At 43.9% G+C, this 54,355-nt stretch carries 52 protein-coding genes; 30 read left to right on the forward strand and 22 right to left on the reverse strand.

The features are described 5' to 3' along the window. Positions 1 to 113 precede the first annotated feature (113 nt). A complete protein-coding gene (locus tag OSCI_RS13610) occupies positions 114 to 1,286 on the forward strand; it encodes an LptF/LptG family permease (protein ID WP_019486924.1) in 1,173 nt (390 codons plus the stop codon). A 302-nt stretch (positions 1,287 to 1,588) separates the two neighbouring features. Here the strand turns inward: OSCI_RS13610 and OSCI_RS13615 are convergent, their stop codons facing one another. Together OSCI_RS13615 and OSCI_RS13620 are read right to left on the reverse strand one after the other, a co-directional pair. Next, positions 1,589 to 3,241 carry an alpha-amylase family glycosyl hydrolase gene (locus OSCI_RS13615; RefSeq protein WP_007355561.1) on the reverse strand — a complete coding sequence of 551 codons (1,653 nt, stop codon included), beginning with the start codon at positions 3,239 to 3,241 and terminating at the stop codon, positions 1,589 to 1,591. Positions 3,242 to 3,970: 729 nt separating this feature from the next. Further along, a complete protein-coding gene (locus tag OSCI_RS13620; RefSeq protein ID WP_007355562.1) occupies positions 3,971 to 4,696 on the reverse strand; it encodes a response regulator in 726 nt (241 codons plus the stop codon). A gap of 833 nt (positions 4,697 to 5,529) precedes the next feature. Here OSCI_RS13620 and OSCI_RS13625 point away from each other — a divergent pair. From OSCI_RS13625 to tnpA, 12 genes are all read left to right on the forward strand, one after another. Beyond that, the gene (locus OSCI_RS13625; RefSeq protein ID WP_007355563.1) at positions 5,530 to 7,917 is read left to right on the forward strand and encodes an ATP-binding protein; all 2,388 of its coding nucleotides are present in this window, start codon (positions 5,530 to 5,532) and stop codon (positions 7,915 to 7,917) included. 299 nt (positions 7,918 to 8,216) lie between these two features. Beyond that, positions 8,217 to 9,806: a glycoside hydrolase family 57 protein gene (locus OSCI_RS13630; RefSeq protein WP_007355564.1), complete on the forward strand. Its 1,590-nt coding sequence runs from the start codon at positions 8,217 to 8,219 to the stop codon at positions 9,804 to 9,806. Positions 9,807 to 10,235: 429 nt separating this feature from the next. Continuing rightward, positions 10,236 to 12,818, forward strand: coding sequence for a TonB-dependent receptor domain-containing protein (locus OSCI_RS13635; RefSeq protein WP_019487309.1), 2,583 nt, complete (start codon positions 10,236 to 10,238; stop codon positions 12,816 to 12,818). Between the two features lie 17 nt (positions 12,819 to 12,835). Further along, positions 12,836 to 14,029 carry an MFS transporter gene (locus OSCI_RS13640; protein ID WP_007355567.1) on the forward strand — a complete coding sequence of 398 codons (1,194 nt, stop codon included), beginning with the start codon at positions 12,836 to 12,838 and terminating at the stop codon, positions 14,027 to 14,029. Between the two features lie 298 nt (positions 14,030 to 14,327). Further along, complete coding sequence (locus OSCI_RS13645) at positions 14,328 to 14,522, forward strand: hypothetical protein (RefSeq protein WP_007355568.1); 195 nt, start codon at positions 14,328 to 14,330, stop codon at positions 14,520 to 14,522. 58 nt (positions 14,523 to 14,580) lie between these two features. Continuing rightward, on the forward strand, positions 14,581 to 14,718 hold the full coding sequence (locus OSCI_RS30715) for a hypothetical protein (protein ID WP_007355569.1): 138 nt from the start codon (positions 14,581 to 14,583) through the stop codon (positions 14,716 to 14,718). 63 nt (positions 14,719 to 14,781) lie between these two features. Next, complete coding sequence (locus tag OSCI_RS30720; RefSeq protein ID WP_007355569.1) at positions 14,782 to 14,919, forward strand: hypothetical protein; 138 nt, start codon at positions 14,782 to 14,784, stop codon at positions 14,917 to 14,919. A gap of 64 nt (positions 14,920 to 14,983) precedes the next feature. After that, a complete protein-coding gene (locus OSCI_RS30725; protein WP_007355570.1) occupies positions 14,984 to 15,160 on the forward strand; it encodes a hypothetical protein in 177 nt (58 codons plus the stop codon). A gap of 78 nt (positions 15,161 to 15,238) precedes the next feature. Continuing rightward, complete coding sequence (locus OSCI_RS30730) at positions 15,239 to 15,376, forward strand: hypothetical protein (protein ID WP_007355571.1); 138 nt, start codon at positions 15,239 to 15,241, stop codon at positions 15,374 to 15,376. Between the two features lie 143 nt (positions 15,377 to 15,519). Further along, positions 15,520 to 16,761, forward strand: a complete 1,242-nt coding sequence (gene argJ / locus OSCI_RS13665) for a bifunctional ornithine acetyltransferase/N-acetylglutamate synthase (protein ID WP_007355572.1) — start codon at positions 15,520 to 15,522, stop codon at positions 16,759 to 16,761. Positions 16,762 to 16,799: 38 nt separating this feature from the next. Continuing rightward, positions 16,800 to 16,976, forward strand: a complete 177-nt coding sequence (locus tag OSCI_RS29960) for a hypothetical protein (protein WP_155523394.1) — start codon at positions 16,800 to 16,802, stop codon at positions 16,974 to 16,976. Positions 16,977 to 16,998: 22 nt separating this feature from the next. After that, complete coding sequence (tnpA, locus tag OSCI_RS13670) at positions 16,999 to 17,424, forward strand: IS200/IS605 family transposase (RefSeq protein WP_007355574.1); 426 nt, start codon at positions 16,999 to 17,001, stop codon at positions 17,422 to 17,424. Positions 17,425 to 17,487: 63 nt separating this feature from the next. Here the strand turns inward: tnpA and OSCI_RS13675 are convergent, their stop codons facing one another. The 6 genes from OSCI_RS13675 to fabG form a co-directional block, all read right to left on the reverse strand. Next, positions 17,488 to 18,009: a DUF29 family protein gene (locus OSCI_RS13675; protein WP_007355575.1), complete on the reverse strand. Its 522-nt coding sequence runs from the start codon at positions 18,007 to 18,009 to the stop codon at positions 17,488 to 17,490. Positions 18,010 to 18,086: 77 nt separating this feature from the next. Then, on the reverse strand, positions 18,087 to 19,430 hold the full coding sequence (gene clpX, locus OSCI_RS13680) for an ATP-dependent protease ATP-binding subunit ClpX (protein ID WP_007355576.1): 1,344 nt from the start codon (positions 19,428 to 19,430) through the stop codon (positions 18,087 to 18,089). Between the two features lie 9 nt (positions 19,431 to 19,439). Continuing rightward, positions 19,440 to 20,129: an ATP-dependent Clp endopeptidase proteolytic subunit ClpP gene (clpP, locus tag OSCI_RS13685; protein WP_007355577.1), complete on the reverse strand. Its 690-nt coding sequence runs from the start codon at positions 20,127 to 20,129 to the stop codon at positions 19,440 to 19,442. A gap of 83 nt (positions 20,130 to 20,212) precedes the next feature. Further along, complete coding sequence (locus OSCI_RS31980; RefSeq protein WP_267879543.1) at positions 20,213 to 20,338, reverse strand: hypothetical protein; 126 nt, start codon at positions 20,336 to 20,338, stop codon at positions 20,213 to 20,215. Between the two features lie 17 nt (positions 20,339 to 20,355). Continuing rightward, positions 20,356 to 23,163 (reverse strand): chloride channel protein, encoded by a 2,808-nt coding sequence (locus OSCI_RS13690; protein WP_007355579.1) that lies wholly within the window; start codon positions 23,161 to 23,163, stop codon positions 20,356 to 20,358. 355 nt (positions 23,164 to 23,518) lie between these two features. Further along, the gene (gene fabG / locus OSCI_RS13695) at positions 23,519 to 24,283 is read right to left on the reverse strand and encodes a 3-oxoacyl-[acyl-carrier-protein] reductase (protein ID WP_007355580.1); all 765 of its coding nucleotides are present in this window, start codon (positions 24,281 to 24,283) and stop codon (positions 23,519 to 23,521) included. A 76-nt stretch (positions 24,284 to 24,359) separates the two neighbouring features. Between fabG and trxA the strand changes: the two genes are divergently transcribed. Beyond that, positions 24,360 to 24,680 carry a thioredoxin gene (gene trxA / locus OSCI_RS13700; RefSeq protein ID WP_007355581.1) on the forward strand — a complete coding sequence of 107 codons (321 nt, stop codon included), beginning with the start codon at positions 24,360 to 24,362 and terminating at the stop codon, positions 24,678 to 24,680. Between the two features lie 235 nt (positions 24,681 to 24,915). Here the strand turns inward: trxA and OSCI_RS13705 are convergent, their stop codons facing one another. From OSCI_RS13705 to OSCI_RS31505, 5 genes are all read right to left on the reverse strand, one after another. After that, complete coding sequence (locus OSCI_RS13705; protein ID WP_007355582.1) at positions 24,916 to 26,562, reverse strand: hypothetical protein; 1,647 nt, start codon at positions 26,560 to 26,562, stop codon at positions 24,916 to 24,918. A 57-nt stretch (positions 26,563 to 26,619) separates the two neighbouring features. After that, positions 26,620 to 26,847 (reverse strand): cyanobactin biosynthesis PatC/TenC/TruC family protein, encoded by a 228-nt coding sequence (locus OSCI_RS13710; protein ID WP_007355583.1) that lies wholly within the window; start codon positions 26,845 to 26,847, stop codon positions 26,620 to 26,622. Between the two features lie 50 nt (positions 26,848 to 26,897). Further along, the gene (locus tag OSCI_RS28500) at positions 26,898 to 27,104 is read right to left on the reverse strand and encodes a cyanobactin biosynthesis system PatB/AcyB/McaB family protein (protein WP_007355584.1); all 207 of its coding nucleotides are present in this window, start codon (positions 27,102 to 27,104) and stop codon (positions 26,898 to 26,900) included. Between the two features lie 126 nt (positions 27,105 to 27,230). Then, complete coding sequence (locus tag OSCI_RS13715) at positions 27,231 to 29,210, reverse strand: S8 family peptidase (protein ID WP_007355585.1); 1,980 nt, start codon at positions 29,208 to 29,210, stop codon at positions 27,231 to 27,233. Between the two features lie 127 nt (positions 29,211 to 29,337). Further along, positions 29,338 to 29,547, reverse strand: coding sequence for a hypothetical protein (locus OSCI_RS31505; protein WP_019487313.1), 210 nt, complete (start codon positions 29,545 to 29,547; stop codon positions 29,338 to 29,340). Positions 29,548 to 29,592: 45 nt separating this feature from the next. Between OSCI_RS31505 and OSCI_RS13725 the strand changes: the two genes are divergently transcribed. From OSCI_RS13725 to OSCI_RS13735, 3 genes are all read left to right on the forward strand, one after another. Continuing rightward, positions 29,593 to 29,844: a DUF5837 family cyanobactin class RiPP gene (locus OSCI_RS13725; RefSeq protein ID WP_007355586.1), complete on the forward strand. Its 252-nt coding sequence runs from the start codon at positions 29,593 to 29,595 to the stop codon at positions 29,842 to 29,844. Between the two features lie 370 nt (positions 29,845 to 30,214). Continuing rightward, entirely contained in the window at positions 30,215 to 31,147 is a 933-nt protein-coding gene (locus tag OSCI_RS13730) for a DUF5838 family protein (RefSeq protein ID WP_007355588.1), read from the forward strand. 281 nt (positions 31,148 to 31,428) lie between these two features. Continuing rightward, the gene (locus OSCI_RS13735) at positions 31,429 to 31,641 is read left to right on the forward strand and encodes a DUF5837 family cyanobactin class RiPP (RefSeq protein ID WP_019487314.1); all 213 of its coding nucleotides are present in this window, start codon (positions 31,429 to 31,431) and stop codon (positions 31,639 to 31,641) included. Between the two features lie 96 nt (positions 31,642 to 31,737). Here the strand turns inward: OSCI_RS13735 and OSCI_RS31510 are convergent, their stop codons facing one another. Beyond that, positions 31,738 to 31,917, reverse strand: coding sequence for a hypothetical protein (locus tag OSCI_RS31510; protein ID WP_157135564.1), 180 nt, complete (start codon positions 31,915 to 31,917; stop codon positions 31,738 to 31,740). Positions 31,918 to 31,959: 42 nt separating this feature from the next. Between OSCI_RS31510 and OSCI_RS13745 the strand changes: the two genes are divergently transcribed. Beyond that, positions 31,960 to 34,329, forward strand: a complete 2,370-nt coding sequence (locus OSCI_RS13745; protein WP_007355589.1) for a TOMM precursor leader peptide-binding protein — start codon at positions 31,960 to 31,962, stop codon at positions 34,327 to 34,329. Positions 34,330 to 34,401: 72 nt separating this feature from the next. Then, positions 34,402 to 37,905: a PatA/PatG family cyanobactin maturation protease gene (locus OSCI_RS13750; RefSeq protein WP_007355590.1), complete on the forward strand. Its 3,504-nt coding sequence runs from the start codon at positions 34,402 to 34,404 to the stop codon at positions 37,903 to 37,905. 63 nt (positions 37,906 to 37,968) lie between these two features. On the opposite strand, the gene prmA is transcribed toward OSCI_RS13750, so the two are convergent. The 3 genes from prmA to OSCI_RS29970 all read right to left on the reverse strand — a co-directional run bounded on the left by prmA (position 37,969) and on the right by OSCI_RS29970 (position 40,873). Beyond that, positions 37,969 to 38,865, reverse strand: coding sequence for a 50S ribosomal protein L11 methyltransferase (prmA, locus tag OSCI_RS13755; protein ID WP_007355591.1), 897 nt, complete (start codon positions 38,863 to 38,865; stop codon positions 37,969 to 37,971). Positions 38,866 to 38,943: 78 nt separating this feature from the next. Continuing rightward, a complete protein-coding gene (gene serA / locus OSCI_RS13760) occupies positions 38,944 to 40,527 on the reverse strand; it encodes a phosphoglycerate dehydrogenase (RefSeq protein WP_007355592.1) in 1,584 nt (527 codons plus the stop codon). Positions 40,528 to 40,699: 172 nt separating this feature from the next. Next, positions 40,700 to 40,873 carry a hypothetical protein gene (locus OSCI_RS29970; RefSeq protein WP_155523395.1) on the reverse strand — a complete coding sequence of 58 codons (174 nt, stop codon included), beginning with the start codon at positions 40,871 to 40,873 and terminating at the stop codon, positions 40,700 to 40,702. A 206-nt stretch (positions 40,874 to 41,079) separates the two neighbouring features. Here OSCI_RS29970 and OSCI_RS13765 point away from each other — a divergent pair, with 206 nt between their 5' ends. The 3 genes from OSCI_RS13765 to OSCI_RS13775 all read left to right on the forward strand — a co-directional run bounded on the left by OSCI_RS13765 (position 41,080) and on the right by OSCI_RS13775 (position 43,024). Beyond that, positions 41,080 to 41,592: a hypothetical protein gene (locus OSCI_RS13765; RefSeq protein ID WP_007355593.1), complete on the forward strand. Its 513-nt coding sequence runs from the start codon at positions 41,080 to 41,082 to the stop codon at positions 41,590 to 41,592. A gap of 38 nt (positions 41,593 to 41,630) precedes the next feature. Next, positions 41,631 to 42,125, forward strand: coding sequence for a GNAT family N-acetyltransferase (locus OSCI_RS13770; protein ID WP_019487317.1), 495 nt, complete (start codon positions 41,631 to 41,633; stop codon positions 42,123 to 42,125). A gap of 119 nt (positions 42,126 to 42,244) precedes the next feature. Then, entirely contained in the window at positions 42,245 to 43,024 is a 780-nt protein-coding gene (locus OSCI_RS13775; protein WP_007355595.1) for a photosystem II S4 domain protein, read from the forward strand. A gap of 152 nt (positions 43,025 to 43,176) precedes the next feature. Here the strand turns inward: OSCI_RS13775 and OSCI_RS13780 are convergent, their stop codons facing one another. After that, the gene (locus OSCI_RS13780) at positions 43,177 to 43,956 is read right to left on the reverse strand and encodes an anti-sigma factor (RefSeq protein WP_007355596.1); all 780 of its coding nucleotides are present in this window, start codon (positions 43,954 to 43,956) and stop codon (positions 43,177 to 43,179) included. 8 nt (positions 43,957 to 43,964) lie between these two features. Beyond that, positions 43,965 to 44,555, reverse strand: a complete 591-nt coding sequence (locus OSCI_RS13785; RefSeq protein ID WP_007355597.1) for a sigma-70 family RNA polymerase sigma factor — start codon at positions 44,553 to 44,555, stop codon at positions 43,965 to 43,967. Positions 44,556 to 44,829: 274 nt separating this feature from the next. On the opposite strand from OSCI_RS13785, the gene OSCI_RS29975 reads away from it, so the two are divergent. Continuing rightward, the gene (locus OSCI_RS29975; RefSeq protein ID WP_007355598.1) at positions 44,830 to 45,120 is read left to right on the forward strand and encodes a hypothetical protein; all 291 of its coding nucleotides are present in this window, start codon (positions 44,830 to 44,832) and stop codon (positions 45,118 to 45,120) included. 78 nt (positions 45,121 to 45,198) lie between these two features. Here OSCI_RS29975 and OSCI_RS13795 read toward each other — a convergent pair whose 3' ends face one another. After that, on the reverse strand, positions 45,199 to 45,891 hold the full coding sequence (locus OSCI_RS13795) for a cytochrome c biogenesis CcdA family protein (protein ID WP_007355599.1): 693 nt from the start codon (positions 45,889 to 45,891) through the stop codon (positions 45,199 to 45,201). Between the two features lie 4 nt (positions 45,892 to 45,895). Further along, positions 45,896 to 46,528, reverse strand: coding sequence for a thioredoxin family protein (locus OSCI_RS13800; protein ID WP_007355600.1), 633 nt, complete (start codon positions 46,526 to 46,528; stop codon positions 45,896 to 45,898). A gap of 407 nt (positions 46,529 to 46,935) precedes the next feature. Here OSCI_RS13800 and OSCI_RS13805 point away from each other — a divergent pair, with 407 nt between their 5' ends. From OSCI_RS13805 to OSCI_RS13825, 5 genes are all read left to right on the forward strand, one after another. Next, the gene (locus tag OSCI_RS13805; protein ID WP_007355601.1) at positions 46,936 to 47,541 is read left to right on the forward strand and encodes a cytochrome b/b6 domain-containing protein; all 606 of its coding nucleotides are present in this window, start codon (positions 46,936 to 46,938) and stop codon (positions 47,539 to 47,541) included. Between the two features lie 10 nt (positions 47,542 to 47,551). Then, positions 47,552 to 48,268, forward strand: a complete 717-nt coding sequence (locus OSCI_RS13810) for a molybdopterin-dependent oxidoreductase (RefSeq protein ID WP_007355602.1) — start codon at positions 47,552 to 47,554, stop codon at positions 48,266 to 48,268. A 67-nt stretch (positions 48,269 to 48,335) separates the two neighbouring features. After that, the gene (gene msrB, locus OSCI_RS13815) at positions 48,336 to 48,830 is read left to right on the forward strand and encodes a peptide-methionine (R)-S-oxide reductase MsrB (protein ID WP_007355603.1); all 495 of its coding nucleotides are present in this window, start codon (positions 48,336 to 48,338) and stop codon (positions 48,828 to 48,830) included. A gap of 387 nt (positions 48,831 to 49,217) precedes the next feature. Then, positions 49,218 to 49,787, forward strand: coding sequence for a DUF3747 domain-containing protein (locus OSCI_RS13820; RefSeq protein WP_007355604.1), 570 nt, complete (start codon positions 49,218 to 49,220; stop codon positions 49,785 to 49,787). Positions 49,788 to 50,022: 235 nt separating this feature from the next. Beyond that, positions 50,023 to 50,793, forward strand: coding sequence for a glucosamine-6-phosphate deaminase (locus tag OSCI_RS13825; protein ID WP_007355605.1), 771 nt, complete (start codon positions 50,023 to 50,025; stop codon positions 50,791 to 50,793). A 42-nt stretch (positions 50,794 to 50,835) separates the two neighbouring features. Here the strand turns inward: OSCI_RS13825 and OSCI_RS31985 are convergent, their stop codons facing one another. Continuing rightward, positions 50,836 to 50,967, reverse strand: coding sequence for a hypothetical protein (locus OSCI_RS31985; protein ID WP_007355606.1), 132 nt, complete (start codon positions 50,965 to 50,967; stop codon positions 50,836 to 50,838). Between the two features lie 146 nt (positions 50,968 to 51,113). Here OSCI_RS31985 and OSCI_RS13830 point away from each other — a divergent pair, with 146 nt between their 5' ends. Together OSCI_RS13830 and OSCI_RS13835 are read left to right on the forward strand one after the other, a co-directional pair. After that, entirely contained in the window at positions 51,114 to 51,401 is a 288-nt protein-coding gene (locus tag OSCI_RS13830; protein ID WP_007355607.1) for a hypothetical protein, read from the forward strand. Positions 51,402 to 51,615: 214 nt separating this feature from the next. Beyond that, the coding region (locus OSCI_RS13835) for a CHAT domain-containing protein (RefSeq protein WP_324603711.1) at positions 51,616 to 54,355 on the forward strand (2,740 nt) is incomplete at its 3' end.

Below are 54,355 nucleotides of genomic sequence, written 5' to 3' on the forward strand. Positions count from 1 at the left end.
CAACTTAATCAATTAAAAATTAAAAATGCAAAATTAAAAATTGTGAGATTTAATTTTTAATTTTTAACTTTTAATCGATTGGAGGGAGCGGAGTCAATGAGAACACTAAAGTGATGAAATTAGAAATATCCAAAACTTTCAATTCGTTTAGCTGGCGGCTTCCCAGAATTTCGGTAATGGATTGGTACCTTACCAAAGAACTCATCGGCCCATTTTTGTTTGGCGTTGGCCTATTTTCATCAGTCGGCGTAACTGTTGGAGCCGTATTTGAATTAGTGCGAAGAGTCACAGAATCAGGCTTACCCTTCAGCACTGCCATCCAAATTTTTCTGTTGAAAATGCCCTATTTCATTGTATTGGCATTTCCCATGTCAATGCTATTGGCAAGTTTAATGGCTTATAGCCGAATGTCTAGCGACAGCGAAATCGTAGCTCTCCGCAGTTGCGGTATTAATGTCTACAGGCTAGTAGTACCAGCAGTTATTCTGAGTTTGGCTGTTACAGGTATGACTTTTGCGATGAACGAGTTAATCGTTCCCGCTGCTAACTATCAAGCAACTGTTACTCTAGATCGAGCTCTAAAGCGAGAAAAACCCCTATTTCAAGAGAAAAACATTTTCTATCCAGAATTTCGTAACGTTGACAAAGGTAATGGTGAAGAAAGCGTACTTACGCGCTTATTTTATGCCGAACAATTTGACGGTAAGCAGATGAAAGGTTTGACTATTCTCGATCGTTCCCAACCGGAACTAAACCAAATTATCTCCTCAGAATCAGCTATTTGGAACCCAGCTCAAAATTCCTGGGATTTTTTCAATGGTACTGTTTACATAGTTGCTCCTGATGGCTCTTACCGTAATATTGTCCGCTTTGAACATCAACAACTACAATTACCTCGCACCCCTTTAGACTTAGCCGCAAAAGCGCGGGACTATGGGGAAATGAACATTGCTCAAGCTATAGATTATTTGAATTTAATTCGATCGAGTGGCGACGAGCAGAAAATTCGTAAGCTTAAGGTGCGAATTCAAGAAAAGTATGCTTTGCCTTTTGTTTGTATTGTCTTTGGTTTGGTAGGAGCTGCTTTGGGAACTAAGCCACAGCGGACTGGTAGAGCTACCAGTTTTGGGATTAGCGTGATCGTAATTTTTACTTATTATGTATTCTCTTTTATCACCAGTTCAATGGGCTTGAAAGCTATTTTGACTCCAGTAATGGCTGCTTGGCTACCGATGATTTGTGGTTTGGGGGTAGGCGGGTTACTGTTAGTGCGTGCTTCGCGGTAAGGCTAAATTGAGGATGAGGAAAGAAGAAGGAAGAAGGAAGAAGGAAGAAAGATTTAGTTATCTAGGAGAGAAGGAAGAACGCTTATACAGCAAACTTTTTAGCCATCAGTATCTTATGTTTAATTAAGTGGATTTACTTACTTCGTTTTGACTTCTGCCTCCTGCATAGCAGCCTTCTGCCTCCTGCATAGCAGCCTCCTGCCTCCTGCCTCCTGCCTCCTGCATAGCAGCCTCCTGCGTGACCTACAGATTCTCTAAAAAACCCGGTTTCTGGAGCTGTGAGCCTAAGTCCTCAAACTAAATCACTGCCACACAAGAACTTTTGCTTCGTATTCTGCCAGATCGAGAATAATATTATCATCGCCAGATTCTACATCGTAATTGCCAGTCCACTCGTGCCAAGTCCCATTAGCTGGGAAATTAGGAACGCTATAGCCAGCCAAGTAATTATCTGAGAAATTGACTACAACTACAACGCGAGAGCCTTCATCATTCCAGCGAGTATAAGCGAGAACTTTTAATTCAGGATCTTCGTGGAAAAATTCGATATTTTCCGTGTAGAGCGCGTGGTTTTCTCTACGGAGGTGAATCAAGCCTTTGTAATATTGAAACAGACCGCTATTCAATTCATTTCCTAACAGCGTCCAATCGATTTTAGCTTGTTCAATTGTTTTGTATTTGTACTCGCCAAATTCTTCACCCATCCACAGCAGCGGCACACCAACGGCTGTCATTACTATAGCAGATCCCAACTTCGCGCGCTTAAATGCTGCTTCATCTAAGATGCCGCGATCGCCTAGTTCTGCCATGACATGATTATGGTCGTGATTTGTCAGATAATTGACGACATTCGTAGTACCCATATACCCTTGTCGCTTGCAGTCAATGATATCTTTCAGATTTTCTAGATCGACGGGTTCACCGCAGAGATATTCAATAATGCAATGATAAAAACTGTCGTGCCAGCAGCCATCCATCGGGCCGTCTACATTCGTGATGCTAGGATTGTCGGGAATGAATTCGGCAATGTTATAAAAGGGTTTCGGGCCCGCAACTTGTTTCGCTTCGTTAGTTATCCAGTGCATGAAATCGTAGTTGGCAATTTGCCGAGCAGCATCGTAGCGAATGCCATCAATGTGATATTCTTGCACCCAAAAACGTACTACGTCTCCAATGAATTGCCACGCAGGTTTTATATCTAAATTTTTATCGTAGAGCTCGTAGTTGAATTCCGGCCCCCAGTTGTTATCAGGATCGCGGGGAGAGTGGTGATACCAATAATCGTGATCGATTTGGGTGAGAGGACTGGATGATTCTGAGTGGTTGAAAATCCCATCCATGATTACACGGATGCCGCGACCATGACACTCGTCGATCAGGTTTTTTAAGCCTTCTGTGGTGCCGTAGCTGGACTCTGTAGCTAAGAAGTAGCGGGGGTTGTAACCCCAACTGTAGTCGCCTGGGTATTCCTTGACTGGCATTAGTTCGATCGCGTTGATGCCGAGATCGCACAGATAATCTAATTTTTCGACGACGTGCTTGTATTTGCCACGAGCGTAGGGATCGTCTTCGCCGCCAGAAAAGTCGGCGACGTGGACTTCGTAGATGACTAATTCGCGATCGCTTGGTAGGGGTGTATCATCGTGTTGCCAGACGTAGGTATCGACTATGCGATCGCCATCTTTGATGCGGACAATGCCGTTTTGGGTGGGGTTATCAATGTCGGTAGCGTAGGGATCGACTATTTCTATCCATTGATCTGGTTCTACAAACCAACTTTTTGACTGAATTTTAAATTTATATTGATAGCTACCATCTTCCAATTCGACTTGAGTACGGAAAAAACCATCCTCTCCTTTTTCCATGGGGATTTCCTCCCAATTAGAAAAAGTCCCGATCAAGGCAGCTCCTTTGTTGTAGGGAGCAAACAGCTTGAATTCAATTGGACTAGCCATAATTACCCTTTGATTTAAGATATTTTGAAGTTGATATCTTGATTGTGGCAAACTCAAGCGAACTCAGGCATCTTTCTTGAGTATAGTATTTCCATCTCGCCATCTATTCCTCAAGATTTGCAGAGCGCTAAGGGTTAATATGATGGTGGAGCGATCGCTAGTTACCCATCTCAAAAGAATATTATCTGTCAGAAGTCAAGAGTCATCAGGATTTAGTTATTTAGAGAGCCAGAAAGCTAAGGGTAAATAAGGGTAAAAATTTAAGTAGCCAGCTTTGAGTCATTGAGTATTTTACTTCTAAGTATGCCCTTTTTCTGAAGCTTTATCTGATAGTTACTGATTTTGTCATCTATCTAAAGGAACATCTATTTAACTAGAAAGAAATATTTACTTAAACGATTACTTTAGAGTGAGCGCTGCCTAAATGAAACTGCTAAGTTGCGATCAATATATAGCAACTGCCAGGGCGATTAGGGCAAGTCCAACTGTTACCTTTAGTTCATAATCCCTTACGGAGTAACATTTTTCCTCTTCCCTCTTCCCTGCGCCAAAGCCCCTAGCTATACTTGATGGCAGCGCCCACTCTCCAACTATTTACGACTACGAGTTTTGTGGTACTAGCTTCGAGATAAATAGGATATTATGAGTCAAAATTTTGGCGTTTGGAATTAAAAAAATCTTTAACTCAAAATTCAAAACTCAAAACTCAAAACTCATAATTTCCCTGCTTTATCCCACTAATCCCGATCTTAAGGCAAGAACAGCAGCTTGCGTGCGATCGTCTGCACATAGCTTGTTCAAAATATTACGAACGTGAGTCTTAACTGTGCCAACAGTAATGTATAGTTTTTCTGCGATCGCAGCGTTGCTATACCCCTGTACAATTAGCTCCAAAACTTCTAATTCACGCTCCGTTAATGGGTAAGTTTCGATGATGTGACTAAACTCAGGTTCGGCAGCATTAATCGTCACTTTTTTGTGTTCTACTTTTTGCTCTTCTACGGGGTTCTGAGCCTCTGTCCGAGCCTGTTTGAGGACAATCCTCGCAATAGCTGGATCGATCCAAGAGTTGCCTTCATGGGTAACTTTTACCACATCTAGCAACTGGTCAAAACTGATATCTTTCATGCAGTAAGAATCCGCACCTGCGGCAAAAGCAGCTAGCACTTCCTCTTCATTATCTTGAAAAGTCAAGATTAACACTTTTGTATCGGGATCTGACCCTGTAGCTATTGACTTTTTGAACTTTTGCGTCAGTTCAATTCCATCAAAATCAGGTAAACCAATGTCCACGATCGCAACGTCAGGTTTACTGGACTGAAGCAATTTTAGACCTTCAGTCGCATTAGCGGCATCGCCTACCACTTCTATCCCGTCACGCTGTTGTAAAGCTGTCCGAATACCAACTCTAGTCAAATCGTGGTCTTCCACCAAAGCAACGCGAATTTTAGTCATGTTTCAATAGCAAACTGAAGTTTTATAATATCGGCAACGGACTTGATGAAGCCGAGTTTATACGAGAATCTGCCCTGATTGACAGTTTGGCAAGCTCAGGTATCCTTCTAAATATACCCACTAACTGGCGTTATTGCCAACTTAATTGTCTATCTCTCTAACTGTGCGATCGCATTCTGCTGCTGAGCAGTCTCAGCTAGATTTTAACAGTTTTAGGACTTTCACCTTCAATTTTTAAAGCCCTCTACCCCTGACCCCACCTTAAAAAAGGGATAAAATTTATTATCCAACTCCTAAGTTTAGCAAATTTTCGCCTTGTCAGTCCTTTGATAGAGGATCGGATTTGGTAGTTTTGATAAATTTATTTTATAACAAACCCTGTGAAAACCCTGTGACTTCAGTTGAGGATGAAACCCCCCACAGGTTTTACCTTATCTGCACTGTTCTTGAGTTTGAAATCATCTGGCGATCGAACATTTTTATTGCTTTATACCACCAATAAGCATCAGATAACCATCAGATTGAAGTTTATTATCAATAGTAGTTAACTAGAGGGAAATAATTAAACATAAAATACTGATGAATAAAAAGCTGGCGACACAAACATTTTTCGTTAGTTTTATGTTATTCTAATATAACTAAATCCTAGCCACTGCTAACTCCTGAGAAAAGTATTAATAGGAGAGAGGTTTAGCTGACGCTCCCCCTATCCTATCAACTTTCAAAACCGCGTTAGCATAGCCGATCGCAAGATTTAGTAGTCTGAGAAACGAAAAAATCTAAAAATTCAAAACTCAAAATTTAAAACTCCCTTCTGCCCTCTTTCTTTAATTATGAATAACTTCAGCTCGGATCGTTCTTCCCCTAATCAATCCGGGGAAGGAATGCGATTAGCGCGATCGCATATAGAAAATTTTCCCCATGACTGTTTAAACTGCGAGTCTCCATCCCTCTGCTTGTTTAACGCTCTTCCTCAGATAATTTGGACAGCAAACTCTGACGGTGCTGCCACTTATTTTAACTCGCAGTGGGAGGAATATACAGGTGTGCCGCAAACAGAGGCTTTGGGTTTTGGCTTTCTGAACTTTATTCACCCAGAAGATCGCGATCGCACCATCATCTCTATGCAGCAAGCTCTCACTCACAAAACCAGCTATGAAATAGAATTTCGCTTACTACAAGAGTGTGGTGTTTACGGTTGGGTGATGGCGAAAGCAAGTCCCGTTACAGCAGACAACGGTGAAGTCAAGGAATGGGTAGGAACTTACACTGACATTGACCATTTCAAAACAACTCAAGGTTCCCAGGAAATAACAGAAACTCCACCCAAACTCCCAGAGGAAGGGGTATATTTCCTAGCTCAGGCGAGTGCGATTTTGAGCGCTTCTCTAGATGTGAACACAACGCTGGAAAATTTGGCTAAGTTAATCGTGCCTTATTTCGCTGACTGGTGTGCGATTAATATCACTAATTCTGAAGGAGAATGTCGCACGATCGCAGTCGCTCATGCAGAGATGGCAAAAGAATCTTTAGTCTGGGAGTTACAGCGGCATTATCCAGTAGGAGCTGATGGGGTCTACCATTATCTACAACCACTACGGACAGGTGTTGTCGATGCCTGTTTCGAGGTTGCGGATGCTCAGCTAGCAAGAGTTGCCTATGACGATCGCCATTTAAGGTTACTGCGATCGCTTTGTTTCCGCTCTTATCTGTGCTTACCGATTCGCTTAGGAAGCCGCACTTTTGGCTCCATACTCTTTGTTCGCGATCAGACAGGTCATTTATATACTAATGCTACTCTGACTTTAGCCGAAGACTTGGCCCGCCGCGCTGCGATCGCCCTAGAAAAAGCGCTGCTTTATCAGGAAGCTCAGAAAAGGGGAGAAGATTTACGCCAAGCTTTGTCAATTTTAGACGAACACCAGCAGCAATTACGCACCCTTCAGCGGTTGACGAATCTACTTAATCAGCGGGTAAGGGATTTGCGTAGTCTCTTGCAAGTGATGGTAGATGCAGTAGTATCTGCGATCGCAGGAGCCCAGTTTTGCCTGATTGTACTCAGCGATCCCGACGACAATCAATTAAATTTAACTGCGGCGGCGGGGAGGGGTATAGAAAATCTGCCTATAGGTGAACCCCTTTGTACGATCTGGGATCGGTTGCTGTTGCGAGTATTTGTTACGGGACACTCGGAATTGATGCGGCGGGATTTAACGGTGGAAGACTTGCACGAAGAGTTTCCTGCTGCCATCTACGCAGTCGCGATCGAATCAGCATCAGCGGGACGGTTAGGGACAATTGCGATCGGTAATTGGGATAATACTAACGCCTTTAACCCAGAAGCTCAACAACTACTGATGGCTGTGGGAAAACAAGCCGCGATCGCTATTAACAATGCTCAACTCATCAAGGCGTTAGAAAAACGAGAAGAGCTTTTAGAGACTCAAAATCAAATTTTACTCCGCCAGAACCAAGAACTCGAAAGCCAGCGGCAACATATTGAATTGCAAAATTTACAACTGTTGGAAGCCGCGCGGCTAAAATCACACTTCTTGAGTACAGTTTCTCACGAATTGCGTACTCCTATGAATGCAATTATCGGATTTTCTGAGCTATTACTACGCCAGCGCCAACCGCCAATTAATTCTCAGCAAATAGACATGGTACAGCGCATTCTTAAGAATGGCAAAAACCTGCTAATGCTGATTAATAACATCCTCGATCTCTCAAGAATTGAGGCCGGTCGCACGGAATTGGAAATTGAGGAATTTGATTTAACTAATTTAGTATTATGCACGGCTTTGGACTTTGGAATCATCGCCAATGAAAAAATTTTATCCATGTCTGTCTATATATATTTAGATAATCCTTGTATTGTTAATGACAAGTCGCGTCTGCGGCAAGTTTTAGTCAATTTACTTTCTAATGCCGTTAAATTTACAGAGAGAGGAAGCATTTATATCCATGTCTCGGAATTAAGTGCTGACAAACTGCTAATTGAGATTCGGGATACGGGAATTGGTATTGCGGAAACTCAAATTCCTCACATTTTTGAAAAGTTCCGACAAGTAGACCAGACTACCAAACGCAAATATCCCGGTACTGGTTTAGGGCTAGCTATTACAGCCTCTTTAGTTAACTTGATGAAGGGCAAAATTAAGGTAGAAAGTGAAGTAGGAAAAGGCTCTTCCTTTCGGTTGGAATTGCCGCGTCAAGTATAGCAACCGCTTTTATTAGGGGCTAGGGGCTAGGGGCTAGGGGCTAGGGGAAGAAGGGGGTAGGGGCTACGATGCTCAGGGCTAGGGGCTAGGGAAGAAGGAAGAGGGGAGATGAGGGGAGAGGGGGAGGATGGGGAAGGTAAGTAGGAGGATTAGCAATTAGCAATTAGCAGTTAGCAATTAGCCATTAGCTATTAGCAGTTAGCTACTATAAATGATCTCTTTTGCCCTGAAAATCCTAAAATCTTATTAAAGCTGTCCAGTCCGACATCAGTTTTATAACTAAATCAATGTGAGTCACTATGGCTATTGGTTATCTCGCTCTCGTTCTCCACGCCCACCTGCCTTTCGTCCGCCACCCCGAAAGCGACTACGTTTTAGAAGAAGAATGGCTATTTGAGGCGATTACTGAAACCTACGTACCCCTGCTACAAGTATTTGAAGGGCTAAAACGCGACGGCATTGACTTCAAAATTACGATGAGCATGACACCGCCTTTAGTGGCGATGTTGCGCGATCCTCTGCTCCAAGACCGCTACGACGACCATTTGGCTAAACTAGAAGAACTTACCGAACTAGAAATCGAACACAATGCCCAAAACGGTCACGTTCGCTATCTGGCGGAACACTACGCTACTAGCTTTAATCAAGTCCGCAACCTCTGGGAACGCTACGATCGCGACTTGGTAAAAGCTTTTAAGCAGTTCCAAGACACTAACAATCTCGAAATTATCACCTGTGGCGCTACTCACGGCTATTTGCCACTGATGAAGATGTATCCCGAAGCAGTGTGGGCGCAAATTAAAGTAGCCTGCGAACACTACGAGCAAAACTTCGGTCGCCCTCCTAAAGGGATTTGGCTACCTGAATGCGCTTACTATGAAGGCTTGGAACGGATGTTAGCCGATGCTGGGCTGCGCTATTTCCTCACTGACGGTCACGGTATCCTTTACGCTCGTCCTCGTCCGCGCTATGGTAGCTACGCTCCGATCTTTACTGAGTCTGGGGTAGCGGTGTTTGGACGCGATCATGAGTCGTCGCAGCAGGTTTGGTCTTCGGAGGTGGGATATCCGGGAGCACCAGAGTATCGCGAATTCTATAAAGATTTGGGCTGGGAAGCCGAATACGATTACATTAAGCCCTACATAATGCCCAATGGTCAACGTAAGAATACTGGGATTAAGTATCACAAAATTACTGGCAGGGGTTTGGGTTTGGGTGATAAGGCCCTTTATGACCCCTACTGGGCGAGGGAAAAGACGGCGGAGCACGCTAGCAATTTTACTTTCAACCGGGAACGCCAAGTAGATCATCTCTACGGGATTATGCAGCGGCCTCCGATTATTGTTTCACCTTATGATGCTGAACTTTTTGGCCACTGGTGGTATGAGGGCCCTTGGTTCTTAGATTATTTGTTCCGTAAGTCTTGGTATGACCAACATACTTACGAGATGACTCACTTGGCGGATTATTTGCAGGGAAACCCTACTCAGCAAGTTTGTCGTCCTTCTCAGTCAAGTTGGGGTTTCCGGGGGTTCCACGAGTATTGGCTCAATGATACTAATGCTTGGATTTACCCGCACTTGCATAAGGCGACTGAGCGGATGATTGAGCTGGGAAACCGCGAACCTGCGGATGAGTTGGAGTGGCGGGCTCTTAACCAGGCGGCGCGGGAATTGTTGCTAGCTCAGTCTTCTGACTGGGCGTTTATTATGCGGACGGGGACTATGGTTCCTTATGCGGTACGGCGGACGCGATCGCATTTAATGCGTTTCCACAAACTCTATGATGAGGTAAAGGAAAGTAAGGTTGACTCCGGTTGGTTGGAAAAGGTGGAGGCGATCGATAATATTTTCCCTGAAATTAACTACCGGGTCTATAGATCGCTTTAGTAGATATATAGGGAGCGCCCCCGCTCCCCCGCTCTTGAACAGAGGGGCGGGGGAGCAACTTAATCAATTAAAAATCAAAAATGCAAAATAAAAAAAATGCAAAATTAAAAATTGTGAGATTTAATTTTTAATTTTTAATTGTTAACTTTTAATTAATTAGAGCTTTGCTATTTTGGCATTTTCCTAATATTTTAGCACAGTAAGTACGGAAGACCTGGAAATTTTGGCATCCCTAGACTAACACCAACGCGATCGCTCATAAATGCTAGGGAGGGGTATAGAAAAAGCTAACTTTGTTCGTGACTAGCGTTGTAGAAGTTTGACAGTTTGTCGTTTGACACCAACAGCTAGTTGACATAGCATGACAGACGTATTTATCAAAGGCTTTGCACTGCGTGCAGTCTGCGATTAAGGGTGTGAGGAATTTAAGTGAATCAACAGAAGTTATCCAATTGGATGCGGCTGGGTTTTGCCATGTCAGTCTTTGTAGCTTTCCCCGCCAAGGCTGACATGATACAAGAGAACCAAGAAAAATTAAAGCCGCCCAATACTTCCAATTCTGAATTTTTCATAACCCAAATTTTCCCACTCAACGAAATCGATCGCCCTGCCACCACTGTTAAAGAGTGGCTGTCTCAATCTTCAACTCCCATTCCCGATTCCCAATCCCCAATTCAGATAACGGGCGTGCGACTCAATTCAACGGCTGATGGCATTGATGTCATCATAGAAACGGCTCAAGGCAAAGCGATTGATGGTTCTACCTCCACTGAAGGAAACAACCTGATTGTGGACATTCCTAATGCACAGTTGCAGTTGCCAGAGGGTGAAGTGTTTCGTCAGGAAAATCCTGTCGAGGGCATTACCTCAGTCGATGTGACTAATGCCACGCCTAACAGCGTGCGAGTCATAGTTACCGGCAGCACGGGCGTACCAGTGGGTAAAGTAGTTTCCAGCCAACAAGGTTTGATTTTGAGTCTGACACAGCAGCCAGAAGCAGAAGAAATTGACATCGTTGTGACAGCGCAGAAACGACCTGAACCTGCTCAAGAAGTACCCCTTAGCCTGACGGTAATTCCTCAACAAACCCTAGAAGATGCCCAAATTAATTCGCTTCAAGAAATTGCTAACAACACGCCCAACTTTAGCTTCTTCCCAACCAATGCTGGAGGCTCTGACTTTAGTTACTACAGCATTCGTGGTCTGAACAACTTTAACTTTTTAGTTAGTCAGGATAGCGTTGGTTATTACATTGATGATGTTCCTTTTGATTTCGGTGCTTTTTTAGACTTGGGATTGCTGGACTTGGAGCGAGTTGAGGTGCTACGAGGCCCCCAGAGTACGCTGTATGGCAGAAGTAGCCCTGCTGGGGTGGTCAACATCGTTTCTCGTCCGCCAACCAATTTTTCAGAGCTTCGCATCACCGGAGGTTATGGTAACTACAACTTCCGAGAAGCACAACTTTCTTACAGTAATGCCATTATTCCCGATCGACTGGCATTTCGATTAGCAGGAGCCTATCGAGGGCGGGATGGTGTCTTTGAGAATGAAACCCTCGATCGCACAGTGGGCGAACGGGAACAACTATTGGGGCGAGCACAACTCTTATGGACTCCCTCACGGGAATGGAGTGTTTCATTCAACACATACATCAATGACACTAACGACGGCGATCCGGTATTTACCCGACAGGATGCTGACGATCCCTTTGAAACCTTTAAAGCGGTTGATGGATTTGTTCGACTCAACAGCAATACTCAAGCATTAAGAGTTGGCTACAACGGCACTGACTTTCGGGCCACCTCGATTACCGCACGACGCTTCAGCAACCAAGAAGTCTTGTCGGGGGATAGTTTCTCTCCACCGCTTGATTTGTTCCGTTCGGCGATTGACTTCAACTCAACGGTATGGACGCAAGAAATTCGACTTCAGTCACCTGCAAATGCCGATCGCTTCAAGTGGTTAATCGGTGGATATTACGAGTCTCGTGCATTCAATGTTGATAATGATGCCTTTGAATATACCGCTGTTGGCGCTACCCAGTTTGGCTTGGAGTCGGCTGGACAAAATCGAGTAATTGCCGAACAGGATCGCAATACCTATGCGGTGTTTGGTCAAATTGACTACAAGCCAATCGATCCCCTCACCCTGTTTGTTGGGTTGCGGTATGAGACATCGGATTACGACCTCGATCGCCGTCGCATTTTTGAAGCAGCAGACAGCGTGACGGTCTTAAATCCAAGTATTCAGACAGAAGGCAGTAGCAGTGAATTGATTCCCCGGTTTGGGCTGCAATACCGCTTTAGCCCGAATGCGATGGCTTATGCCACGATCGCCAAAGGCTACCGACCGAGTGGTTTCAACTATCGCGCCGATACGGAAGAGATCCGGCGCTATGAGGAAGAAAAGACCTGGACTTACGAAGTTGGAGTGAAGTCTTCCTGGTTTAACGATCGCTTAATCGCAAACTTGTCTGTGTTTCACAATGATGTTGACGGTTATCAAGTGTTGCTGGTTGATGAACTTGGCTTCTTTAGAAATATTGCCAGTGCTGATGTGAAAGCGACTGGGCTAGAATTTGAACTCAGCGCCAAAGTGGTAAGAGGATTGGATATTACTGCTGGAATTGGTTACGTAAATAGCCAATTCACAAGGTACAGAAATCCCCTGCTAGGAAGTGACTTCAGCAACAATCGCGTTCCCTTTGCACCAGATATTACTTACAACTTAGCGTTGCAGTATCGTAGTCCCGACGGACTTTTTGCCCGTGCCGAATTGCGGGGCTATGGTACAACCTATTTTGATGATGCTAATCAGGTGAAGCAAGACCCGTTCGCGATCGTCAATTTGCGTCTAGGTTATGAATGGCGGGATTATGGCATTTATGTCTTTGCCAATAACTTATTTGACACTCGCTACATTACTTCTGGATTTCAATTCCCACCGCCCAATGTAACAGCAGGATTTGGTGAACCAGTTACCTATGGATTTCAAGTTCGGGCTAATTTTTAGGGAAACTGGCTATTTTTATGAAAAAGAAACTAATTCTGCTTGCCAGTCTTTATATCTCCCAGTACATTCCAACCACGTTTTTTATCCAGACTGTTCCGGTGTTGATGCGACAACAGAATATGTCACTGGGAGCGATCGGTTTTTTAGGTTTCCTGATCGTTCCGTCTGCCTTAAAATTTCTTTGGTCGCCGCTGGTCGATCGTTATCGTCTACCTGGGTTAGGACATTATCGGGGTTGGATTATTAGTTTACAAAGTTTGTCGATTGTCACGCTGCTGGTGACAGCTTCTCTGAATGTGCAGACAAACATCACCGAATTACTTGTCTGTATGTTTTTAGCCTTCTTATTTTCTTCGAGCCAAGATATTGCTACGGATGCTTTAGCGGTTAACATACTTCTACCTCAAGAGCGTGGTATTGGCAACGCGATTCAAGCTAGTGGCAATTTTTTGGGAGCTATTATTGGTGGTGGTGCAGCCCTAATTTTACTGGAAAAAGTCGGATTTCGGACTACCCTGCTGACAATGGCGATCGCCTTGCTGCTATGTTTAGTCCCGATTCTGTTTCATCAAGAACATCTAATTTCAGTCGCCAAATCTCCCGCGATCGAATCCTACCTTCAGCCGTTTATTCGCTTCTTTTCTCGTCCAAACATGGGGTTATGGCTACTGGTAGTGTTGCTGTATATGATTAGCGAAAATATTTCGGTTACGTTAATTCGTCCCCTGTTGGTCGATCGCGACTTATCTTTATCTGATATTGGTTGGTTACTAGGTGTAGTCAGCTACGTTTCTAGAATTATCGCTGCGTTGATGGCAGGAGTGCTGATCCCACAGTGGGGGCGTAAGCGATCGCTGATCGCTTTTGGTGCGATCGCCAATGTTGCTACGCTGTTGTATATCTTACCTGCTGCTGGTGTTGCGAGTCCGTCTATCCTGTACGCGGTGTGCATTCTCGTCAGCGCTGCTCAAAGTATGGCATACACCGCCCTCTTGACCGCCATGATGGATCGCAGCAATCCTACTACGGCAGGTACTGATTATACGACTCAAATTTCAGTTGCGTTTGTGGGTGTAGTTGCTACCACAATTCTGGGTGGAATGGTGGCTGATGCGATCGGATATACACTCACGTTAATCATCGGTGTAGTTGTGAGTTTATCGAGCGTGCTGTTGATTCCCCAAGTATACAAAGACACTCTGGGGACTTAATCAAGACTCGAAATCGCCATTCTGCTGTCAATATTGAGTTATAGCAACCGCCAAGGTGGTTAGGACATTTTAGTTTCCTCAAACCCTTAATTCCATTCCCTTCTTCCTCTTCTTTCCTGAGCATCAGAGCATCGTAGTCCCTCGTTTTCCCTAGTCCCTAACCGACGAAAGCGGTTGCGATATGTAAATTTTTGTAAAAAAAGCGATTTTGTAAATTTGAATACAGAATTGTCTGTTATAGTCATAAAAGAAAGGAAAAAAAGTTAAACATTACTCAAGCAATAGAGAGGAACCAGATATGTCTACCGAAGATCAAGCTCGCGCTCTGATGATGCGTCACCACCATTTAGTTAAGAACCGACAGCAATCTCTGCTCTCGCGTACCGCCGCCGAAGTAGGCCTTGAAGATACTACCTACCGGGGGCACATTCAAGGTAAGCCACAATCGAGCTTCCAAGCTAGTTATGACCGCAGCAATGCAACAATGAGCTAAAAAAGCTCATTTTCCTCCTTTGCCCACGCAATTTTACAAAAATTTGGAGAAACCAATCATGTCTACTGAAAATCAAGCACGGGCTTTAATGAACCGTCACCAACACCAAGTCAAGAATCGCCAACAATCTTTACTTTCCCGTACTGCTGAGGAAGTTGGTTTGGATGCTACTCGCATGACTGGCGATCGCAAATAATCGCCTCTTACTTACACCCCCTCACGTTATTTACCTTAATTATTAAATAGGGAGAAACCAATCATGTCTACTGAAAATCAAGCACGGGCTTTAATGAATCGTCATCAACACCAAGTCAAGAATCGCCAACAATCTTTACTTTCCCGTACTGCTGAGGAAGTTGGTTTGGATGCTACTCGCATGACTGGCGATCGCAAATAATCACATCGTATTTACACCCCCTCACGTTATTTACCTTAACTACTGAATCGGGAGAATCTAAATTATGTCTACTGAAGACCAAGCACGGACTCTGATGAACCGCCATCAACACCAAGTCAAAAATCGCCAAGACACCATACTTGCTCGCAGCGCTGAGGAAGTTGGCGCAGATCCAACGCACATTATTCATACTGAGGAAGTTAGCGCGGATACAACCCAAGTGGTTCGCGATCGCAAATAATCGCCTCGCAAATAATCGCCTCGCACTTACACCCCCTCACGTTATTTACCTTAATTATTAAATTGGGAGCAACCAATCATGTCTACTGAAAATCAAGCACGGGCTTTAATGAATCGTCACCAACACCAAGTCAAGAATCGTCAACAATCTCTACTTTCCCGTACCTCTGAGGAAGTTGGCTTGGATTCTACTCGGATAACTGGCGATCGCAAATAAATTCTTCGCCCATAAAAATGCAATTTACAAAAAAGTCGCGACTTCCTCCCCAGATTAATTCTGTAACAGAGGAAGCCGCGACTGCCATATTATATTGATGATATAATCCGCTCTCAGCAGATTGCGGATGTAGCGAGGTAATTATGTCGGACTGGCAAGTAATTAGCGGCGGGGTAACGGCTCCGAGAGGGTATAAAGCAGCGGGTATTGTGGCGGGGTTGAAGCCTTCGGGAGCACCGGATTTAACTTTAATTTTGTCAGAAGTGGATGCGATCGCAGCGGGCGTTTTCACTACCTCTGTCGTGCGAGCAGCTTGTGTGGACTATTGCCGAGGGCGGTTGCAAGATAAACCCAGTGCGAAAGCGATTTTGTGCAATGCGGGTCAAGCTAACGCTGCTACTGGCGAACAAGGCTGGGCCGATGCGATCGAAAGTGCTCAGGTTTTGGCGGGAGCACTGAATATTTCCCCAGACTTAATTCTGATCGCTTCTACTGGAGTAATTGGACAGCGCATTAAGATGGAACCGTTGAAAGCTGCGATTCCGCAATTGGTAGCTGCGGCTTCTGAAACGGGTTCAGACGCGGCGGCTAAGGCGATTTGTACGACAGATTTAGTACCGAAAACCATTGCTTTAGAAACTTTATTTGGCGATCGCCCAGTTCGCATCGGCGGAATCTGCAAAGGTTCGGGAATGATTCACCCAAATATGGCAACTTTGCTAGCATTTGTTACTTGCGACGCAGCGGTATCGCCGCATTTATGGCAAGAAATGTTAAGTCGGGCCGCCGATCGGAGTTTCAATCAAATTACTGTTGATGGTGATACAAGTACCAATGATTCTTTAATTGCTTTAGCGAATGGCCAGTCTCGCACACCTGCGATTACGGAAATGGGGCCAGATGCGGAAAAATTAGAGGCAATGTTGACAGAGGTTTGTATATATTTAGCTAAGTCAATTGCCCGTGATGGGGAAGGTGCAACTTGTTTAATTGAAGTACAAGTTAGTGGCGCACCTGATGAAGCATCTGCCAGTAAAATTGCCAAAACAATAGTCGGTTCTTCTTTAGTAAAATCAGCAATTTTTGGTCGCGATCCAAATTGGGGAAGGATTGCGGCGGCGGCGGGACGTGCGGGTGTACCCTTCGATCAGGAAAATTTGCGGATTCAATTAGGCGATTTTTTGATGATGGAAAATGGTCAACCTTTGCCATTCGATCGGGTTGCTGCGAGTAATTATATGAAAGCAGCGGCGGCGGGTGAATATTTGAAGGGAGATACTGTTTTAATTCAGGTGAGTGTTGGTAATGGAAATGGTAGCGGGAAGGCTTGGGGCTGTGATTTGAGTTATGACTATGTGAAGATTAACGCTGAGTACACGACTTAATAGATGTCTATTCTTTAGTCCGCGAAGGCGGACTTTGTTTGTGTAGGCGCGATTTCAATCGCCTGCGTTCCTGCATTCCTGATTTGGATTCATCCTCGATGATTACAGATGATTACATCCCCGATGATTACATCCTCGATGATTACATCCCCCGGCGATTGAAATCGCGGCTACACAAACAAAACCCGCCTTCGCGGGTTGAAGAAGAGCGTTAAATTTTTATATCTTTTAAGAGGAATGAGAGCAAATTTTACACAATTGTATCTTCATTTTGTTTGGGCAACTTGGGATAGGTTGCCTTTGATTACTCCTGATATTCAAGAATTCATCTATGCCGCTATTATTGGAGAATGTAATCAGCTAGGGTGTACAGTGATTGCTGTTGGCGGTATTCAAGATCATGTGCATCTCTTAATAGGATTTCCGCCTACTCTAGCGGTATCTGAGACGATCAAGCAAATCAAAGGAAGTTTATCCCATTTAATCACCCACGAAATCAATCCTGGTAAATTTTTTAAATGGCAAGGTAGTTACGGAGCATTTACTGTTAGTTATGATGCCATTGACAATGTAGCTAACTACATTAGAAACCAGGCAATTCACCATAGTCAAACATCAATTAATCCTACTTGGGAACTGACTCCAAACTCACCTTTTTCTTGATTAACCCGCGCAGGCGGGTTTTGTCTGTGTAGCCGCGATTTCAATCGCCGGGTCTAAAGACACTTATTTTCGCCGATTTATCCAATCTTCTCCACCAGGTAACTGACTTAAATGTTCGGCTAACACTGCGGGTAAATCTTTGGCGGAATGCACATAAGTCAAATTCAATAACATCACAGCAATCTGGATAATCTGATTTATATCTACCATTTCTGCAAGTTCAAATTGATTATAAGTACCGTTAAATATTTCCTCCGCAGCATCCGCGATCGCATCCTCAATTACCTCTTCCTCTATCAAATTTGCCCACTCATCGGCATTAACATAATAAGAGGTTTTATTATCTTTAATATTGGCCTTTTTAATTTCTCTAATTGCATTGCGAATTGAACTTGCCCAAGAACCAGTTAATCGCTGTTCAACCTGATTTTTAATCAAGTGAATTAACAAAATATTTAAAAAAGATTGAATTTGTCTGAGAATTGCCTGTTTACTCATTCCTTCTAATTCATCGACAATTCCTAAAGCATCCGTATAACGTCCTTCCAATATGCTAGTTCTCAGATCGATTAATTCTTGTGTCATTTGATTTTCCTCAATTTTGACACTGACAAGCTAAATACAGTTAACAGTTAACCCTTAACAGTTAACCGTTAACATTCCTATGCAGATTCCGGTTTAGGTAGCGAAGATGGCAACACTAAAAGCTCAGCCGTAGAGCGTTTTTCTACCATTTCCTTCGTAATCGTGCAACGGGAAACATCCTTACGAGAAGGTAACTCGTACATTACATCTAACATTAATTCTTCCACAATTCCCCGCAGTGCCCGCGCACCAGTTTTACGCCGATAAGCTTCCTGCGCGATCGCCCGAATTGCCTCTGACTTGAAATCTAACTGTACATTATCCATCTTCAGCAGCTTTTGATACTGCTTCACCAGCGCATTTTTGGGCTCCGTCAAAATCGCCATCAAGGTTTCTTCATTCAGCGGTTCCACCACCGCCAGCATCGGTATCCTACCAATAAACTCTGGAATCATCCCGAATTTTACCAAATCGTCTGGTTCCAATTGCTTAAGCACGTCCGCCGTCCGCTTTTCTTTCGGTAGCAAATCCCCAGGCTGGACAAAACCCATTGACTTTTTGCCCGTTCTCTGCTCAATCACCTTATCTAAACCGACAAAAGCCCCGCCGCAAATAAACAAAATATTACTGGTATCAATCTGAATGCAATCTTGGTAAGGGTGTTTGCGCCCACCTTGAGGAGGTACATTCGCGATCGTCCCTTCCAACATCTTCAACAAAGCCTGCTGTACGCCTTCCCCCGATACGTCCCGCGTAATCGAAGGATTTTCACTCTTACGGGCAATCTTGTCAATCTCATCAATGTAGATAATTCCCCGCTGGGCTTCTTCCACATCTAAATCTGCCACTTGCAGCAGTCTGAGCAAGATATTTTCTACATCTTCCCCAACATAGCCAGCTTCCGTTAGCGTCGTCGCATCAGCCACAGCAAAGGGAACATCCAACATCTCTGCCAAAGTTTGAGCCAGTAGCGTCTTCCCACAACCCGTAGGGCCAATCAGCAGAATATTTGATTTTTGCAATTCTACCTCGTCCGTAGGCGGCTTGGTACTGCCCTTCACCGGAACGAAACTCAGGCGCTTGTAATGGTTGTAAACCGCCACTGAGAGGACTTTTTTCGCCTCATCCTGACCGATAACGTGCTCGTCTAGAAAATTCTTAATCTCTCTCGGCTTAGGAATTTGACCCAGCCCCAAAGTCTTACCAGCAGTAACGCGGCGTTTGACTGGCGCAGGTTCCGGGCGCGGGGGCGTTTGTGGCCCTACCGCGCCAGCATCAAACAACTCCTCATCCAAAATTTCATTGCACAAATCCACGCATTCATCGCAGATATAGACTCCGGGCCCAGCTATTAACTTGCGAACTTGCTCTTGAGACTTGCCACAAAAAGAACATTTTAGATGGGAGTCGTATTTAGACATAACTGCCTCTTATTTCATTGGAGTGACATTTTCTCCTGGTGCCGGAAGATTTTGCTTAAGGATCACCTGATCGACTAAGCCATAATCTTTAGCTTCAGCCGCTGACATGAAAAAGTCGCGCTCAGTATCGGCCTCAATTCTCTCCAGGGGTTGCCCCGTGTGGTGCGCCAGCAATTCATTCAGCTTACGCTTATGATATAGGATTTCTTTGGCTTGAATCTCAATATCTACAGCTTGGCCTTGAGCACCACCTAAAGGTTGGTGGATCATGATTCTGGAACTGGGCAGAGACATCCGCTTACCAGCCGCCCCAGCAGCCATGAGGAATGCCCCCATACTAGCAGCTAAGCCGTAACAAATTGTGACTACATCGGGGCGGACTTGCTGCATGGTGTCATAAATTGCCATACCTGCTGTGACGGAACCGCCGGGGGAGTTGATGTACAGTTGGATATCTTTTTCGGGGTCTTCGGCATCTAGGAACAATAACTGAGCCACGATGGAGTCAGCTACTTGATCGTCAACGGGGGTTCCTAGAAAGACGATCCGTTCCCGCAGGAGGCGGGAATATATGTCAAAGGCCCGCTCTCCCATCCCCGACTGTTCGAGTACCATTGGTACGACGTTGCTGGGGCTCACGGCGGATACCTCAAAATCGTTGAAGCTTGTAAATTGGTGGTTGGTCTGAGATATTACCATAATGATACCAGTCAAGGATTAATAAAACTTAGGGCTGATTTACGGCTGATTTTGCTCAAAGTTGAGGATCTAGCTTTGATCTATTATGCCTTAGTCAGTCTCGGATGGGGAATGGGTGCTGTACTGAGTTGTTGAGGGAGTGAGGGCGATCGCTCTTCGCTAGGTTGGGTAAGCAAATATGAATTTTGACTATCTCCTCTATTAGCCAATTACCAATTACCAATTTTCAAGTTACAGATCTTACTAAGATTACAGTACAGTTGCAGCCGCGAGCTACTGCTTCAGGAATATTGCCGTGCATCACTTGTTTTAATAATCCTTCCCGACTTGCTCCCAAAACAATTACATCGCACTTATTTTTCTGAGCTAGATCGATTAAAGTATCAGAAACAGACTTACCACAAACGGGAGTTACTATAACTGGACAACTCAACCGCCGCTTGAGAAACTTAGCTGCTTCATTCAAATCACTGGTATCGGGTTCAGCACTAGAAGATTGATGAACTTGACATAAACTAATTTCTGGAACAGCACTTAGAGCAACTAAAGCTGGTAATAACCTCACCGCCGCAGCTTGCTTATAATCCCCGCGAATTGGCACTAACCAACGATGTAAACCCATGAGGGTATGCAGTCCTAATTCCTGCATTCTGATGTCGGAATCTGGGATAGGACATTGAGTATTAGGTCGCGGACAAGAACCATCAGGAATTGGACATTCGACATTTATGTTATCTTTAGAAACAGCATTCTCTGACAAAAAGGGTAGATTTTCTGTAGGATTTTCAATATTATTTTTAGATAGTTTGTAATTTTTTACTAATAGTTTTTCACTCCATTTCACCAAAACTACTTCGCAACCAGCTTGGCGAATTACAGTATCGACAACGTTGCCAAAAATTCTACCAGAAGCAGAGATTTCACCTTGCCAACCCATCAAAATTAGATCGATGTGTCGCTCCTTAATTGTTTCTAAAATTGCGTGAGCGACATCGTGAGCTACTCGTATTTGCGTGTGTACAGGTACGCCCCAATTACGAGCAATTCGCTCAGCTTGTTGTAGCAGTCGGCGGCTTCTTGTTGTTCGTACTAAAGCTTCTGAGGGAGGGGTATTGCGGGGTACTAGGATCACTTGCAGGCATTCTAGCTCGCAATTGCGATCGCGCGCGATCGCGGCCGCTACTCGTAGCAAAGCTGGAGCTGTTTGCGGATTGCTCAGGGGTACCAGCAGTCGGCCACTTCCTACTTGCGGAGCCTTGGTTTGATATACAACGTAAGAAGGCTCTGGATGTGGCCCCATCTGACCTGCTTCGCCTGTCAAATGGTCAGATTCTGCGCGGATAATGTCACTGCGGGTGATAATTCCTACTAAGTGGCGGCCTTCGGTGACTGGCAAACGACTGAGATGATATCGGTTGAGTAGGCAGAGAATCTCACTTAAAGTATCGCGCGGCTCTACTGTAATTGGCTGCACTGTCATGATCTCACTGAGCAGCGTATCTCCCGGTAGCTGGCGGCTGTTGGCTTGAGCTAAATCTGTCTGAGTCAAAATTCCTACCAGTTTGCCAGCATCAACGACTGGGAATCCTCGGTGGTGCGATCGCGAAAATGCTTGGATTGCTTCATCTAGAGTCATCAGGCTGGATAGAGTTTCGACTCGGCGCTGCATGACATTAGCTGCATGGAGGCTGCTTAAAGCATCATTGACAGGCTTTTCCTTTTTGAGGTTAATGCCGCTAAGGTCTAAAAGATGGTCGTACAAGGAGTCACTATCTATTTTTTCCGCAACTAAGTAGGCGATCGCACAGCAGATCATTAAAGGTAATACCAGTTTAAAATCAGTAGTAATCTCAAATACGATCACTACTGCCGTGATCGGCGCTCTGGTGACAGCACAAAAAAATGCCCCCATTCCAGTTAGAGCATAGGTTGTAGCTATTCCTAAATCCAGAAAATTTTCCTGCCAAATTCCCACAATGTAACCCAAGGCTGAACCGAGAACCAGGGAAGGTGCGAATAATCCTCCGGGAGCTCCCGATCCGGCGGCGATACTTGTGAGGGCGAATTGAGCGACAAAAGCGGTGAAACTGGTTTGAATGCTGGCTTCCCCAGTGAGAATAAATTCTCGCAAACCCGTGTTGTTGCGAAAGTTTTCAGGGAGTACGGCTACTGTCAAACCGCAAATTAAGCCAGCTAGAGCGACTCGTAAGGGAAACCCGAAATGGAGCGATCGCTTGTTAAATATTAAAACTGCGAATATACTTTTAGTAAATAAAGCCCCAAAAACTCCGGCTAAAACTCCTAACAATATATAAAAAGGGATTTCCTGAGCGACAAAACTGCTTTGGTAAGTCTGGACATTTAAGTTAAGGCTGTTACCGGCTAATAATTCTGAGACAACGGCCCCAATAAAAGAAGAGATAATTGCAGTACCTAAAGTGAGGCCTGAGACATCGTGGAGCAGTTCTTCAACTACAAATAGTACACCCGCGATCGGCGTGTTGAAACCAGCCGCAAGTCCCGCCGCAGCACCGCAAGCGATTAATTGACGGCGGTATTCTGGGGAAGTGGGAATCCAATTACTAATCCCAGCAGCCAAAGATGCTCCGATTTGCACTGTGGGGCCTTGTCTTCCCAAGGTTAAGCCAGAACCGACGGCTAAAATTGTGCCGATGAGTTTAGCGATCGCGACGCGCAAATTTAGAGGTAAACCGACACCAGCCAGAGCAGATTTAACGTGAGGAATGCCGCTACCAGCGGCTTCTGGTGCTAAACGCTCTACCAGTAAACCAGTTAACAGTCCTCCCATCAAGCCGACAGTTGGTAGTAGCAACCAAGGAGGAATGGCTAAAGAGGCGGAAACTCGCCAACTTCCGAGCCATCCTACCCCAAGTTTTAGTAACACGCCTGCTAAACCGCAGACTAAACCAATTAAGCAAGCTTCAAAGATCGCGAGGCGTTTCGGTCGCAGAAATTGAGATGCGATCGCTCTGGAAGAACCACGAAAATGCTTAGAGACGGGAATGTACCACATAACCTTCAAGAGTATGTCTTAAATTTAATATTCACAAAAATTAAATTAAACAAGGATGAAAACAGAAAAGCTCAACAATTACAAGTAAGTTGCATATCATATATATAGTGACAGAATCAGAGAGCAGAAATTATTAAAAACTCCTGTGAAAGCTTACTGCCAGAGGCTTCGGAAATACAAAGATTGAAAATTGAACCTGAGAATGAAAAAGCCGCGATCGGTAATAGTTTGGCCAAAATTACGTAACGCCACCAACAAACGCGGTAAAGTCACCGCGCTTGTTGGCGGCGCTACACAACTTTTCAGAATTGGTATAACTCTGGATAGACTCAAAGTCTGTCAAGTCATCCTATCTTTATGCCATCACCATTCCCCCATCCACATTAAAAACTTGCCCCGTAATGTAAGCAGCAGCAGCATCAGCAGCCAAAAACTTTACCATCCCTGCAACTTCCTCCGGTAGACCATACCGACCTAGAGGAATATATTTCAAAATGTCATCAGATTTGATATCTTTTGTCATATCTGTGGTAATAAATCCCGGTGCAACTGCATTTACAGTAATACCCCGACTTGCTAACTCTTTGGCAATGGTTTTAGTAAACCCAATTGTTCCCGCTTTTGCAGCACTATAATTAGCTTGTCCGGGATTTCCCATTTGACCGGCAACTGAAGCAATATTAATAATTCGGCCGCTACGTTGCTTCAGCATAATTTTACTAGCTGCTTTCGTACACAAAAATACGCCTGTCAAATTCAAATCAATTACTGCTTGCCAATCTTCCAGTTTCATTCGCAGTAACAAAGTATCGCGGGTAATCCCAGCATTGTTAACTAAAATATCAATGCGACCCCATTTTTCCATGACGCTATTGGTGAGTGCGTCTACTTGGTCAACTTTGGATACATCGGCTAAAAGTGCGATCGCATCCCCCCCAGCAGCAACAATTTCCGCCACTACCTCATCAGCAGCACTATTAGATCTCGCGTAGTTTACCGCCACATTAGCACCCTCTGCTGCTAAGGATAAGGCGATCGCCCGACCAATTCCCCGCGATGCACCCGTAACGATCGCCACTTGACCCCGCAAGCGTTGTAGCGACTCTGGCAATACTTCCATAAAAATTCCTCACAATGTCAGCTCTAAGAATTTTGCATTAAAATAAGCCATAACCACAAAAAATTTGTTTTTTCCTATGGCAATAAAGAAGGAGTTCAACAGTTTTGATGAGTTAATATCAGGCTCTGAGTTGCCTGTACTCGTCGATTTTTATGCTACTTGGTGCGGCCCTTGCAAGATCATGGCCTCAATTCTGGAAGAGGTTAATGCTCAAATGAAGGATCGCCTCCAGATTGTCAAAATCGACTCGGATAAATACGAGGATTTAGCATCGGAGTATCATATTCACGCTTTACCAACGCTGGTACTGTTTAAAAATGGTCAACAAGTAGATCGGATTGAGGGGGTACTCCAGACCCCACAATTAATTCAGCGATTGCAATCTTTTGTCTCATAATAGGGGGGCTTTCATTTTGGAGGCAAAGCCTGTGAAAGTTCAAGGTATAGCAGGAGGCTGTTCGGCTTGAGACAGGGGGCAGGAGGAAAATGCAATAATAGAAAGGGTGTAGGCGATCTATCCTTTCCTAAGCGTTGTGGCGGTTGCTATAACGGGCGTACTCAGATTTTGACTCCCCCTGAAATCTCTAGGCCGAGGGTGATAAGTAATTTTTATTTGAAGCAGGTCGCTACAGTTAAGTAGCGCGATCGCTTTCCCTATTCGTCGGTTGGACTGCCATCATGTAGATTGGCATATTTACTGCTGTCGTTGAGATACTACTTTGGGGCGCAGCCACTAAATTAGCTGGATTCAAAGAAAATAATCCCCCAGTATTAGCTACTGAAGCAGTTGAATTTGTGGGTTGAACCGTTGTCATCTGCGTTGATTGAGATACAAGCGCCCCGCCAACGACCGCAGCGAAATATAATGGCACGACAGGAATTAACTGCTGTGTTTCCTCTACTTTCGCTTCGCTAGAAACACAAATAATTTGGGTAAGGATGTCCGCAAATCCTCCCAAAGCATCTTTGTCAGTAAAAGCCTGTCCACCCGTCTCTTGTGCTACACGGGCGAACTCAGCCGCCGTTTTATCTCGTCCCTTGCTTTTAGACGTTCCAAAATAAGTATGAACGATCGCCCCGGCACTTTTAGCCTTTTCAATAGCGCGATTAGCTGCCTCGATATCCTCTTGTTCGGTATCGTCACCACCTTCAAGAGCTTCATCACTTAAATAAAAGATCGCACGGGATGCACCATCTCGCCAATTAAAGTGTGTCGAGATATCCTCAATTGCCCTAGCTCCATCCTCTTGCGCTCCGCCACCAGGAATTTCTCCGCGCTTGCGACCTCTTATTTCTGTTTCAGCAACTCCGCAACTATTAATTAGATATGCCCGCAAAGTTTGCTGGAAATTGGTATTTTTCCAAGTTCCTTCCAGCCCAAACCACTCAACTCGCAAATCGCTCGGACAGCTTGAACTAGCCTTTTTTATAGCCGCTTCTGCCGAATTGCTCAGGCCTTCAGCTTCGTCTTTCATTGAAACGCTGGTATCGATGACTATCACCAAGTCCACCGACTTGTTTTGAGTAGTAGAACTCGTGCTTGACGAGGTGCTAGTTGCTGAAAAACCAACTAAATGCTGCGCTTGCACGAAGTAAACAGGGATAACGGGAACGAGTTGAGGGGTAGTATCTCTATTTCTAGTCGAGCAAATAACCGTTTTCAGAATCTCAGCAAAACCACCAATAGCATTTTGATTTCTAAAACCATGTCCGCCCGTCTCTTGTGCTAGGCGGACGTACTCAGCCGCCGTTTTATCTTGTCCTTGGCTTTTAGATGTTCCGAAATAAGTATGAACGACAACTCCAGCATTTCTGGCTTTTTCAATGGCGCGGTTAGCTGCTTCAATATCCTCTTGTTCGGTACTGTCGCCACCACCTTCTAAAGCTTCGTCACCTAAATAAAAAATGGCACGGGATGCACCATCTCGCCAATTAAAGTAAGTGGAAATATCTTCAATAGCTCTAGCCCCGTCCTCTTGTGCGCCGTTTGCGGGAACCTCGCCGCGCTTACGACCTCGTATTTCTGTTTCAGCGACTCCGCAATTATTAATCAGATATTCTCGCAAAGTCTGCTGGAAATTGGTATTTTCCCAAGTTCCCTCAATACCGAACCACTCAATTCGTAAATCGCACGGACAGCTTAAACTAGCTTTTTTGATAGCAGATTCTGTGGCGTGGTTAAGAATGTCGATTTTGTCTTTCATTGAGGGGCTAGTGTCAATGACAATTACTAAATCGACGAGGGTAGCCTCTTTTTCAGGGCGAGTGATTGCAGCCATGATTTTTTGTTCTCTAAATAAGTCTTTTTTAACTTTCTGAAAAATCTCACTTATTCGCTAAGACGAAATCCGACCCCGGCGGAATGGTTTCGGTTCTTTTTCTGAAGCTGTTTGATTTTTGAGCATTTCCTCCCACCAAAAGCCATTATTTTTAAGTCCGGTGGCTAACAAATGTTGTTTGGCTTCTTCAAGTTTATTGGCTGCTTCTGAGGCATTTTTTGCTTGAGATTCCTGCCCCTCTGTAGCTGCTTCTTTTGGCTGGTTTTTCTCGGAATTTTTAGCCATAGTGCGTAATTCTCCACTTGCTGTTAACTATATACTGCTGATGCAGAACATTACAGACACCTACATCCACTGGAAGACTTAACTTGTTGATAACTTCTGTGGGCAAATGCGGCGGGGTCGTTAAAGTTTGCTCCGTACAATAAATCCATGCGAATGCGGACTAAATCTTCTACTGTTCCGTGAATGACATCTACTGCTTGATGAGGATGGATAATATCAGGTCTTTTCACAGGGGGGGAAAGGTTGGGTAATCTCATTTTTTCCTCTGTAAGTTAGTCAGAATGGAAGTCCGTAGGTTGGGTGCAAACAAGTAAAACTAAATACTTATTGAAACTCGATCTTGGGTGAAGCCCAGCACAACCCAACCTACTTAAAAAGAAGCATTAATAAGGTGTAGACCAAGAACGGACATCGCCCAAGGTAACAGGAATAATATCGCTTACATCTATAGTAAAGCGGTATACCCTCTTAGCACGGCGGCTATTTTCTGGATCGAAAAATTTTAGTTTCACATCCCAACAATCGCTATCAGGACGAGAGAAGGGACTTTTATCTACTGTAATACTATCTAATTCCATTCCCTCTGCCACTGCTTGGGCAAAGGTTGTCGCCGCTTGGAAAGCATTAGTAGCGGCAAAATTCAGCGCCCTATCTTGGGAAGTGGTGCCCAAATTGCGTAAGTCATAATAAATCCGGTTGAGGAAGCTGCTGAGAGTGCGACGGATGGCCTCCTCTTGCGCGTCTGTGGCTGTAGCTCGTACAGTATTTATAGCCGCATTGACTAAGTTGTTAACTTTCCAGCCGTAGAGTCCGCGAATGTTGTAAAGTTCAATTACGGGAACGACTTGCCCGGAAAATAGCTTGATGCTGCGCCCAGATAAAACGCCAGGGATGCTGACTCGTTCGACGTATTCTGCGTTATCTTCTGGGTAGATTTGTCCTGCGAGTAGTTGTTGCAATACTGCATAGGCATCTCTAGCAAAACCGCCTACTGGTTCGATAGCATAAATTGGGGTCAATTCTAGGTTGAGCGTCCAAATTAAAGCTTTAGCTTCCGAAAGAGTGTCTGCTAAATAATCCACCATCTGCCGCGCATCGTAGGGGTTCGCGGGAATCACGGTGTTGTCTATTGTAGCTCCTGGCATCAGTTGCTTAAAGGAGTCGCGCCTTGCTTCTGTACCGAAGTCATAACCGAGGGTTCCCAAAGCATAAACCAAGTTGGCATCGGCGAGTTCGCTGGGTGCTTGGCTGGCAGTAACGTAATTAGAGGCGCGATTTGACATGGCAATCTGTCTGGGAGTAGATGAATTAGTAAATGCGGGTAGATTAGAAGTAGGTACGGGTGCGGGAGTTGCAGCAACAACTTCAGCAGGTTCGGTTATCAAAACTTCTTCTGGGATTTGGCTATTAGGTAGGGCATCACTGGTTTGGGGGCTGCCACAGCCACAACCAGAGGCGGCAACTGTTTCTAATTCTTCTGACACGGTTTCTCCTATCAGGTATTGCAAAGCACCAGCAATATTTAATTTGCCAACTAAACAACGATCGGTATCGATGGTATCAGTTGGCGAACAGGGTATGGCAGTCTCTAGTAAGGCTGTCCTGACTTTTTGGGGATTGGGTTTTTCTCCCCGTTGCAATTGCAGACTCAGAAGTAAAGCGGCAACTCCGCTGACGATGGGAGTAGCAAAGCTGGTGCCACTGAGTGGGATTGTACCACCTCCTGGTTTGGCTCCTAAAATGTTTTCTCCGGGAGCGAGGATGCCTTGGCTTTGGTAAGTTTCTCCCCAGTTACTAAAGTCGATGGGTTTTCCCGACTCGTCCATTGCGCCGACTGCTAGCACAGTTGGCATAGCGGCGGGAACGTGCAAGCATTCGCAACCATCATTTCCGGCGGCGGCAACTATTAAAACGTTACGTTCATTGCACAGACGCACAGCTTTTTCCAGCCAACCTTCGGCTTCCCCAAAGTCGGTGAGTTGTCCACCACTTATATTAATGATGTGCGCCCCAGCATTTATGGCTTGTTCAATGGCGCGAGATAAGTCGAGTTGCGATAGCTTCAGTCGTTCATCTGCAAATACGGGAACGATTAAACCGCGACATTTTGGCGCAATGCCCTGCACGGGAGAACCGAGTTGACCAAAAATAATACTGGCAACGTGAGTACCGTGTGCGGACATGGAACCATTGGTGCTAGCTTCCCCTGCAACTAGGGTAGGCAGTCGCGTTAAAGATGCCCCTGTAAAACAAGGGTGATTTTGGTCAACTACCCCATCGAGGACGGCAATGCAAATGGTAGAGTCGCCCTTAGTTCTTTCCCATAGTTGTTGTATTTCTGGGATTTGTTTGAGCTTGGGCATTCATTTAAAAAATGCTTGGGCAATTTCAAGTTATAGACAATACCATGAAAGGCGATCGCTCTCCTGCTTTTTCATAAAACTTAAAGAAAATCCTTGACAATTCCTACTTTTCCTAAAAAATTGCGTCCTATTTATTAGGAAAATTCTTGACAAAAGTATTGTTTGTAGTTACATTTCCTTTAAAGTTCATTCCCAAGAGTTTGCAATAGCTTCCAGGGCTGCGGTAGGTGCAGTCACGCAGCGTGCGATCGCCCATAAATCCCAATCGCCTCCCTCCCCCAAAAAAAGCTTTAGCGATCGCTCTTTCTACAAGCGACACACAACCAGCTTCTTCCACAACAGAAGAAGAAAATCACAAAAAGCAGCAAAGGAGAAAACTCAAATGGAAAAGAAAAACTTGATGCCCCAGCAAGCTCAACCCATTGAGCGCATCACTACTGGACAATTGCCGGATGTGCTTGCAGAATTGTCGGAAGAAGCTCTTTGGCAACAAGAGGACTCATCGGGAGGCAGCATCAATGCAGGAGTGATACCCCAGGGTCAATTTGGGAGTTGTAATTGTTCAGTTTCTAGTGGTGATTATTGGTCAACCTTTAATTTGGGGCCGTTGTGTTCCTTCGACGAGGCCGAGTAATCTCCCATCTCCCCAATTCTATCACTTACCTCAACCTCAAAAATAGCAGTTTACCAATTGAGAAAGTGCATAATTTTGGGTAAATCATCGGGTTGGGGAGGTTCGCTCAGATAATGAATGCGATCGGACATGATACAAAGGACGTAGAGTTTGAATTTGTATTTATCCAATGCCTTTTTAACTGTATAAAGAAACAAATTAACAACACTCGCGCCTTGCTAAGTTAAACTCGCTATTGCAACGAATGGCGATCTTAAAAATATCCAGTTGTTAAATTACGGCGTTTCCTGGGCATTTATTCATGATGCTAGTTAAAACCTAACAAGACTTTCATCATAATAGAATAGCAGCCATTAAAACTTAACAATCAATGATAATCTTATCAGCAAGTGACTCAACTCGACCTATCTTCACCCTTCCGAAACCGTTAACTCAAGAGCAAAAACTACATTGTATCAATGCCCATCGACAAGCATTTGATGTTCAACCTTTATATCCTCTAGATATTTTTCAAGACTTTATTACTAAAACTGATGGTATTGATACAATAGAAGCCTCCTGTAAAATTGAAGCGGATAAATTACAGGCAGCAAGATTCGTAGCTTTATCTTCGCAAGAGATTGAGAGAAAACTAACAGAATTTCTCACCTTTTTTCGTCAAGTGGAAAGTCGAGTCGATGTGCAACTCAACTATGACTTACTTCACAAGTTTCTCGGAAAATCTTTTGACTTCAGCAAAGTAACTAGAATTACAACGGGAGTGGATTTGCGACCAAATATTTCTGACTCTAGCTTGAAAATCCATATTCGGCTAAATGACCATCCAGAAAACTTGAAAAAAATAGAGGCGGCTTTAACTCTTGATGGCAATGATTCTACTGCTCAACGCTGGATTGCCTTGCAAACAGTGCATCTGATTGGATTCGATTTCTACTTAAATGGTCGCAGTGAGATTGAGCTTTATTGCGAACTAACCGAAAAACAATTTCAACAGCCAGATATCCAATCTTTTCTCCAGCAAACCTTTCCCCCATTCGTCCTAGAACCTCTCAAAGTATCAAGTGTATTCTTTACTGGTTTGTCAAAAGATAATACCGAGCCAGTGCTATATTATTGTCTGAAAGATAAAAAAGATTTGTTGAGTTATTTTCCAATAAATGATACGGCACAGAGAGTCCATGCTTTTTATCAAAATCAACCTGTTTACTCTTCCATGTGGGTAGGTGTAGCTCAAGGGGAGTTGCAAAAGACTAGAATTGACAATATCCGACTTTACTACTCTAAAAAAAATTATTCTAAATAATGCAAATATCAGCAAACGTTGACCAAAAATAATACTGGCAACGTGAGTACCGCGTGCGGAGATGGAACCATCGGCGCTAGCTCTGCAACTAGGGTAGCTAGTCGCGTTAGGTTTGCCTCTGTAAAACAAGAGTGATTTTGGTCAACTAAGTAGAAGGAAGAAGGAAAATGCTAAACTGCTTGGGCAACCAAGTGATAGATAGTATTATGAGAGGCAATTGCTCTACTGAGTAAGTCTCGACAACAGGACACCAATCAACCAAATATTAGGAGAATCCTATCATGGACAACAAAAACTTGATGCCCCAGCAGGCACAACCTGTTAACCGGCTCGCTACTGGACAACAGCAAGCGGAACTGGCAGAACTGTCCGAAGAAACTCTCTCCCAGATGGATAGTTCATCTGTACTACCGTCGTGGGGGGATAAATATGCGTGTAGTAATACCTGGGGTGATTGTGTAGTCTGTTCTTATGACGGAGAAGACGCAGAATAGATTTCCACTCTAGCTGCATCTGTTAATTTCCTCAAAAATGTTTTTTCTCCTTTCTAGGAGCGTGATTCGCCCCGATGAATCGCTGGGCAACTACCCTTATGTAGGGGTTTCGGATACCTGGCACCCGCCTGATGGTGGAGTAAAGTTACTAATTCCTTTTTCGTTGCCTCCTTTGAGGTTTAAGCCAGCTAGGAGTTTATTTCCCCAATGGTACTTTCTGGCTGGCTTACTTTTCGGTTGGTAGCGGTTACAAAATCCGCGATTTTTTCTTGACATTTCCTTTTAAATCCTTTTAAAATTCGAGCTAGATAAAATTCCATGAACTCGACAAAAATCCTTCAAATCAAACCCCATTTTCGCGTCGAAATCATCGAACCCAAACAAGTTTACCTACTCGAAGAAAACTCCACCCACGCCCTCACAGGAAGCCTCTACTGCCAAATCCTTCCCCTCCTCAACGGTGAAAACAGCCTACAAGACATCATCGAAAAACTTGACGGACAAGTTCCACCCGAATACATAGACCACGTACTGCAACGACTACAAGCCAAAGGCTACCTCACAGAAGCCGCCCCCGACTTATCGCCAGAAATCGCCGCCTTCTGGAGTGCCTTGGGCATCGACCCCCCCACCGCCGCCCAATCCCTACAGCAAGCAAAAATTGCCCTCACCGCAGTTGGGGAAATCTCCCCAGAACCCCTAGCCGCTTCCCTAACAGCAGTTGGCATTCATACCCAACCTTGGGAAACCCAGCAGTCTACATCCCCCTATACCCTGTTAGCAGTTCTCACCGACGATTACCTACAACCCGACCTAGCCAAAATCAACCAAATAGCCCTACAAACCAATCAACCTTGGCTTCTGGTCAAACCGGCTGGTAACATCCTCTGGCTAGGGCCAATTTTCATCCCTCAAGAAACAGGTTGCTGGCAATGCCTCGCCCATCGCTTGCGGGGAAATCGGGAAGTAGAAACCTCCATTTTGCACCAGAAAGCCAAACTCTCCCTAAATCAGAGCCGGCAAACCCCTACTTCTCCCTCCCTTACTAAGGAGGGGTCAAACTCTTCTCCCCCCCTTACTAAGGGGGGACAGGGGGGTATCTCCGGTTGCCTCCCCACCGCCCGCGCCACACTCCCCTCCACTGTGCAAACCGCCCTACAACTCACCACCACTGAAATCGCCAAATGGGTTGTGCAACAGCAAACTGCCACCAATCTGAAAGGGAAAATTCTCACCTTCAACCAAATCTCCCTAGAACTGCAAACCCACACCCTGCCTCACCGTCCCCAATGTTCCGCCTGTGGCAATCCGCAACTGTTAACTGAAATAGGTTTTCAACCCGTTACCCTGCGTCCCCTGGCCAAACACTTTACCAGCGATGGCGGTCATCGTTCCGTCACCCCCGACCAAACCGTACAAAACCACCAACATTTAATTAGTCCGATTACCGGAGTCGTCACCGCCCTAGTCCGCGTTTCCGACCCCAACAATCCCCTCGTCCATACCTACAGCGCCGTTCACAGTTTCGGCAGCGCCACCTCTTTGAAAGGACTGCGCCACGTTTTGCGCCATAAAAGTTCCGGTAAGGGAAAAACCGACCGCCAATCAAAAGCCAGTGGTTTCTGTGAAGCAGTCGAACGCTATTCGGGGATTTTCCAAGGCGACGAACCCCGGAAACAAGCAACTTTGGCAGAACTAGGAGAAAAAGCAATTCATCCATACCGATGTTTGCATTTCAGTCCCCGCCAATATGAAAATCGGGAAGCATTGAACGAGAAAAATACTGTCGCCCACGATTGGATTCCCCAAACTTTTGATGAAAGCCAATCGATTGACTGGACACCCGTTTGGTCGCTAACGGAACAAACCCATAAATACTTACCCACTGCTTACTGTTATTACGATTATCCATCGCCCAAAGACCACCGTTTCTGTAAAGCAGATTCCAACGGTAACGCTGCTGGGAACACTTTAGAAGAAGCGATTTTGCAAGGGTTTATGGAATTAATCGAACGGGATAGCGTCGGAATATGGTGGTACAATCGTCTGCAACGTCCGGCAGTAAATTTAGCCAGTTTTGATGAGCCTTATTTTTTAGAACTGCAAACTTATTATCAAAATAATGGCAGAGAACTTTGGGTGCTCGATTTAACTGCCGATTCAGGTATTCCCGCTTTTGCTGGCGTGTCTCGGCGCATTGATGGCGGTGCAGAAAGAATTATTGCTGGATATGGCGCACATTTAGACCCAAAAATTGCCATTTTACGCGCCGTTACAGAAGTAAATCAAATCGGTTTGGAGTTGGATAAAGTAGAAGCCGAAAAGTTAGAAGGGGCATGGCGAGATTGGTTATTAAATGCCACTTTAGAAAATCAACCTTATCTTGCTTTTGACCCCAATGTTACTCCTAAAGTTTATAGCGATTACCCCCAACTTTGGAGCGATGACATCTATGAAGATGTAATGACTTGTGTGGAAATTGCCAAAAATGCCGGATTGGAAACCTTGGTACTCGACCAAACTCGCCCGGATATTCGGTTAAATGTAGTTAAGGTTATTGTGCCAGGATTGCGCCATTTTTGGTCGCGTTTTGGGGCAGGAAGATTGTATGATGTCCCTGTAAAACTGGGTTGGTTATCTGCGCCACGTTTGGAAGAGGAAATGAATCCGATGCCGATGCCATTTTAACGGCTTTTTCGGTTTTTACTTCTATTTTCCAAGTCAAAGTCCGAAAAACTTCTCAAAAAGTAGGAAACTAAAATGGACAAGAAAAAACTGAAACAACTTGCCATCGAGCCAAATGGAAAAGTGGTGAAAGAACAATTGAATCCTTCCCTGCCACAAATCGCACCATCAAGTTTTCCTGAATATTCAATCTTACCCCTAGCCACAGCTATCCCAATGGTAGAAGCGGCAACATTGGATTACCCGGAAATAGATTGGCAACACACAACCTTTACCCTCTCCCGTTTTGCTTATCTACATCAACTCGGCGGCAAAATGGTGTTAGAATCACCCCTCTCCAAATTTAGAATTACCCTATTCGATAGCCAAGCCAGCGCCATCATCAGTTTATTATCCCAATCGCAAACCATAACAACCATTAGTGTAGCCTTTCCCCATATTGAAACCGAAACAATTCAAAAATTTATTCATCTATTATTAGCCACTCAATTCTTATCAATAGAACCCGAACCATTAAAATTAGAACTATGGGAATTTCACAACCTGCTGTTTCACAGTCGCAGTCGTGACGGCAGACACGATTATCAAACAGCATCAATCGAACATTGGGAACAAAGGGAATTATTTCCCATCGTCAAACCGCCCATGAGCGAGAAAATTATTCCTCTTTTTCGCCCTAACTTAGAATTATTAGCCCAAACCGATAGTTCCTTAACCCAAGCAATAGAAACCAGGCAATCCATTCGAGAATATGACGATTATCCCATCACCATTGAACAATTAGGCGAACTACTCTATCGCTGCGCCAGAGTAACAGAAGTTTATCAAATGGAAGAAGTAGGCGAAGTCAGTCGCCGTCCTTACCCCTGTGGTGGTGCGCGATACGAACTAGAAATTTATCCTGTTGTCCAGCAGTGTGAAGGATTGGATGCCGGATTGTATCATTATGACCCCCTCAACCATCAATTAGAGCAAATTGCCGACTACAATCCAGAAGTAGCCGCTTTAATTGCAGATGCTCGTTTATCTAGCGGCGAACAAGACACCCCCCAAGTTTTACTAATTATTACCGCTCGGTTTGGCAGACTTTTCTGTAAATATAAATCCTTAGCTTATGCCTTAGTATTAAAGCACGTTGGAGTGTTGTATGAAAACCTCTACTTAGTTGCTACTGACATGAACCTCGCCCCCTGTGCATTAGGAGCAGGAAATAGCGATAGGTTCGCACAAATTACCGGACTGGATTACTACGAAGAATCAGCCGTCGGCGAATTTATGCTCGGTTCAATTTCCCGGAAAGTAGAAGCGCAGGGGAGAGAGGGAGCAGGGGAGCAGGAGAGCAGGGAAGCAGGGGAGCAGGGAAGTATAGAGAGTAAGGGAAGTACATCCTTCACTTCCTCCAATCTCGTAGTTCCCAATCTAACCAACTTTATAACTCCATCTGCTGCTCCGATGAACAACGCAGATAAGCTACCTGGACTCTATGACCTTTGGGCGCATACAAAAGGCGACCATGAAATTACCATTGTTATTCTTGATGGTAACGCTGACCTAGAGCGCTCTTGCTTCCAAGGGGCAAACATCAGCAAAATTTTCCCTTACTGGCACGAAACCCCAGAACCCATTGCTCTAGAATATTACGAGGCTTTTCTAGAGATTGAAAAGAGTGGCGAAAAAGGCGAAGCCAAAGCCAAAAAACTACAAGCTGCCGTCCCCGAAGCAATTCTCAATCGCCTAAAAGGAAACTTTCACGCTACTCACATCATCAGTACCATTATTGGTCAACACGGCTCACCCGTTCCCGGAATTGCCCCTCGCTGTCGCGCCATTAATATTCCTATCAACACTACTGGCGACAATGGTGAGTTTATCTCTCCAATTAATCTTACCCGCGCCTTTGAATTAGCAATGAAACTGGGAGCAAACATCATTCACTGTGCGGCTTGCTGTGCCACTCAAACGGGTATTGCCCATGACTTGTTAGCTAGAGCAGTGAAAAACTGCCAGGATAACAATATTCTGATTGTTGCCCCTACAGGTAATGATAAAGGTGAATGTTGGTGCATTCCCGCCATTTTACCCGGTGTTCTGGGTGCCGGCATGATGAAAGACAATGGAAAACCTGCCAACTACAGCAACTGGGGCGGTAATTACCAGCATGACGGAATTTTAGCTCCCGGAGAAAACATTCTCGGCGCACAACCTACAACTGAAGAAACCAAACTTAGTCAAGGTACGAGTTGTGCGGCTCCCATCGTCACAGGTGTATCGGCATTGTTCCTAAGTCTGCAACTGCAACGCGGGGAAAAACCCAATGCCGAAGCGGTGCGTCAAGCTATTTTAAATAGTGCCATTCCTTGTGACCCGGAAGAAATAGAAGAACCGGAACGCTGTTTAAGGGGGAAATTGAATATTCCAGGCGCTTATCAGTTACTAACTGGAAAAGAGTTAACCCCAGTTCAATCGCACTCAGAAATCGTTATCCAGGCTAATAGTGAAAGTCCTTTAAAGAGGACTGAAAACCCCATTGAAAGCCCGCTGACTTCCAGTATTAATGCCAGTAATCGCCCAGAAATTCCCTCTGTTGAAGCCTCAATTAACAGTCCGTTTGAACAGGCTTCTGCTATGAACTACAGAATTGATTCTCCGGCAAACTCTGGCACAGTGCAGCCATCCAATACAACCGTTGCCAACCTCACCCTCAGTCAACCCGCCGAAGGCATCACCCCCAGCGCCACCTCAAAACTCGTCTACGCCTTGGGAACTATCGGTTACGACTTCGGTAGCGAAGCCAGACGCGACACCTTCAAACAGCTAATGCCTGCATTTGAAATTGACGGCACAGTAATTCCCCCTAATCCCTATGATGCCAGTCAAATGGTCGATTATCTGTCACAAAATCCCAGTGAAGCCAAAGCCTTGATTTGGACGCTCAATCAAGAACTTACCCCCATTTATGTCTTAGAACCCAGACAGGGCTTTGCTGCGGATGTCTACGAAATATTAATTATGATGTTAGCGGGGCAAATTGAACCGGAAGACAGCGATGATTTTATCGAACGAGTCAGCATTCCCGCTAAAACAACTGATAAAACCGTGCAGTTATTTTCGGGGCAAGAAATTCCCGTAATTACCTTAATCAATATCAGGGGAATGTACGGTTGGAAAATCAACAATTTAGTCGAAGCAGCTTTGCAAAGTGTGGCTTCGCAAGCACCGCAAGTTGATGAAATTGCGATGCGAAAAGCTCTCACTAGCTTCGTAAATAAAGTTTATTTTGAGTTCCAAAATCTAGGACAAACTTCTAAAGACAGGGCATTAAATTTTTCCGTTACTAATGCTTTCCAAGCTGCTTCGAGCTTCGCTGAAGCTATTTCCAGAGGAATGCAACTCGATACGATTGAAGTAGAAAAAAGCCCGTTTTGTCGGATTAATAGCGATTGTTGGGATGTGATATTAAAGTTTTTCGATTCAGAAAATGGACTTAGGGCTAAGAGGGTTTATCGGTTTACAGTTGATGTGAGCGACAGAATTCCTGTAACTCTGGGTGAAGTTCGCTCTTGGTCTGTACCAAAATAATACCATTTCTCCAAAGTTTTGCTACAATCGCGTTGTCTCCCCTTGAAGCATAAGTCTTAAAATTTAAGACCTCCGAATATTAAAACAGCACCAATCTTGCCGCCGCCACAATGTCGCCACTACCCAACCATGCTGCTCTAAAGTATCAGCAATAGGCTTAGCTTGTTCTAGCAAAATTCCGCTAAGAACTCCCCAAGTAGTGGGTTTTGAAATTGCCTCAAACTGTGGAATCAAATCAATAATAACTTCTGCTAAAATATTGCACATCAAACCGTCAACAGGGCCATCAATCGTTTTTATCAAACGATCGATCGTACCCTCTTCTACATTTAACTGGTGAGAGAGAATCCGGTTAAGTTTACGATTACTAATAGCAGCATCTACTGCTAAGGGATCGGTATCGACAGCATAGGCTTTTTTAGCTCCTAACAAAATCGATCCAATTGATAAAATTCCCGATCCGCAACCAATATCAGCTATTATAGGAGCATTTTCACTAGAGCCAAAACCGAGCCGCATTTCTAAGGACTCTAAACATAACTGAGTGGTGGCATGAGTACCTGTGCCAAAAGCCATGCCAGGATCTAAACGTAGCAAAAGCCTTTCTGAATTTGTGGGTACTGGTAGCCAAGCGGGATAAATTAAAAAGCGATCGCCAATTTCTTGAGGTTGCCAGTGTACTTTCCAACTGCTGGCCCAGTCTTCTTCATCAATTAAATTCCACTGAGTAGCGGGTAGTGACAAACCGGAACAAAGAGCATCTTGGCGCAGATACAAAGAAAGAGCTGCTAAATCTAGTAAACCTGCCTGTTCTTCCGGCAAGTAGGCTGATATTAAACAGTAATTATTTTTCATCTCGCTGGCAGTTCCCCGACAGCCAAAATTTTCCAAGCGCCAGAAGATTATATCTTCTAACCCCGGATCGCAAATAACTCGAATTTCCCACCAGCTATGTGCCATAAATTAATTAAAATTAAAAATTAAAATTAAAAATTAGGGATGCTGCATTTTTAATTTTTAATTTTTAACTTTTTATTGCTAAAGAGTTACCGTGTAAGCATCTCGAATACCTGCAAGTTTGATAATCTCGGCCAATATTCCTTCTGGCAGAGGGTCATCAAGGCTCAGTACCATTACTGCATCTCCGCGCACGATTCTGCGACCTACTTGCATACTGGCAATATTGACATTAAAACTGCCCAATAGGGAACCAAGTTTGCCAATAATTCCTGGCATATCGCGGTGCAAGGTAAATAACATATGGCGACTCGGAGAAACGTTCACGGGGAATTCATCGACGCTGGTGATCCGAATTTCATCTTCACCGAGTACGGCCCCAGTGACGGTGTGCTCGCCAAGAGTTCCTTTAGCTTCTAATCGCAAAGAGCCTGCGTAGTCGCGGACGGAGGCATCTCGTGTCTCGATTACGCGAATGCCGCGCTCTTTGGCTTCGATGCTGGCATTGACGTAGTTTACTCGTTCGCGCAGTGCTTGAGATAGGAGGCCTTTAAGGGCGGCCACGACTACTGGCTGACTTTGATTGTTGGCAAGTTCTCCTTGGAGAAGAACATTCAGGTAATCGACTCGTCCTCCCGCTAGTTGACTGACCAAATTGCCCAGGGTTTCGGCTAATTGCAAGTAAGGTCTGAGCTTTTCGATCGCATCCGGGTAGATGCCAGGAATATTCACCGCAGACCGGGCTGGCAGGCCCAGGAGCACGTCTCGAATTTGTTCGGCGACATCGATCGCGACATTCACCTGAGCTTCCGCTGTCGAGGCTCCTAAGTGGGGTGTGAGGATGGCTTTTTGACCGAGCGATCGCAGTGGAGAATCAGCTTGTAGAGGTTCGTTTTCGTAAACATCTAAAGCTGCACCCGCAATTTGACCCTCTTCTAAGGCTTTTGCTAGGGCTGTTTCGTCGATGATACCGCCTCTGGCACAATTGATAATCCGGGCGGTGGGCTTCATCTTCTCCAAGACTTCAGCGTTAATCAGGTGATAAGTTTCTGGAGTTTTGGGAATGTGCAGCGTGATGTAGTCGGATTCACGCATGAGCAATTCTAACTCTACCAATCTACAGCCAATCTGTTCGGCGCGTTCGGTGGAGATGAAGGGGTCATAAGCTAGCAATTTCATCCCCATCGCTTTGGCGGCGGCGGCGACATGAGAACCAATTTTGCCTAAACCGACGATACCGAGAGTTTTTTTGTAAACTTCAACGCCCATAAAGCGATTGCGTTCCCACTTGCCGTTTTTCACGGAGTTATCGGCATCGGGGATGTAGCGGGAGATGGCTAACATCATGGCGATCGCGTGTTCGGCGGCCGCGATCGTGTTACCTTCTGGGGAATTGACAACTACGATACCTTTGCGAGTAGCGGCGGGTACGTCTACATTATCGACCCCCACGCCAGCCCGACCGATGATTTTAAGCTGATTGGCTGCTTCAATTATTTCTTTAGTAACTTGAGTGCCGGAACGGATCATCAGAGCGTCATACTCTGGGATAATTCGCACCAGTTCCTCTAGTGGTAAACCAGTTTTTACATCAACTTGAGCAACTTGGGACAGAATATCAAGTCCAGCAGCATCAATGGGATCGGAGACAAGAACCTTTGGCATAGCAGGTGGGGCAAAGTAAACAAAGCTTTCCGCAGTATGCAATTGTATCTGTATCAGGGGTCTATGTACTGTCTTTTGCTGGAAAGATTTTAGCTTTTCCTTGAAAAATCCATTTAAAATCCCTCAAGTCCTTACCTAGTAAGTCTTTTATCGCTATAATTCATCATGGGACTTACGCAAAAGTATCTCTAACGCCGCCCTCTGGATGGTAAAGATACCGCCCAGAGAGCGGCATTACGTGGTGCTTTTGCGTAATTTCTGTTTTCCTTCGGGCCTGTTTTCCTTCGGGTCTGTTTTCCTTCGGGGCGAGTGCTGGCGGTGCTGCTGAATGTGATAGTGTCATCATTTATGGGATCTAGTGCGATCGCGCACTATCAAAGCAGTCGGACATGAGTTAAACGTAGGCTACACAATAGCCTCAAACATATATAGTGGCTTACAGGCTGTTTGTGGCGATCGCCCACCCGACAAGTTATAGCAGTTAACAGTTAACAGTTAACAGTTAACAAATAACAAATAACAACTAACCACTAACTACTAACAATTTGAGTTATGTATTATCTAGTTGCCATACTCCCCGACCGAATTCAAGCCGAAGCTGCTTATTCTGCCCTCGAAAAAGAAGGCTTGCCCATGAAGCAAATTAGCATCTTAGGCAGAGGCTATAAAAGCGCTGATGAATATGGCTTAATTGACCCCAAAGAACAAGCTATCAAACAAGCTAAATTCATGGCAATTTGGCTTGTACCCTTTGGATTTTTTGCCGGATTTTGTTTTAGCTTGATTACTGGCTTAAAGACTTTTGCCTTTGCCGGTGAACTTGGCGATCACATCATCGGCGGTATTTTAGGAGCTCTTTCTGGAGTATTGGGAAGTATTTTTGTTGGAGGCGGTGTTGGTTTAATATCTGGCGACGCTTTACCTTTTCGCAATCGCTTAAATGCAGGCAAATATCTAGTAGTTGTTAACGGCAATGAAACTCTCACACGCCAAGCTACACCTATTCTCCGGCAATTCGATCCTGAAAATATGCAGAGTTACTCCGATCCTAATATCTTTAGTTAATTGGAATCCTCCAAAAATATTATGAGGAGCATACTTTGGTGAAAATCCAAACAGAACGTCTAGAACTTATTCCTTATTCACTGGAAGTTGCAGAAGCCGCAATCGCTGACAAATCTCAGATAGAAAAGCTCTTAAATGTCAAGATTCCTAGCGATTGGCCTTGGTCAGAGGTAGAAGAAGTTTTACCCTTTTTTGCTCAGTTAGCTGCCGATCCGTTACAGTTAGGTTGGGGCGCTTGGTTAATGATTCATAGTAGAGAAAATACTATTATTGGCGATTTAGGCTTTGGTGGCAAAAATGAGCAGGGAATAGTTGAAATGGGTTACAATGTTCTGCCTGCTTATCAAAACCAAGGTTACGGTTTTGAAGCGATACAAGCACTGGTTAATTGGGCATTAACTCAAACGAATTTACATAAAATTCTCGCTACTTGCCCTCAAGACCATTTAGCATCAAAACGGATTTTAGAAAAAGTGGGAATGCAATTAAAAAGTTGTGAAGAAGGCTTATTAAAATGGGAAATTACGCTATAATATACTTTTAAGAATTACGCAAAACTGTTTGTAACGCCGCCTCTGGGCGGTATCTTTACAGCAACCAAGGGCGGCGTTACATAAAATGAAAGCAAGCTACCTTAATCTAAAATCAGAAGATGTTACCAAGAGAAGAACTGTTAAAAGGAATTGAAAATCGTGAGTGTGTGGCCCGTGCGATCGACCAAGCTGAGCAAGCACTCAAAACTTGGGAAATTAGCCTGACTGATTTTCTTTCTCCCCCTGAGTTAGCGGAGACACAAAAGGTATTTAGTCGATTAACAGAAGTACAACTAATTGCTTGGGGAGGCTATCCACAGGCGGAACGTCAAAGACTTGCGATCGCGCGTTCTGAACTTCCTTTAGACAATTCTAGCGTAAGTGTTGCAGCCTTAGAAATAGCTGGTAATTTCCTCTTTGATACCGCATCTCACCGCGACTTTTTAGGATCTATCTTGGGTTCTGGAATTGTCCGAGAAAAGACTGGCGATATCATAGTTTTAGGGGAAAGGGGATCACAAGCAATAGTTGTGCCAGAACTGGTAGAATATTTAGAGATGCACTTAAAGCAAGTTCGTTCTGTTCCCGTACAAATTCAGCGGATAGAGTTGAGCGAACTGAAGATTAAGGAACCTAAAAAGAAGGAATTAACAACAGTAGAAGCATCAATGAGATTGGATGCGATCGCATCTGCTGGATTCGGGATGTCTCGTAGCAAAATGGTTGATTTAATTGAAGGTGGAGATGTGCGAGTTAACTGGAAAGATATCGCCCAATCTAGCCATATTATTAAGTCTGGAGATTTAGTTGCTATTCGTGGTAAAGGGCGATTAGAAATTGGGGAAGTTATGGTTACGAAAAAAGATCGTTATCGCATACAGTTAACTCGATACATTTAAGAAGAAGGGACTAGGGAAAGAGGAGGAGATGGGGGGAGATGGGGAGGATGGTAATTACCAATTACCAATCACCAATTACCAACTAACAACTAACAACTAACAACTAACAATTAGCGATTACCAATTACCAATTACCAATCACCAATTACCAATTATAAACTCCCCGTCATCACCATAGGCCCAGCCGGATTTTTAAGTAAAGGCGATGCTTCAACAGTCACAACTAATGTAGTTACTTCCCCATTAGTAGGCAGAGAAAGCTTGACAAAAACAGTGCCTTTTTCATTAGTATTAAACTGCTCCCAAGCCACTGTTTCCTCATTAATAACCGACCATAATTGATAAAATTGACCCTTGGGTAAAACCGGAAGATTCTTTAAAATTAAAACAGCTTTAGGTTCTCCGGGTGTAACAACAATACTACCAGAAGCAGCAGAGGCTTGAGCCATACCTTTAAGAGAAACTAGATGAGTATTCGGTTGTTGCAACATCGCAATCACATCTTTTTGTCGCACAACCTGAGCCTCAAGCGTCGTTATTTGTTGTCTGAGTCGGTAGTTATCTAAACCAATAGCTAAAGCTAATAGTGCTGCTACGCTACCAATAATAGGACTCCATCTTAGAGAAAATAGTTTTAGTTTTTCCCGAAGCAATGGGTGAGGATTTGCTGCAACAATCTTGTTTGGGAATGCAACAGTAGTTGTTGCAGCAGCTTCTAAAATAGAGTCATAAAGATGTGATGGCGGTGCGATATCAGGTAAAGCATAAGGCATGACTTCTAAAACTTCCTGTAAACTAGCTACCTCTGTAGCTAATTCAGGATTTTCTTTCAGCACTCGGCTTAATTCCTCAGCTTCTTCAGAGCTAAGGTTGCCAAGTACATAACCTGCCATCAATTCTTCTAAAGGTTCAGGAAATAAAGGCTCTGTCATAGGTGTAACTAGCCAATTAAATTTTGTAAGTTTTTTCTTAAATTCAATAAACCTTGGCGAGACCAAGTTTTAATTGTTCCCAGTGGTATACTAAGTTTGGCGGCGATTTCCGATTGACTCAAGCCATCGTAATAAGCCATTTCTAACACCTGCCGTTGTTTTTCGGGAAGTTGAGCTAAGGCATCGCGAACATAGTGCGAACGGTCACTTAAAGAAGCTGATTCAAAAGGTGTAAGAGGTGGAATTTCAGTAGCCATCATCTGACTCCATCGCTGGAGAAATTTCAACTTAGTGCTGCGGGAACGAAGTTTATCAATTGCTCGCGAACGAGTCAGAGTTGTCAAAAAGCTGCTCAAAGAGCCACGATTAGGATTGTAAGTTCTCTTTTGCCAGAGATTGATAAAAATCTCTTGGGTTAAGTCTTCTGCTTCTTGAGGGTTTGTCAAGATTCTCAGGGCCAATCTGTAGACTAAGCTGCCATAGCGGTTATACAAAATACCCAAGGCAGATGCTTGACCAACACTTATTAACTGAAATAACTCAGCGTCAGTCTGTTTGTCAGGGTCATCCACGCTTGTTTCGGCAGGGTTCAAATCCATAGGTTTTTCGTAGAACAGACCTAAACTGATAATTCTAAGTTGATTTCGATGGTGGTAGCAAGGGCATCTCCAGAAAGAACCAGACTCCATCTTCTTAAATACGACCCACAGAACTGCTTGGATGTAGGGAAGTTGGGTCACTTAACCTGAGTGAAAAAAAATATTTGAGGTTGACAATCCAATCTCAGGAGTCATCCGTACTACAATAGAACGCACTGTTAGCGATTACCTGCTAACTTGTAGAATTAATATTTCTCAGACTTGGAAGAAAAATATGAACCGGAAAGTGCTTTGTTTAGTTGTTGGTTTGACCTTAACGGCTAGTCTATATAGCTGTTCTTCTAGTCCTAACACTGAAAATCAGGTGGCTCCTAGTGCTTCGCCTGCTTCCATGAAAAGTCCTGACGCGATGAAGAGTCCCGATGCGATGAAGAGTCCTGATGCGATGAAAAGTCCCGATGCGATGAAAAGTCCCGATGCGATGAAAAGTCCCGATGCGATGAAAAGTCCCGATGCGATGAAAAGTCCCGATGCGATGAAGAGTCCCGATGCGATGAAGAAATAGTATTTGTGGGGCGGGCGCTGCGGCAAACTTGATCTTGAGGATAATCAAAATTATAGATTACGCCAGCGCCCCTCTTCCTTAAAGTGGTAAAGTTGGGAAAAATGGAGCTAACCAAAGTTGGATCTTGACATCCCAACCTAAAATAATCGCGATCGCACTGAGTACAACAATTACTCCGCCAATTCTCTGTAAGGCTGCACTATGGGGGCGCAAGCGTAATAAGTTCTGGCTGAAATACCGCCCTCCATAGGCGATCGCTAGCAGCGGTAATCCCGCCCCCAAACCGTACAAAACTAATAAAACAAAGGTAGTTGTAGGCTGAGGGTTGACAACAGCTATAACCAAAATACTCGCCAGAACTGGGCCCGCGCAAGGTGTCCACAGCAAACCGAGTTGAGTTCCCAGCCAAAATTCACCCATTAACCCCACCCGTACAGGTTCTTTCAGCCAACGTTGAAAGTGTAAGTATTTAAACACTAATTGGTAAATCTGGGGAAAAATGGTACTTACCCCAGCCATCAGCAGAAATGCAATTGCTCCATTGCGGAGAACGCTAGCAAGGCTAACAAACCAAGTTGATGTTACTCCCAATAAACTCCCAATTGCTGCAAAACCAGTAATTAATCCTAATACCAAAGCAACGGGGCCATAGCGATGAGATTGAAGGCTTCGCCCTAATAATAGAGGTAAAATTGGCAAAATACAAGGCGAGAGGATAGTTAGAAATCCCGCTAGCAAAGCTACACCAGTCGAAGGGAGTGAAGTTGCCATTTAACTACCCTAATAACTGGCGAATTGTCTGTTCTGTTTCGTCATAAGCTCCTTCCCCAATATGATTATAGCGCCGAATGCCTTGTCGATCTGCTAAAAATAAATGAGGCCAGTATTCATTCTTGTAAGCAAGCCAAGTTTTAAACTCGTTATCCAAAGGTACTGGATAAGTAATTTGATATTCCTTCAAAGCTTTTTTGACATTATTTACATCGCGCTCAAATGGAAATTCAGGAGTATGTATGCCGATAATTTTTAATCCTCGCTCGGCATATTGGCGATGCCAACGAGTAATGTAGGGTAGAGTACGCTGGCAATTAATGCAGGCGAATGTCCAAAATTGTACCAACACCACGCTACCTTTGAGATCGGATATTTTCAGCGGTGGAGAATTGAGCCACTGGCTAATACCCTGAAACTCTGGTAAAATCTGTCCTACCTGTGAAGTAATAGCTCGCTCTGTGGTAGGGGAAATATCGCTTTTAGGAGGAGTAAGTATTGGAATATTTGTAGAGCTAGAGGTTGGGGTAGCAGTTGACATCATCTCTTTCTTGAGACCAAAACTGATAGCAGTTCCACCAACTCCTAGCCCTAAATACCATAGTAATTTACGCCGCCCCGGCCCGCGATTGTTCATAAGGTAATTTTCCTTCCTTAATTTACTTTAGATACGGATATGACCGAAAATTGGATGTTTTCTGCAAATATAAAAAATTTTAAATCCAAAATAGAGTCAGCCTCGTATTAAATAAAAGCCTACCAATGAGTTATCAGTTTGTATCGGAAGTTACAAATAGCAGTCTCATAGTATAGCAACAGACAAGAATGTTAGGATAAATTCCGTAACGCCGCCCAGAGGGCGACGTTACGTAAGTTCTCAAAACAATAAAGTTGTCCTAACCTAATTACCTTGACATTGGCTATAACATGAAAACTTGTATGGCAGTCAAAATTGTTAGCAATTAGCAATTAGCAATTAGCAAATTAACCTGCTACCAGACAAATGAAATGTTTATACCCTTCCTATTTAGCTAAATACTTACTATGGATTCATCTGTCCCTTCTAAAACATCTCGACCTCGACTACCAAACCAGGCAGCTTTAGCAAAGTTATTTCACTGGCTAAATATCATTAGTTTAGTAATGATGATTGGTAGTGGATTGCAAATTTACAATGCTAATCCTGTTTTTGGTGGGCGCGGAGGATGGCAATTTCCATCTATATTTTTGTTAGGTGGTTGGCTCGGTGCTGGTAGACATTGGCATTTCGCCGCCATGTGGTTATTCACACTTAATCTTTTTTGGTATGGTCTTTATATTTTCATTAGCCGCCGCTGGCAGCATCGTTTTCTCGGCTATAATGACCTCAAGGCTTTACAGAAGTCTCAAAACGTTAAGCGCAAAAATTATTCATGGCATCGCCTAGCTTATACAGCAATTATTCCGGTTTTACTGCTAGCAGTATTTAGTGGAGTGGGAATGTATAAACCTGCTCAATTCCACTGGATTGTTGATTTATTTGGCAGTTGGCAGGCGCTGAGAATAGTACACTTTATATCAGTTCCTACTGTCATTATTTTTTCACTCGTTCACTCTTGGCTAGGCCTCAAGGTTGGGGGTTTTCGCCTAATTAAGTCAATTTTTTGGTAGAGGTTTACTCATGTTTCCAAATTCTCATAAGTCATGGCAACGCCGCCAAGTTCTGCAATTATCGGGACTCTCTGGTATCGGTTTAATTTTGGGCGGTTGTGGATTAGTTCGCACTGATAATATCATTGGCAAAAGTTTTGAACCTTTGAACGAAAGTGTAGAAAGTTTGTTGTTTAATCCTCAAAAACTGGTACCGGAATTTCCAGCTAGTGCCATCGAACCTGATGCCTTAATTATCAATACTTTTGATTCAACTCCAGAGCTTGACGTAAAATCTTTTCGCCTGATAATTGATGGTGAGGTAAATCGTCCTCTGAATTTAAGTCTAGAACAAATTAAAGTTATGCCTCTAACTGTCATGACAATTCGTCATGTTTGTGTGGAGGGTTGGGCCGCTATTGTGCAGTGGGGTGGGGTGCGGTTGCGGGATTTGGTTGCTCTTGCTCAACCAAAGGCAAATGCTCGCTACATTTACTTTAAATCTGCGGATGACTACTATGAAAGTTGGGATATTGCTTCAGCTTTGCATCCTCAAACTTTGATGGCTTATCAAAAGAATGGTAATCCTTTGAGTATTGAAAATGGCGCACCTTTACGCCTAGCATCGCCAATTAAGCTAGGTTATAAACAGAGTAAGTGGGTAACTAAAATTACGTTAGTTGGTGAATTACTCCCTGAAAAAGGTTACTGGGAAGATCGAGGTTATGAGTGGTTTGCAGGACTATAATAGTAACTTGCTTGTTTATGTTTACTCGATGAGATTGGTTGGTTAATTAGCGATTGGATGATGTATAATGAAGAAACGATTTTTTTTACAAGCAGGTTTAGGAGTGGTAGGTATGGCATGGTTATCTCGCTATTTACCTTGGACATCAAAAGTTATGGCATCTTCTAATGATGTTTTTGAAATTACTAAAACTGAAGAAGAGTGGCGTACAATCTTGACTCCTCAACAGTTCCAAGTGCTGCGCCAACACGGTACTGAACGCGCTCATACTAGCCCTCTCGACAAGGAATATGGGAAGGGAATATACGCCTGTGCTGGTTGTGATTTGCCACTTTTTTCATCGGAAACTAAATTTGATAGCGGTACGGGTTGGCCCAGCTTTTTTGACCCGATACCAGGGGCAATTGGCACATCTGTTGATAATTCCTTGTTTACAACTAGAATTGAAGTACATTGTCGTCGCTGTGGTGGGCATTTGGGTCACGTATTTGATGATGGGCCCAAGCCAACTGGTAAACGCTACTGTATGAATGGCGTGGCTCTCAAATTTATTGGTGGGTGATATTCTGCTACAAAGATTCGATTTTCGTAACGCCGCCGTCCCGGCGGTATTTTTACCGCCAAGATGGCGGCGTTACGCGATTGGTAGGTAAATCCTGTGGAATCAACCTGTTTACCTATCTTTTACTGCTGTACTAGAACCCTAAGATGTCAAGAAAACAGACAATTGGCTAACTGTAACAATGCTTAGGTCAGACTTTAGGGGAAATCCACCTCCGACACTCCCCATCAGAGTTAAGACACAGTAAAGCTTTTATCCATTTCTAGAATCCTATTGGCTGAGGCTGATTAAAAATCAAGCGAGACAGTTCAGGAACTAGAACGAATACGATACAAAATCTTAGGCGCTTTCTAAATAATGAGTTCATAACTCAAATACAGGCGCTCTATGAAAACCTCACTCAAACTTCAATTCGCTGCTCTTGCTGCTACTGCTATCGGCACAATTTCTGCAATAACTCCCGCGATTGCGGCCTTCACCTTTGGTCAAAAAGATGTTGACCAAACGAAATTTGTAGCCGCCGCAGTTCCATTCCGAGGCGGTACTACTCACCAATTAGTAATTCTAGAACAGGTCTCGAATAAACGCGCTTGCTGGAGTGAAAGCGGCAATCGTCCTGTTACTGTAAATCCCCTATTATTAAAGTTTAATTTCACAGGAATTTGTGGACGCGCTACTGATAGTAATGGCTACTCTATTCGGGTGGCTGGAACTGATTTAGGGATGCAATATAATCTTAATATTCAGCGCGTTAATGGAGAGATGGTACTGGTTGGTACTAATCGCCGCAATCCTTCTGCTGCACCGATGGTAATTGGTCGCACTCGCGGTGTTGCTAATGGTTTAACTAAGATTTCTCTGGAACCAGGCTGGCGCTTTGCTAAGCGGACTTATAATGGTAAGATGTTAGGGCATATTTATCTTACTAATAATAACATGGCGCTGGTAAATCGGTAATTGGTAATTGGTAATTGGTAATTGGTAATTGCATTTTCTTTTTGCCTTCTGCTATAATTAGCTTAAGGCTCTTGTCAGCAGTAGTCTAAAGAGCTAGAATAAAATTCTACTTTATCAATCTATAACAACTGCCAAGACAGTTAGGACACTCTAAATTGCTGAAACCATTGATTTTATTCCCTCTTCCCTAACCTCTAGCCCCTAGCCCCTAGTCCCTAATTATAGCATTACGCAATTGTTTACACCTAACAAAATCTTCACTGTAGATGCGCTGTCGGTTCGTCTCTACGAGACTGAGAAACAATTAGCAAACGACGCGGCACAAATTTCACAAACTTATTTACAGGAAACTCTGACTAAACAGGGGAGTGCTACTGTACTGCTTGCGACTGGTAATTCGCAAATTAAATTTTTGGAAGCTTTGATTGTTTTAGGCGGTATAGATTGGTCTAAAATCACTTTTTTCCATTTGGATGAGTATTTGGGAATTGATGCTAATCATCCTGCTAGCTTCCGGCGCTATATGCGCGAAAGGGTGGAAAGTCGAGTGCATCCTGGGGTATTTCACTACATCGAAGGAGACGCGGCTCAACCGCTAGAGGAGTGCGATCGCTATGCTAAACTTTTACAGGAACAGCCGATTGATTTGTGCTGTCTGGGTTTGGGCGAAAATGGGCATTTGGCTTTTAACGATCCGCCTGTGGCTGATTTTGGCGATCGCAGAAGTGTAAAATTAGTAAAACTAGATGTGGCCACTCGCCGACAACAGGTAAATCAGAGTCTTTTTTCCCATTTGGAAGCTGTGCCCCAGTATGCTTTTACAGTGACTTTACCATTGCTTGGCTCGGCTAAAAAAATTATTTGTCTCGCACCAGAAAAACGCAAGGCTCCTGCGGTTAAGGAGATGCTTTTGGGGTCAATTAGTGCTGCACTTCCCGCTTCATTTCTGCGAATGCAGGCTCAGGCAACTCTATTTTTAGATGTAGATTCAGCGAGTTTACTTTAAGAGTTAACATTAACAGCACTCACGCAGACCTCACAAAAAACCTCAAAAAGTCGGCTGTAAGTTAGCCTTTTTTAAGTGGTTCCCATTTTTTGAAAAGGTGAGGGGATCGAGATTACCGAATCGCGATCGCATCTCAACAGCCTCTATACCGCTGATTTGAGGCAGCGATCCCACCTGGGATTTACCCAGATATTGTTACATTTGTCAATAGGTTGTCAAGCTTAATCGATCATAACTTTTAGTGTCAAATTAAGATTACACTATCCTGATTGTTGTAAAATTATTAAAAAATTATTTAAAGTTGTTTGAGAAGTAAGCCAATGTTTGAAGAAAACTACAGGTTCCAGGTTTCGCCCTTACCTGCAAACAATCGCTGGAAGTGGCAAGTGCTCCTCCCGACAGGAGCCATCTTCACATCCAAAGAATACTACCCTACCTCGGATCAAGCTATCTGTGCGGGTCAGCATTGGATTGATGTAGAAACAGCATTTAATGCTCTGAACCGCTCTCTATCCCAAATTTGCGGTGAAGGTACGATTACTCAGAAGGAATATGCCAATTTGATGAGATCTTTTCTGAGGATTACCAAGCACTCTTGTGAGAAGTAATACCATAACCATAGATGCGGATTATTGGGGCGGGTTTAGCTAATAACTTTGCCATTCCGCAGCTCGATCCTGTAGGCAACCCACCCCAAAAACTGGAATATCCTAGAAAAGACTTTTGTACTCAACCCTTCTAAATCAGAAAAACTCTGATTTTTGAATCGCGATTGTATTTGCATTTATTTCAATGTGGGCTAGAATAGACCCACTATTTGCAGTGAGCGATAAAGTGAGAGCAAAAATCCTCTTGTTCTTAAAAGCTATTCAGAGTTGGACGAGTAAAACTCGCTACATCAGAAATTTTGTCTGCAATTCCCGACAAAATTTACTGTCATTCCTTTGGTTGGGATTCCTGGCTTTTTTGGTCGCGATTGTAGTTGTTCCTCTAACAGTGCAGTATCCCGAAAGCAGCATTGCTCAAGTTCCATCTTATTCTGTTTCCAATCTTATCGAAAAAGGTAGAATTCTTTATGAGGCGGGGCGGTTTTCTGAGGCAGCAGCGCTTTGGCAACAGTCCGCTCAAAATTATGATATAAAAAACGATCGCCTTAATCAATCTCTTAGTTTAAGCTATCTCTCTTTGGCATATCAAGAATTAGGGCTTTTGCCAGAAGCAGAAAAAGCCATCGCCTCTAGTCTCAAGCTAATTAATAACTCCTCAATCAATCATTCTTCCTCAGCTATTGTACTCGCCCAAGCATTAAATATCCAAGGGCGTTTGCAGTTAGCAGCCGGACAAACTGAAGCTGCCCTCGATACTTGGAAAAAAGCAGAAGCATCTTATACTAAAGCTGGAGATGAAACTGGAATTTTAGGCAGTCAAATTAACCAAGCCCAAGCCTTACAAACCTTGGGTCTTTATCGCCGTGCCAAGGCAACGTTAGAGCAAGCAAATCAAAAATTACAAGCTCAACCCAATTCTATACTAAAAGCTACAGGATTAAGGAGTTTAGGAGTTGCTCTTCAAGCAGTGGGAGACTTGCGTGAATCTCAGAAAATTTTAGAGCAAAGTTTGCTAATTTCTCAGCAGCTACAAACTGCAAATCCAGAGGCACCGGCTATGGAGAAAAGAGAACTTAGTGCCACGTTCTTAAGTTTAGGAAACACTGCCAGAGCTTTGCAAGATGCTAAAAGTGCTCTGAACTACTACCGACAGGCAGCTCAACTTTCTAGTTGTACTACTACTCAGAATAATTGCCAGAACAATCATACTAGCATACAAGCTTTACTCAACGAACTTAGCTTGAGTATAGAAACTGAAAACTTAGCCGATATTAACTCATTATTGCCGCAAATCCAAAATCAAATAACTAACCTGCCACCTAGTCGAGCTACAGTTTATGCTCTAGTTAATTATGCCCAAAGTTTGATTGTAATGGAGACACCAAAAAATCGAGCGAGCGGCGATAACTCTGTCGTTAAATCCGTTCCTATACCTGTTACTAAACAAGCAGCTCAAGTATTGGCTTCAGCTATTCAACAAGCGACAACACTGCAAGACTTAAAAGCAGAATCTTACGCTTTGGGAGAGCTAGGAAAACTCTATGAACAGTCCACCCAGTGGGAAGATGCTAGAAAATTAACTCAACAAGCTTTGATAATTGCTCAAGGAATTAGTGCTGATAATATAGCTGCTCGTTGGCAATGGCAGTTAGGGAGAATTCACAAACAGCAGCGAAATTTACCGATGGCAATTGCAGCTTATTCAGAAGCAGTAAAAACTCTCCAATCTCTTCGCACTGATTTAGTTACTATCAATCAGGACGTTCAGTTTTCTTTTCGTGAAAGTGTGGAACCAGTTTATAGAGAACTGGTAGAATTGCTATTAGATACTAATCCCAGTCAAGAAAATCTAAAGGAAGCTAGAAAATTAATTGAAGCATTGCAATTGGCAGAATTAGATAACTTTTTCCGCGAAGCTTGTTTAGATGTTAAACCCCAGCAAATTGATGAAGTAGATCCGCAAGCAGCGGTATTCTATCCGATTATTTTAGCAGACCGTTTAGCTGTAATTCTGTCTCTGCCAAAACAACCACTACGCTATTACGAAACTAAATTGCCTAAAAACAATTTAGAAACTACTTTAGATGAGATGTTGCAATCTTTAAATCCGGCTTTCTCAAGTCAGGAACGCTTGCGGCTTTCTGAACAAGTTTACAACTGGTTAATTCAGCGATCGGAAGCAGATTTAGTCAAATATAACATCAAAACTCTAGTATTTGTCCTCGATGGCATTCTTCGTAATTTGCCAATGGCTGCTCTTTATGATGGCAAACAATATCTAATCGAAAAATACAGTGTTGCTATTACTCCGGGTTTGCAGCTACTAGAAGCACGAGGCCTCGGTCAGAGAAAAATCAAGGCTTTAACGGGAGGATTAACTGATGCTCGTCAAGGATTTTCAGCCTTGCCAGCAGTGAAATCAGAAATCAATCAAATTAGCTTGGAAATTCCTTCTCAGGTGCTTTTAAATCAGGATTTTAGCGAGGTTAATTTGCAAAAGCAGATTCGTGAAAATTCTTTTCCTGTGATTCACTTAGCTACTCACGGTCAGTTTAGTTCTAATCCAGAAGAAACATTTATCCTGACTTGGAATGAGAAAATTAATGTCCGAGATTTTGAGAAGTTACTGAGTAGTTCAAGCGGACAAAATGGCTCTAGGAGAGTGGAATTGCTAGTTCTTAGTGCTTGCCAAACTGCTGCTGGTGATAGCAGGGCTGCTTTGGGATTGGCAGGGGTTGCGGTGCGTTCTGGTGCGAGTAGTACCCTGGCAACGCTTTGGTCTGTACGCGATGATTCTACGGCTACACTAATGGCGGAATTTTACCGAGAACTCGCTCAACCTAATATTACTAAAGCTGAAGCTCTCCGTCTTGGTCAGTTGGCTCTTTTAAACCAATCCCGTTACGAACATCCCTTTTATTGGGCTCCTTTTGTTCTGGTGGGAAATTGGCTGT

Origin of the sequence: Kamptonema sp. PCC 6506 (genome assembly GCF_000180455.1) — a bacterium.
Taxonomy (GTDB): domain Bacteria; phylum Cyanobacteriota; class Cyanobacteriia; order Cyanobacteriales; family Microcoleaceae; genus Kamptonema; species Kamptonema formosum.

Excerpts from the sequence above, each read along its gene's own strand:
- OSCI_RS13800 (WP_007355600.1), bottom strand. The coding sequence starts at position 46,528 with ATGAACAATCGCGGGCCGGGGCGGCGTAAATTACTATGGTATTTAGGG.
- OSCI_RS13765 (WP_007355593.1), top strand. The coding sequence starts at position 41,080 with ATGTATTATCTAGTTGCCATACTCCCCGACCGAATTCAAGCCGAAGCT.
- OSCI_RS13675 (WP_007355575.1), bottom strand. The coding sequence starts at position 18,009 with ATGACACAAGAATTAATCGATCTGAGAACTAGCATATTGGAAGGACGT.
- prmA (WP_007355591.1), bottom strand. The coding sequence starts at position 38,865 with ATGGCACATAGCTGGTGGGAAATTCGAGTTATTTGCGATCCGGGGTTA.
- OSCI_RS13625 (WP_007355563.1), top strand. The coding sequence starts at position 5,530 with ATGAATAACTTCAGCTCGGATCGTTCTTCCCCTAATCAATCCGGGGAA.
- argJ (WP_007355572.1), top strand. The coding sequence starts at position 15,520 with ATGTCGGACTGGCAAGTAATTAGCGGCGGGGTAACGGCTCCGAGAGGG.
- OSCI_RS29970 (WP_155523395.1), bottom strand. The coding sequence starts at position 40,873 with ATGATGACACTATCACATTCAGCAGCACCGCCAGCACTCGCCCCGAAG.
- OSCI_RS13630 (WP_007355564.1), top strand. The coding sequence starts at position 8,217 with ATGGCTATTGGTTATCTCGCTCTCGTTCTCCACGCCCACCTGCCTTTC.
- OSCI_RS13725 (WP_007355586.1), top strand. The coding sequence starts at position 29,593 with ATGGAAAAGAAAAACTTGATGCCCCAGCAAGCTCAACCCATTGAGCGC.
- msrB (WP_007355603.1), top strand. The coding sequence starts at position 48,336 with ATGAAGAAACGATTTTTTTTACAAGCAGGTTTAGGAGTGGTAGGTATG.
- OSCI_RS13730 (WP_007355588.1), top strand. The coding sequence starts at position 30,215 with ATGATAATCTTATCAGCAAGTGACTCAACTCGACCTATCTTCACCCTT.
- OSCI_RS13645 (WP_007355568.1), top strand. The coding sequence starts at position 14,328 with ATGTCTACCGAAGATCAAGCTCGCGCTCTGATGATGCGTCACCACCAT.
- OSCI_RS13805 (WP_007355601.1), top strand. The coding sequence starts at position 46,936 with ATGGATTCATCTGTCCCTTCTAAAACATCTCGACCTCGACTACCAAAC.
- OSCI_RS29975 (WP_007355598.1), top strand. The coding sequence starts at position 44,830 with ATGAACCGGAAAGTGCTTTGTTTAGTTGTTGGTTTGACCTTAACGGCT.
- OSCI_RS30730 (WP_007355571.1), top strand. The coding sequence starts at position 15,239 with ATGTCTACTGAAAATCAAGCACGGGCTTTAATGAATCGTCACCAACAC.
- OSCI_RS13710 (WP_007355583.1), bottom strand. The coding sequence starts at position 26,847 with ATGGCTAAAAATTCCGAGAAAAACCAGCCAAAAGAAGCAGCTACAGAG.
- fabG (WP_007355580.1), bottom strand. The coding sequence starts at position 24,283 with ATGGAAGTATTGCCAGAGTCGCTACAACGCTTGCGGGGTCAAGTGGCG.
- OSCI_RS31510 (WP_157135564.1), bottom strand. The coding sequence starts at position 31,917 with ATGTCAAGAAAAAATCGCGGATTTTGTAACCGCTACCAACCGAAAAGT.
- OSCI_RS13820 (WP_007355604.1), top strand. The coding sequence starts at position 49,218 with ATGAAAACCTCACTCAAACTTCAATTCGCTGCTCTTGCTGCTACTGCT.
- OSCI_RS13750 (WP_007355590.1), top strand. The coding sequence starts at position 34,402 with ATGGACAAGAAAAAACTGAAACAACTTGCCATCGAGCCAAATGGAAAA.
- OSCI_RS13610 (WP_019486924.1), top strand. The coding sequence starts at position 114 with ATGAAATTAGAAATATCCAAAACTTTCAATTCGTTTAGCTGGCGGCTT.
- OSCI_RS13830 (WP_007355607.1), top strand. The coding sequence starts at position 51,114 with ATGTTTGAAGAAAACTACAGGTTCCAGGTTTCGCCCTTACCTGCAAAC.
- OSCI_RS13745 (WP_007355589.1), top strand. The coding sequence starts at position 31,960 with ATGAACTCGACAAAAATCCTTCAAATCAAACCCCATTTTCGCGTCGAA.
- OSCI_RS13795 (WP_007355599.1), bottom strand. The coding sequence starts at position 45,891 with ATGGCAACTTCACTCCCTTCGACTGGTGTAGCTTTGCTAGCGGGATTT.
- serA (WP_007355592.1), bottom strand. The coding sequence starts at position 40,527 with ATGCCAAAGGTTCTTGTCTCCGATCCCATTGATGCTGCTGGACTTGAT.
- clpX (WP_007355576.1), bottom strand. The coding sequence starts at position 19,430 with ATGTCTAAATACGACTCCCATCTAAAATGTTCTTTTTGTGGCAAGTCT.
- tnpA (WP_007355574.1), top strand. The coding sequence starts at position 16,999 with ATGAGAGCAAATTTTACACAATTGTATCTTCATTTTGTTTGGGCAACT.
- OSCI_RS13615 (WP_007355561.1), bottom strand. The coding sequence starts at position 3,241 with ATGGCTAGTCCAATTGAATTCAAGCTGTTTGCTCCCTACAACAAAGGA.
- OSCI_RS13735 (WP_019487314.1), top strand. The coding sequence starts at position 31,429 with ATGGACAACAAAAACTTGATGCCCCAGCAGGCACAACCTGTTAACCGG.
- OSCI_RS13810 (WP_007355602.1), top strand. The coding sequence starts at position 47,552 with ATGTTTCCAAATTCTCATAAGTCATGGCAACGCCGCCAAGTTCTGCAA.
- trxA (WP_007355581.1), top strand. The coding sequence starts at position 24,360 with ATGGCAATAAAGAAGGAGTTCAACAGTTTTGATGAGTTAATATCAGGC.
- OSCI_RS13640 (WP_007355567.1), top strand. The coding sequence starts at position 12,836 with ATGAAAAAGAAACTAATTCTGCTTGCCAGTCTTTATATCTCCCAGTAC.
- OSCI_RS28500 (WP_007355584.1), bottom strand. The coding sequence starts at position 27,104 with ATGAGATTACCCAACCTTTCCCCCCCTGTGAAAAGACCTGATATTATC.
- OSCI_RS13775 (WP_007355595.1), top strand. The coding sequence starts at position 42,245 with ATGTTACCAAGAGAAGAACTGTTAAAAGGAATTGAAAATCGTGAGTGT.
- clpP (WP_007355577.1), bottom strand. The coding sequence starts at position 20,129 with ATGGTAATATCTCAGACCAACCACCAATTTACAAGCTTCAACGATTTT.
- OSCI_RS30725 (WP_007355570.1), top strand. The coding sequence starts at position 14,984 with ATGTCTACTGAAGACCAAGCACGGACTCTGATGAACCGCCATCAACAC.
- OSCI_RS13785 (WP_007355597.1), bottom strand. The coding sequence starts at position 44,555 with ATGGATTTGAACCCTGCCGAAACAAGCGTGGATGACCCTGACAAACAG.
- OSCI_RS13690 (WP_007355579.1), bottom strand. The coding sequence starts at position 23,163 with ATGTGGTACATTCCCGTCTCTAAGCATTTTCGTGGTTCTTCCAGAGCG.
- OSCI_RS13620 (WP_007355562.1), bottom strand. The coding sequence starts at position 4,696 with ATGACTAAAATTCGCGTTGCTTTGGTGGAAGACCACGATTTGACTAGA.
- OSCI_RS13715 (WP_007355585.1), bottom strand. The coding sequence starts at position 29,210 with ATGCCCAAGCTCAAACAAATCCCAGAAATACAACAACTATGGGAAAGA.
- OSCI_RS13780 (WP_007355596.1), bottom strand. The coding sequence starts at position 43,956 with ATGACAGAGCCTTTATTTCCTGAACCTTTAGAAGAATTGATGGCAGGT.
- OSCI_RS30720 (WP_007355569.1), top strand. The coding sequence starts at position 14,782 with ATGTCTACTGAAAATCAAGCACGGGCTTTAATGAATCGTCATCAACAC.
- OSCI_RS13705 (WP_007355582.1), bottom strand. The coding sequence starts at position 26,562 with ATGGCTGCAATCACTCGCCCTGAAAAAGAGGCTACCCTCGTCGATTTA.
- OSCI_RS30715 (WP_007355569.1), top strand. The coding sequence starts at position 14,581 with ATGTCTACTGAAAATCAAGCACGGGCTTTAATGAACCGTCACCAACAC.